Origin of the sequence: Aeromonas sp. Y311-2, from assembly GCF_027706025.1 — a bacterium.
Classification (GTDB): domain Bacteria; phylum Pseudomonadota; class Gammaproteobacteria; order Enterobacterales; family Aeromonadaceae; genus Aeromonas; species Aeromonas veronii.
In genome coordinates this window covers 286448-344118 of record NZ_JAPDCL010000002.1, presented here as the reverse complement: position 1 = coordinate 344118, position 57671 = coordinate 286448, and the positions used below count along the sequence as shown (strand labels likewise).

General features: G+C 59.0%; 47 protein-coding genes and 1 pseudogene (1 of these 48 cut by a window edge). 17 read left to right on the top strand and 31 right to left on the bottom strand.

Annotated features, from left to right (window positions below; genetic code table 11):
- Positions 1 to 82 carry the 3' end of a peptide ABC transporter substrate-binding protein gene (locus tag OKC42_RS03540; RefSeq protein WP_064338112.1) on the top strand. Its footprint begins 1535 nt before the window's first position, so 82 of the gene's 1617 nt are visible here — the last part of the coding sequence; its start codon lies beyond the left edge, outside the window; it ends in the stop codon at positions 80 to 82.
- 103 nt (positions 83 to 185) lie between these two features.
- Here OKC42_RS03540 and OKC42_RS03535 read toward each other — a convergent pair whose 3' ends face one another.
- From OKC42_RS03535 to sixA, 3 genes are all read right to left on the bottom strand, one after another.
- Entirely contained in the window at positions 186 to 1103 is a 918-nt protein-coding gene (locus OKC42_RS03535) for a DMT family transporter (protein ID WP_064338113.1), read from the bottom strand.
- A gap of 164 nt (positions 1104 to 1267) precedes the next feature.
- Complete coding sequence (locus OKC42_RS03530; RefSeq protein ID WP_005336998.1) at positions 1268 to 1474, bottom strand: DUF1107 domain-containing protein; 207 nt, start codon at positions 1472 to 1474, stop codon at positions 1268 to 1270.
- Between the two features lie 133 nt (positions 1475 to 1607).
- Positions 1608 to 2075, bottom strand: a complete 468-nt coding sequence (gene sixA / locus OKC42_RS03525) for a phosphohistidine phosphatase SixA (protein WP_021230584.1) — start codon at positions 2073 to 2075, stop codon at positions 1608 to 1610.
- 162 nt (positions 2076 to 2237) lie between these two features.
- Between sixA and OKC42_RS03520 the strand changes: the two genes are divergently transcribed.
- Entirely contained in the window at positions 2238 to 5024 is a 2787-nt protein-coding gene (locus OKC42_RS03520; protein ID WP_201941653.1) for an insulinase family protein, read from the top strand.
- A gap of 320 nt (positions 5025 to 5344) precedes the next feature.
- On the opposite strand, the gene OKC42_RS03515 is transcribed toward OKC42_RS03520, so the two are convergent.
- Both OKC42_RS03515 and OKC42_RS03510 read right to left on the bottom strand, forming a co-directional pair.
- On the bottom strand, positions 5345 to 5992 hold the full coding sequence (locus tag OKC42_RS03515) for a thiopurine S-methyltransferase (protein WP_199428639.1): 648 nt from the start codon (positions 5990 to 5992) through the stop codon (positions 5345 to 5347).
- A gap of 283 nt (positions 5993 to 6275) precedes the next feature.
- Positions 6276 to 7646, bottom strand: coding sequence for a leucine-rich repeat-containing protein kinase family protein (locus OKC42_RS03510; protein WP_199428640.1), 1371 nt, complete (start codon positions 7644 to 7646; stop codon positions 6276 to 6278).
- A gap of 321 nt (positions 7647 to 7967) precedes the next feature.
- On the opposite strand from OKC42_RS03510, the gene OKC42_RS03505 reads away from it, so the two are divergent.
- Both OKC42_RS03505 and OKC42_RS03500 read left to right on the top strand, forming a co-directional pair.
- On the top strand, positions 7968 to 8732 hold the full coding sequence (locus OKC42_RS03505; RefSeq protein WP_199428641.1) for an SDR family oxidoreductase: 765 nt from the start codon (positions 7968 to 7970) through the stop codon (positions 8730 to 8732).
- A 51-nt stretch (positions 8733 to 8783) separates the two neighbouring features.
- Positions 8784 to 9611 (top strand): bifunctional transcriptional activator/DNA repair enzyme AdaA, encoded by an 828-nt coding sequence (locus OKC42_RS03500; protein ID WP_199428642.1) that lies wholly within the window; start codon positions 8784 to 8786, stop codon positions 9609 to 9611.
- A gap of 379 nt (positions 9612 to 9990) precedes the next feature.
- On the opposite strand, the gene OKC42_RS03495 is transcribed toward OKC42_RS03500, so the two are convergent.
- From OKC42_RS03495 to OKC42_RS03475, 5 genes are all read right to left on the bottom strand, one after another.
- Entirely contained in the window at positions 9991 to 10908 is a 918-nt protein-coding gene (locus tag OKC42_RS03495; RefSeq protein ID WP_201941655.1) for a hypothetical protein, read from the bottom strand.
- Positions 10909 to 11613: 705 nt separating this feature from the next.
- Positions 11614 to 11886 carry a hypothetical protein gene (locus OKC42_RS03490; protein ID WP_005337011.1) on the bottom strand — a complete coding sequence of 91 codons (273 nt, stop codon included), beginning with the start codon at positions 11884 to 11886 and terminating at the stop codon, positions 11614 to 11616.
- 379 nt (positions 11887 to 12265) lie between these two features.
- On the bottom strand, positions 12266 to 13855 hold the full coding sequence (gene guaA / locus OKC42_RS03485) for a glutamine-hydrolyzing GMP synthase (RefSeq protein WP_040066364.1): 1590 nt from the start codon (positions 13853 to 13855) through the stop codon (positions 12266 to 12268).
- An 84-nt stretch (positions 13856 to 13939) separates the two neighbouring features.
- The gene (gene guaB, locus OKC42_RS03480; RefSeq protein WP_005360033.1) at positions 13940 to 15403 is read right to left on the bottom strand and encodes an IMP dehydrogenase; all 1464 of its coding nucleotides are present in this window, start codon (positions 15401 to 15403) and stop codon (positions 13940 to 13942) included.
- Between the two features lie 444 nt (positions 15404 to 15847).
- Entirely contained in the window at positions 15848 to 16399 is a 552-nt protein-coding gene (locus OKC42_RS03475) for a cytochrome b (protein WP_199428064.1), read from the bottom strand.
- Positions 16400 to 16689: 290 nt separating this feature from the next.
- On the opposite strand from OKC42_RS03475, the gene xseA reads away from it, so the two are divergent.
- Positions 16690 to 18069 carry an exodeoxyribonuclease VII large subunit gene (gene xseA, locus OKC42_RS03470; RefSeq protein WP_199428065.1) on the top strand — a complete coding sequence of 460 codons (1380 nt, stop codon included), beginning with the start codon at positions 16690 to 16692 and terminating at the stop codon, positions 18067 to 18069.
- A gap of 116 nt (positions 18070 to 18185) precedes the next feature.
- Here the strand turns inward: xseA and OKC42_RS03465 are convergent, their stop codons facing one another.
- Positions 18186 to 18905 (bottom strand): GntR family transcriptional regulator, encoded by a 720-nt coding sequence (locus OKC42_RS03465; RefSeq protein WP_005337027.1) that lies wholly within the window; start codon positions 18903 to 18905, stop codon positions 18186 to 18188.
- Between the two features lie 247 nt (positions 18906 to 19152).
- Here OKC42_RS03465 and mngA point away from each other — a divergent pair, with 247 nt between their 5' ends.
- On the top strand, positions 19153 to 21099 hold the full coding sequence (mngA, locus tag OKC42_RS03460) for a PTS 2-O-a-mannosyl-D-glycerate transporter subunit IIABC (protein WP_199428066.1): 1947 nt from the start codon (positions 19153 to 19155) through the stop codon (positions 21097 to 21099).
- 86 nt (positions 21100 to 21185) lie between these two features.
- The gene (gene mngB / locus OKC42_RS03455) at positions 21186 to 23840 is read left to right on the top strand and encodes a mannosylglycerate hydrolase (protein WP_199428067.1); all 2655 of its coding nucleotides are present in this window, start codon (positions 21186 to 21188) and stop codon (positions 23838 to 23840) included.
- Between the two features lie 168 nt (positions 23841 to 24008).
- Here the strand turns inward: mngB and OKC42_RS03450 are convergent, their stop codons facing one another.
- Positions 24009 to 24998 carry a D-alanine--D-alanine ligase gene (locus tag OKC42_RS03450; RefSeq protein WP_058057457.1) on the bottom strand — a complete coding sequence of 330 codons (990 nt, stop codon included), beginning with the start codon at positions 24996 to 24998 and terminating at the stop codon, positions 24009 to 24011.
- Between the two features lie 204 nt (positions 24999 to 25202).
- Positions 25203 to 25811, bottom strand: a complete 609-nt coding sequence (locus OKC42_RS03445) for a 2OG-Fe(II) oxygenase (RefSeq protein WP_201956222.1) — start codon at positions 25809 to 25811, stop codon at positions 25203 to 25205.
- A 350-nt stretch (positions 25812 to 26161) separates the two neighbouring features.
- Between OKC42_RS03445 and OKC42_RS03440 the strand changes: the two genes are divergently transcribed.
- Both OKC42_RS03440 and OKC42_RS03435 read left to right on the top strand, forming a co-directional pair.
- On the top strand, positions 26162 to 26638 hold the full coding sequence (locus tag OKC42_RS03440; RefSeq protein WP_270819057.1) for a glutathione peroxidase: 477 nt from the start codon (positions 26162 to 26164) through the stop codon (positions 26636 to 26638).
- 182 nt (positions 26639 to 26820) lie between these two features.
- Positions 26821 to 28209: a DEAD/DEAH box helicase gene (locus OKC42_RS03435; RefSeq protein WP_270819056.1), complete on the top strand. Its 1389-nt coding sequence runs from the start codon at positions 26821 to 26823 to the stop codon at positions 28207 to 28209.
- Positions 28210 to 28320: 111 nt separating this feature from the next.
- On the opposite strand, the gene hutW is transcribed toward OKC42_RS03435, so the two are convergent.
- The gene (gene hutW, locus OKC42_RS03430) at positions 28321 to 29682 is read right to left on the bottom strand and encodes a heme anaerobic degradation radical SAM methyltransferase ChuW/HutW (RefSeq protein WP_199428068.1); all 1362 of its coding nucleotides are present in this window, start codon (positions 29680 to 29682) and stop codon (positions 28321 to 28323) included.
- Positions 29683 to 29938: 256 nt separating this feature from the next.
- Here hutW and OKC42_RS03425 point away from each other — a divergent pair, with 256 nt between their 5' ends.
- Positions 29939 to 31534 carry a methyl-accepting chemotaxis protein gene (locus OKC42_RS03425; RefSeq protein WP_199428069.1) on the top strand — a complete coding sequence of 532 codons (1596 nt, stop codon included), beginning with the start codon at positions 29939 to 29941 and terminating at the stop codon, positions 31532 to 31534.
- A 126-nt stretch (positions 31535 to 31660) separates the two neighbouring features.
- Here the strand turns inward: OKC42_RS03425 and aroG are convergent, their stop codons facing one another.
- The 5 genes from aroG to OKC42_RS03400 all read right to left on the bottom strand — a co-directional run bounded on the left by aroG (position 31661) and on the right by OKC42_RS03400 (position 37437).
- Positions 31661 to 32716, bottom strand: a complete 1056-nt coding sequence (gene aroG / locus OKC42_RS03420; RefSeq protein ID WP_005351268.1) for a 3-deoxy-7-phosphoheptulonate synthase AroG — start codon at positions 32714 to 32716, stop codon at positions 31661 to 31663.
- Positions 32717 to 32936: 220 nt separating this feature from the next.
- Positions 32937 to 34220 carry a 3-phosphoshikimate 1-carboxyvinyltransferase gene (gene aroA, locus OKC42_RS03415; protein WP_005351267.1) on the bottom strand — a complete coding sequence of 428 codons (1284 nt, stop codon included), beginning with the start codon at positions 34218 to 34220 and terminating at the stop codon, positions 32937 to 32939.
- 227 nt (positions 34221 to 34447) lie between these two features.
- Entirely contained in the window at positions 34448 to 35536 is a 1089-nt protein-coding gene (serC, locus tag OKC42_RS03410; RefSeq protein WP_150388966.1) for a 3-phosphoserine/phosphohydroxythreonine transaminase, read from the bottom strand.
- 225 nt (positions 35537 to 35761) lie between these two features.
- Positions 35762 to 36688, bottom strand: coding sequence for an electron transfer flavoprotein subunit alpha/FixB family protein (locus OKC42_RS03405; protein WP_150388965.1), 927 nt, complete (start codon positions 36686 to 36688; stop codon positions 35762 to 35764).
- Entirely contained in the window at positions 36685 to 37437 is a 753-nt protein-coding gene (locus tag OKC42_RS03400) for an electron transfer flavoprotein subunit beta/FixA family protein (RefSeq protein WP_150388964.1), read from the bottom strand. Before OKC42_RS03400 ends, OKC42_RS03405 begins: the two co-directional genes overlap by 4 nt.
- Positions 37438 to 37606: 169 nt before the next feature.
- Between OKC42_RS03400 and OKC42_RS03395 the strand changes: the two genes are divergently transcribed.
- From OKC42_RS03395 to OKC42_RS03385, 3 genes are all read left to right on the top strand, one after another.
- Complete coding sequence (locus OKC42_RS03395; protein WP_199428070.1) at positions 37607 to 39250, top strand: electron transfer flavoprotein-ubiquinone oxidoreductase; 1644 nt, start codon at positions 37607 to 37609, stop codon at positions 39248 to 39250.
- Positions 39251 to 39543: 293 nt separating this feature from the next.
- Positions 39544 to 40491: a magnesium/cobalt transporter CorA gene (gene corA / locus OKC42_RS03390; RefSeq protein WP_005337059.1), complete on the top strand. Its 948-nt coding sequence runs from the start codon at positions 39544 to 39546 to the stop codon at positions 40489 to 40491.
- 148 nt (positions 40492 to 40639) lie between these two features.
- The gene (locus OKC42_RS03385; protein WP_047438295.1) at positions 40640 to 41101 is read left to right on the top strand and encodes a DUF2919 domain-containing protein; all 462 of its coding nucleotides are present in this window, start codon (positions 40640 to 40642) and stop codon (positions 41099 to 41101) included.
- Positions 41102 to 41113: 12 nt separating this feature from the next.
- On the opposite strand, the gene OKC42_RS03380 is transcribed toward OKC42_RS03385, so the two are convergent.
- The gene (locus OKC42_RS03380; protein ID WP_234915175.1) at positions 41114 to 41833 is read right to left on the bottom strand and encodes a hypothetical protein; all 720 of its coding nucleotides are present in this window, start codon (positions 41831 to 41833) and stop codon (positions 41114 to 41116) included.
- A 283-nt stretch (positions 41834 to 42116) separates the two neighbouring features.
- Between OKC42_RS03380 and OKC42_RS03375 the strand changes: the two are divergent.
- Together OKC42_RS03375 and OKC42_RS03370 are read left to right on the top strand one after the other, a co-directional pair.
- Positions 42117 to 42668 (top strand): annotated as a pseudogene (locus OKC42_RS03375) (lipoprotein).
- A 195-nt stretch (positions 42669 to 42863) separates the two neighbouring features.
- A complete protein-coding gene (locus tag OKC42_RS03370) occupies positions 42864 to 44861 on the top strand; it encodes a hypothetical protein (protein WP_064338133.1) in 1998 nt (665 codons plus the stop codon).
- 84 nt (positions 44862 to 44945) lie between these two features.
- On the opposite strand, the gene glgC is transcribed toward OKC42_RS03370, so the two are convergent.
- Entirely contained in the window at positions 44946 to 46220 is a 1275-nt protein-coding gene (gene glgC, locus OKC42_RS03365; protein WP_064338134.1) for a glucose-1-phosphate adenylyltransferase, read from the bottom strand.
- A 189-nt stretch (positions 46221 to 46409) separates the two neighbouring features.
- Between glgC and OKC42_RS03360 the strand changes: the two genes are divergently transcribed.
- On the top strand, positions 46410 to 48050 hold the full coding sequence (locus tag OKC42_RS03360) for an EAL domain-containing protein (RefSeq protein WP_064338135.1): 1641 nt from the start codon (positions 46410 to 46412) through the stop codon (positions 48048 to 48050).
- Here the strand turns inward: OKC42_RS03360 and OKC42_RS03355 are convergent.
- The 9 genes from OKC42_RS03355 to OKC42_RS03315 form a co-directional block, all read right to left on the bottom strand.
- Entirely contained in the window at positions 48013 to 48507 is a 495-nt protein-coding gene (locus OKC42_RS03355) for a hypothetical protein (RefSeq protein ID WP_042055706.1), read from the bottom strand. The two genes, OKC42_RS03360 and OKC42_RS03355, sit on opposite strands and share 38 nt — an antisense overlap.
- A gap of 175 nt (positions 48508 to 48682) precedes the next feature.
- Positions 48683 to 49045: a DUF2750 domain-containing protein gene (locus tag OKC42_RS03350; RefSeq protein WP_005337077.1), complete on the bottom strand. Its 363-nt coding sequence runs from the start codon at positions 49043 to 49045 to the stop codon at positions 48683 to 48685.
- Between the two features lie 180 nt (positions 49046 to 49225).
- Positions 49226 to 50530: an inosine/guanosine kinase gene (locus OKC42_RS03345; protein WP_005337079.1), complete on the bottom strand. Its 1305-nt coding sequence runs from the start codon at positions 50528 to 50530 to the stop codon at positions 49226 to 49228.
- A 186-nt stretch (positions 50531 to 50716) separates the two neighbouring features.
- Positions 50717 to 51109, bottom strand: coding sequence for an MAPEG family protein (locus OKC42_RS03340; RefSeq protein WP_064338136.1), 393 nt, complete (start codon positions 51107 to 51109; stop codon positions 50717 to 50719).
- 34 nt (positions 51110 to 51143) lie between these two features.
- Entirely contained in the window at positions 51144 to 52118 is a 975-nt protein-coding gene (hemH, locus tag OKC42_RS03335; RefSeq protein ID WP_064338137.1) for a ferrochelatase, read from the bottom strand.
- A 98-nt stretch (positions 52119 to 52216) separates the two neighbouring features.
- Positions 52217 to 52861 carry an adenylate kinase gene (gene adk / locus OKC42_RS03330; RefSeq protein ID WP_005337083.1) on the bottom strand — a complete coding sequence of 215 codons (645 nt, stop codon included), beginning with the start codon at positions 52859 to 52861 and terminating at the stop codon, positions 52217 to 52219.
- A gap of 303 nt (positions 52862 to 53164) precedes the next feature.
- Positions 53165 to 53923, bottom strand: coding sequence for a tRNA isopentenyl-2-thiomethyl-A-37 hydroxylase MiaE (gene miaE / locus OKC42_RS03325; protein WP_005346385.1), 759 nt, complete (start codon positions 53921 to 53923; stop codon positions 53165 to 53167).
- 205 nt (positions 53924 to 54128) lie between these two features.
- Positions 54129 to 55649, bottom strand: coding sequence for an amidophosphoribosyltransferase (gene purF, locus OKC42_RS03320; RefSeq protein WP_005351229.1), 1521 nt, complete (start codon positions 55647 to 55649; stop codon positions 54129 to 54131).
- Positions 55650 to 55670: 21 nt separating this feature from the next.
- Positions 55671 to 56159: a CvpA family protein gene (locus OKC42_RS03315; RefSeq protein ID WP_005337086.1), complete on the bottom strand. Its 489-nt coding sequence runs from the start codon at positions 56157 to 56159 to the stop codon at positions 55671 to 55673.
- A gap of 8 nt (positions 56160 to 56167) precedes the next feature.
- Here OKC42_RS03315 and OKC42_RS03310 point away from each other — a divergent pair, with 8 nt between their 5' ends.
- Positions 56168 to 56344, top strand: a complete 177-nt coding sequence (locus tag OKC42_RS03310; protein WP_155396129.1) for a hypothetical protein — start codon at positions 56168 to 56170, stop codon at positions 56342 to 56344.
- A 2-nt stretch (positions 56345 to 56346) separates the two neighbouring features.
- On the opposite strand, the gene serS is transcribed toward OKC42_RS03310, so the two are convergent.
- Positions 56347 to 57642, bottom strand: coding sequence for a serine--tRNA ligase (gene serS / locus OKC42_RS03305; protein ID WP_005351225.1), 1296 nt, complete (start codon positions 57640 to 57642; stop codon positions 56347 to 56349).
- Positions 57643 to 57671 lie beyond the last annotated feature (29 nt).

Here is a 57671-nt window from a genome sequence, read left to right as displayed (position 1 = left end):
CAAGCCTTTCGTGAAAGGCTATCCCCACCTTAACCCGCAGGATGTGGTCTACAGCAAGGAGCTCTATCTAGTTGCCCAGTAACCGGCTAGGAAGATGTAACCATAAAAAAGCGCCTGCATTGCTGCAGGCGCTTTTCATTGGCGGCCAAGCAGGCCACTTGGCCCCTCTACGCTTTCGCGCAAGATTACTCTTCGGGACAGGGTGCCAGCACCACCCGGCGGCGACCCATCACCACCGGACGCACCAGCAGCTGTGCCAGCAAGACACCCAGCAGGGTCAGACCGCCCCCGATCAGGTGATAGCTGGTCAACCGCTCACCCAACAGGGTGATGGCAAGGCCAGCCGTCATCACCGGCAGCAGGTTCATAAAGATGGCGGTACGGTTGGCACCGAGCAGGGCGATACCCTGCATCCAAAGCCAGGGTGAGAGCGCCGAAGTGGGGATACCCGCATAGAGGATCAGCCACAGGGCCCGCCTATCAGGCCACTGGCCATCCACCAGCAAAAAGAAGGGAGTCAGGATCACCACACTGCAGATCACCTGACCGTAGAGCAGCGACCAGTTGTCGAGCCCAAGATCCCACTTCTTGAGCAGCACACTGTAAAGGGCGTAAGTACCCGCCGAAATCAGCATATAGACAGAGCCGATATGAATGCCTTGGGTAAACAGCCGGGTAGGATCTCCCTGCCCCAGCAAGATAGACAAGCCAAGGATGGAGAGCAGCGCCCCCAGTACAGCGCCCCAGGTGGGCCGCTCGCGCAGCAGCCAGATGCTGAACAACACGGTCAGCAGCGGCGTCAGTCCCATCATCAACCCCATCTCGGTGGCTCCCAGGGTTTGCGCCGCGTAGTAACCAAAAGTCTGGTTGAGCACCATGCCCAGCGAGGCCAGCATGGCGATCTGCCAAAGGCCAGCGCGCAGACGGGCACGCGCACGCCATACCCGACGGGCCAGAAACGGACTTAATACCAGCGCAGCCACCACCCAGCGCGACCAGGCCAAGGCTGCGGGGGACAACACACCAACCGCCAGTTTGCTGACGATGCCATTGCCAGCCCAGATGGCAATGCAGGAGAAGGGAAACAGAAAGGCAAGGGGCATGAGAGGATCCAGACCGAAGAGACAACAGCGGGCCAGTATAGAGGGCGATGGGAGAGAAACAAAGGTGTGGGCCTGAACAGCCACGCAGTGAACGCCAGTCGCCAGAAACAAATATGCCCACAAAATTGCGGGCATATCAGTGCAGAAACATGTTCAGAAGCGCATTACGCGGCATCCATGTGCAGTCTGGAGATCAGCTCGTTGACCTCGGTGACTGTCTGGCGATGGGGAATATCCGCCGGATTCGGCATCAGCAACAAACCGGATTGGAAATCAAACCGCCCCCGACCATGGATGTAAATCCGACCTTTAAAGAAGGTTTTGACATGCTTTGCCACCATCAGTGGCAGGTACTTCTTGAACACTCTCATCGTTTGCAACCTCTTGCAGTTGTATCCGTATGACAGCAGCTTCTGCGAATTAATTCCGTAAAATATTTATAAAAATCCGGAAAACTCGCCCATCTCTTCCCAAAAAATTCAATCTATAACTTTTTATTAACTTTTAGCCTATTGTATGCGGCCCTTCGAGCCAGAGCAAGGCTCCTTTGCCATCGTGCCACTCGATACAGGCGATCCCCGAGGTGGCGAACATGGGTGCTCCTGCGGCCGGGCAGAGGCTTTGCACCAGATAACCCACCAGCGGCAGATGGCTGACCATCAGGATTTGGTCATGTTGTTCAGCCAAAGTGGTGAGGTAGCTGGCCACGAAAGCGGGATCACCGTAAGGGGTAATGTCGCCACTCTCTTCAACGGCTGCTGCGTCAGGTAATTCACTGCATATGGCTTGCCAGGTCTGGCGTGCCCGCAGATAGTTGCTGTGGATCACACGATCCAGCGGGCCAATCAGCTGAGGCGCCAGCCAGCGGGCCATCTGGATAGACTCTTCAATACCCTGCTCGGTCAATGGACGCTGTTCATCTGTTTTCGCATTCATGCCAGCCTGGCCATGACGCATGATATAGATTTTCATTACAACCTCGCCCAACGGGCCTGTTTTGATAGCCGGGGGATCTTACCCCGCCACGGGTGTGGAAACAATTGCGCTACCTCTCAGAAAAGGGTTTGCCTGACGGGATAGCGGGGTCGATAATCATGTTTAAATTCAAATAAATCCAACGTGAGTCACACGCCAATGAGCCCATATGCCAGTCCCAATGACCATCGGCAATACCATTTTCTGGAGCTGGCCAACCGGCTCAGGGTCTTGTTGATTTGTGATCCCGACACAGACAAATCCGCCGCCTCGCTGGCGGTCAATACCGGCCATTTTGACGATCCCGCTGACCGGCAGGGAATGGCCCATTTTCTGGAGCACATGCTGTTTCTCGGCACCTGCACCTACCCCAAGCCTGGTGAGTACCAGCAATTTATGAGCCGTCATGGCGGCAGCAACAACGCCTGGACCGGTACCGAGTTCACCAACTTCTTCTTCGAGATCGACAACGGTTTCTTCGAAGCGGGGCTGGATCGCTTCTCCCAGTTCTTTATCTGTCCCACCTTTGATCCTGAGTGGGTGGACAAGGAGCGCAACGCGGTCGACTCCGAGTATCGCCTCAAGCTGCAGGACGACATGCGCCGCAGCTATCAGGTGCATAAAGAGACGGTCAACCCGGCGCACCCCTTCTCCAAGTTCTCGGTGGGCAACCTCGATACCCTGGCTGATCTGCCGGGACGGGATCTGCGCTCCGACCTTATCCGTTTTTACGAAAGCCACTACAGCGCGGATCGCATGGCGCTGGTGATGATCTCGCCGGAATCCATCGATACCCAGTTGCAGTGGTGCTGTCGCTACTTTGCTCCCATTTTGAATCGCAATTTGGGAACCCCGACCCTCACCATGCCGCTCTACCGGCTCGACGATCTCGGCGTGCGCATCCACATCAATCCGGTCAAGGAGACCCGCAAGCTGTCGCTCAGCTTCCCCCTGCCCAATGTGGACGAGTTTTACGACAAAAAGCCCCTCACCTTCCTGAGCCATCTGATTGGCTACGAGGGGGATGGCAGCCTGCTCTCCCTGCTCAAGGCGAAAGGCTGGGTCAACCAGCTCTCAGCGGGCGGTGGCATTAGCGGCGCCAACTTCAAGGATTTTGGCGTCAACTTCGGCCTCACCCCTCTGGGCCTTGAACATGTGGATGACATCCTCGCCACCCTGTTTGGCTATCTGAAACTGATCGGCCGCGAAGGGCTACAGAGCTGGCGCTATGACGAAAAACGGACCGTGCTCGAATCGGCGTTCCGTTTTCAGGAGCGCGGCCGCCCCCTCGATACGGTGTCGGGGCTGGTGCTCAACCTCTTTAGCTACAAACCTGAGGATCTGCTCTACGGCGACTACATGATGCGCGAATATGACGAGGGGCTGATCCGCCGCTTCCTCGCCAAACTCACCCCGCACAACCTGCGTATCACCATCACTGCGCCGGAAGTGGCGACCGATCGACTGGCCCGCTGGTATCAGACCCCCTATAGCGTGGCGACCATTACCGAGGCCGAGAAAATTCGCTGGCAGCAAAGCGAGCCGGATCCGGCGCTGGCGCTGCCCAAGCCCAACCCCTTTATCAGCAGCCGACTCGATCCGCGTACGCCCGAGCTTGCCGCCGACATGCCCGCCTGCCTTATCGATCGCCCCGGTTTTCGCCTCTGGCACCTCCATGAGCACCTGTTCAGCGTGCCCAAGGGCAATCTCTACATCTCCATCGACAGCGAACATGCGGTCAAAAATCCGCGCAATATCGCCATGGCGCGCCTCGCCGTGGAGCTGTTGGCCGACCACCTCAACGCCCTCACCTATCCGGCGGAGCTGGCGGGGCTGGGCTACCAGATCTATGCCCATCAGGGGGGCTTTACCATCAACCTGAGCGGCTTTGCCGACAAGCAGCCGCTGTTGCTCGACATGATCCTTGGCAACCGCACCCTGGGGTATCCGGATCCGGGTCGCTTCGCCGAGATCAAGGAGCAGCTCATTCGCAACTGGGACAACCAGTCCAAGGCGCGCCCCATCTCCCAGCTCTTTAACCAGCTCACCAGCCTGTTGCAACCCAACAACCCGCCGTTCGAGCAGTTGCTCCGTCACCTGCGCACCGTCGAGCTGGAAGAGATGCCCGGCTTCGTGGCCCAGCTGTTTGGCGAGGTCCATGTCGAAGCGCTGGTGCACGGCGACTGGACTGCCGCCGAAGCACTGGAGCTGGCCGCCCTGATGGAGCGCCACCTGAGCGACATCAATGGCACCAGCAGCAAACCGAGCGGCGAGACCCGTCGTCCGCTCATCTCCATTCAGGACAGAGGCACCCTTATTCGCGAGCAGGGTTGCGATCACGAAGACTCGGCACTGCTGGTCTACTACCAGTCCCGTACCACCCGGGCGCGGGATCTCGCCTGCTTCACTCTGGCGAACCACATCATGTCCTCCACCTTCTTCCACGAGCTGCGTACCCGTCAGCAACTGGGGTATGTGGTGGGTGCCGGCAACCTGCCCCTCAATCGCCACCCGGGCCTGATCTTCTATATCCAGTCGCCGGTGGCTGGGCCGCAGATCCTGCTCGATGCGGTGGAGGAGTTTATCGACCTCTTCCCGCTCGCCATGCTCGAATTCACCGAGCAGCAGTGGCAGGAGAGCAAAGCGGGGCTGCAAGCCCAGCTGAGCGAGCGGGATGCCAATCTGCGCAGTCGCGGCCAGCGGCTGTGGGTCAGCATCGGCAACAAGGATCTGGGGTTTGATCAGCGGGAGCGGGTCTGCGACGAGGTGGGCAAGTTGAGCCGCGCCGATCTGGTGCGCTTTATCACCCAGCTGCGATCGCGCACCTCCGATCGGCTGATCCTCTGCAGCTATGGTCAGGGGCACGAACATGACGAGCGGATCACCGGCCAGTTTATCGATGATCCACGAGCATTTCGGCTCAATGCCGCCACCTTCGAGGCCTGATCAGGCCTCGCACTCCTCCGTTTTTCCTGCCCACGGCAAATCGCAGGCAATAAAAAGCCGACCCATCAGGGTCGGCTGGAAAAACCATAACAATTGCGACCAAAGCCGCCAAAAGTGAACATGAGCGTGAAAATCAGACACTGAGTTGCTGATCAGCAAGCGGGAAAGACCCGATACTCGCTTTGCAATGCCAACAGTGATTGAGAAACAGCCTCATATTAGGCACTCCCCCCGCCAGTCACGTTGATCTACGTCAAAGGAGGTAGCGAAGAGCGCACAGCCCGACGATTTGTCGGCGCAGATCACCCTTTGCCCGCCCGTTAGCCACGGCGAACCAGCCGGTACGCCACCTCATCGAAGTAGGAGAGCTGACCCGCCAGCACCCGCGGGTGATCCACTTCGGCAGCGCGCCCCAGCACCTCGATGCGAAAATCGCGCTCGAACAGGGCCCGCACCTCCATCTCCCCCACCGAGAAGGGGGGCTGACTCTGCTGCTCCGGCTGATATTCGAGGGTCACCAACAGGATCTGGCCACCGGTCTCGACCAGCGAACTGATCAGGGCCGCATACTGGCGGCGCATCGCGGTCGGCAGGGCGATCAGCGCCGCGCGGTCATAGACCAGCCGGTAACGGCGACCCAGACTGGGGGCGGCGAAAAAATCTCCCTGAAAAATGCGCAGGCTGTCCACTTGATGGCACTGATAAGGGCCCACTTCGCTCACGGTCGCGGCGAGCTGGTTTTCACTGAAGAACTGGCTGACAGCAAGGCTCGATAGCTCGAAACCGTCGACCGGATGGCCCTGAGTGCTCAGCCAGAGCATGTCGCGGGACTTGCCGCACAGGGGAACCAGCACCGGCTCGTCCGCTTGCTGGGCCGACCACCAGGATTGCAGCCAGTGGTTGAAGTCCGCCTGATGAAAGCCAATCCGGTTCTCTTCCCAACGCTGATGCCAAAACGCAGCTTCCATCGTTATTACCCTTCTGTACTAAAGATGCCTCAATATCACAACTTAACCGGCACCGCGCAACCCTCTGCCCTCCCCTTTTTGCCGCGCAGCCTCTGCGTGTTATCGGGCGAATGACGGGACGTCACCTTGCCGTGCGCTTCGCTGTCGCAATCGGCGCTACTGGATACGTTTATGACGGGCAGAGGCATACCAACCCATGCAAAAACGTCATGGGTGTATGGCGATGTATGAATAAAAGGAATGACGTTGGCAAGCCAAAACGTGCCTGCCAACGCCAAAAAGATCACGACAGCGTGGCGCGAGCGGCCGCCAGCTGACGCTCGATATAAGCAAAATCGGGACGATCGGCGGGGAGTTCCGAGAGGCAGGCCGCTTTGAGCTGATGCAACCTATCGAGCGGTGAGTCTTGCGTATCGCAATGGGCCAACAGCTCCTCCAGCAGGCAGCCAAAAGCGCGCACTTCCAGTCGTTCAAGGCCCACGGCCCGCTCGCGGTCGCAGCGGTCATATAAGGAAGCGGCGCCAAAATCCCCCAGCAGAGCGCGAGCCGGCGTGTCAGACCCACGGGCAAACAGAATATTGTGACCGTAGAGGTCCCCGTGCATGATGCCCGCGCGGTGCAGATGGCCCGCCACCGAGGCAATGCCGTGGGCCATCGCCAGCGCATCCGGCACACTCAGGCGCAGCCCCTCGGGATATATATCCCGGGTGCAGGAGTCCAGGCTCGGCGGCCCGGCCAGATTGGCAAAGGCCGGATCGATCAGCTCCATTACCAGCGCCGGAATGCCGGAGGGGTGATCCGCCACCTTGCCTATCACCTTGATAAGGTTGGAATGAGTGCCCGCCGCCAGCGATGCCGCCATCTCGCAGCGGGGCAGTCCATCGCTGGTCACCGCCCCCTTGAACAGCTTGACCGCCACCTGACTGGCATCGGCTCTGCCGCTCGCCTGAGTCACTTCATCAGCAGGATTACCCACAAGGGTGGCGCGATGGATAACACCAGATGCTCCCTGCCCCAGCAGCTCGCCCAGCGCCAGCGTCTCCCAGGCAATGGGCGCGACATGGGCATCATCGATGGCCTGCGCCTCCGCCCCTTCGCTAAAGGGGTTGCCGGAGTAGGCGAGCCATGAAAGGCGCGGCAGCGCCAGCAGCCACTCGGGGAAGCGTTCAATGCGGTTGGCGGCGATGCGCAGCAACTCCAGATTGCGGCAATTGGCAAGGCTGGCGGGCAACTCGCCCAGACGGTTGCCTGCCAGCATCAGTTTTTGCAGGGCGTCGCACTGGCCCAGCTCATCGGGCAGCCGCTCAATTGCGTTATCAGTCAGGATCAGCCAGCGCAAACCGGCGGGCAACGCCCTGGCCGAGACGGTAGCAATCCGGTTGGCCTTAAAGCCCACCATGGTGAGCGCAGGACAGCATCCCAACACCTCGGGCAGCTCGGTAAAGCGGTTCTCGGAGCAGAAGATGATGCGCAGTTTGCCAAACCCGGCCAGCTCGTCAGGGAGCGTGCTCAGCTGGTTGCCGGTGAGATCCAGCACCTCCAGCGTCTCTTTCAGGCTCAAAATCTCGCTGGGAAACTCCGTCAGATTTTCAGAGAGCTTCAAATGGCGGGCACCGCACAGTTCACCTGCGCGCAGCTGTTCCAGAGTATGCATAACCGTTTCTCAATCCTGATGATCTGTCTGATGGTGTAGCCAGCCATCAGCGCGCGCCGAACCCGGGTCCGGCGGTTTTAAAGGGGGGCATTATAAAGAATTCGGGGCTCAGTTCGCCCCTTTTGTTGCCACGAAGGCCTGTATCGACATGTAGCAAAACGACTTGGCAACAAAGAGAGCAAGATTCGGGTCGTCCCGGCGAGGAGTGGTTGCCATAGTGGGGGCCAAACCCAAGTCGGTTGGAACCTATTGGGGTTCCAACCCACAGCCAACCTTGTGCGCCTCATATCTGGCGCACAACACACCTGCGAGGGAACTGCCATGTCATTACTGTCCAACAAGGTCGCCATCATCACCGGCGCCAGCTCCGGCATCGGCCGCGCCAGCGCCATCCTGTTTGCCCGCGAAGGAGCCAGCGTCGTCGTCGGCGCCCGCCGCCAGCCCGAACTGGATCTGCTGGTGGAGGAGATCCGCCACGAGGGGGGCCAGGCGGTGAGTCTGGCGGGAGATGTGAAAAGTGAGAGTTACGCCCGCGATCTTGTTGATCTCGCGCTAACCCGTTTCGGCGGGCTCGATATCGCCTTCAACAACGCAGGTACCACAGGCACGCCGGGCAGCATAGAGGAGCTTGAGCTGACGCAGTGGCAGGAAATTCTGGATACCAACCTCACCAGCGCCTTTGTGGGAGCCAAGTACCAGATCCCCGCCATGCTGGCGCGTGGCGGCGGCTCGCTTATTTTTACCTCTACCTTCGTCGGCCACACCCTGGGGCTGCCCGGCATGGCGGCCTATGCGGCGAGCAAGGCGGGCCTCATCGGTCTGACCCGGGTGCTGGCTGCCGAGTATGGGGCACAAGGGGTGCGGGTCAACGCCCTGCTGCCGGGGGGTACCGACACACCCATGGGGCGGGCTTTTGCCAATACGCCAGAGAGCCTCGCCTTTGTGCAGAATATGCATGCCCTCAAACGGCTGGCCCAACCGGAGGAGATCGCCCGTTCGGCCCTCTACCTCGCGTCCGATGCATCCAGCTTTACCACCGGCATTGCGCTGCTGGCCGATGGTGGGGTATCAATTTGTCGCACATGACGTTGTCGCCCCCCACACCCTGCGACCGCAACCTTATCGTGAGAGCGCCTTATGTCTGATTACGCCCGCATCGCCGATGCCATCCGTTTTATCGCAAGTCAGGTGGAGCGCCAGCCCACTCTGGACGAGATAGCGGCGCACGTTCACTTAAGTCCCTTCCACTTCCAGCGGCTGTTCAGCCGCTGGGCCGGAGTGACGCCCAAACGCTATCTGCAGGTGCTGACCCTGGAGCGGGCCAAGGCGCTGCTGCAGGAGTCGCGTCCGCTGCTTGAGGTGGCCGATACCCTAGGCCTTAGCAGCGGCTCGCGGCTCTACGATCACTTCGTGCAGCTCGAAGCGGTAACGCCGGGCGAGTACAAACAGCGCGGGGCCGGGCTGGTTATCGATCACGGGGTGCACGACACCCCCTTTGGTCAGGCATTCGTCGCCCTGACCCCGCGGGGGGTGTGCAACTTCTCGTTTCTCGATGAAAAGGCCCCAGAGGTGCCGCTGGCCGCCCTCGCCCATAACTGGCCCGAGGCAGAGCTTAGGGAGGCGCCATCACGCACCCAAGGGGTCATCAACACCATGTTCGATGGCAGCAAGGCACCGGATCGCCCCATCTCCTTGTACGTGAGCGGCACCAACTTTCAGATCAGCGTCTGGCGGGCGCTGCTGCAGATCCCGCCCGCCAAGGTGGTGAGCTACGCCCAGGTGGCAAGCGCCGTCGGCAATCCCAAAGCCGCCCGCGCCGTGGGACTGGCGGTGGGCGCCAACCCCGTCGCCTTGATGATCCCCTGCCACAGAGTCATTCAGCAAAACGGCAAACTCGGCGGCTATCACTGGGGCGAGACCCGCAAACAGGCGATACACGTCTGGGAAGCGGCGAGGTATGAGTGAATGTGGCTTTTTCTGTCCGCCTGATGAGGAACACAGGCATCTTGGTAGTGAGTCAGCAGACAATCAGGCAGCGCCAGACAAGCCTGCGGCGATATAAAACGGGGAGACCTGAAGAATCGGGGCGCAAATCGCCCCTTTTATTGCTTTGGCGAGGAATAGCGCTTAGCCACACCACCCCAGCGAATTGACGAAGAGACGTAGGGTGCAATAAGTGCAGAGCATTGCACCATTTGCAGAGCGGCTATTGAGCAAGCTATAAGGAACAAAAGTAGAGGTGCAATTTCATTGCACCCTACGGTAATTACCGCATAACAATGTAATCACACAAGCCACCGCATGATAAAATGCCACGCGCTGGCTGTCCCTCATGAAGAGTTTGTTAGCACTTGTAGCCGAATGGGTTTTCAAAGGTAAACTGAACCTTTGTATGAAGATTTAAAGCCAAATCAACAGTGCAATTTTTAAAGAAATATTCTTCATAACCATCTTCCCAGCTCATTGATGATATTTGAGCATAATCGTCTAGCAAGAAACCAGCATTATACTTAAACAACAAAGCTTGAATGTACAGACATGAGGCCCTACAAGCATGAAATAATAAGGAGATGAGCTTATTTCTACTAATTTCAGTTCCACTCCAGTACTCAGGGTTATCCAAAATTGGGAAAATGCCATGTGCTACATAATTTCGCAAATTCCTAACCAGGTGTAAACCATAACTATAATCAGTAACCTTTGATCCTTTCATACCCGATAAAGATGATTTAAATATGGACTGATAGTAATCAAATGCAACCGTTAGATTTGATATTGAGTGTTCGAAGTTCAATGGCAATTCTGAGCTTTTAAGCTCATCAACCAGTACCGTAGCTCGTAAACTAGCATCTCTTAACTTTTTGCGTTCATCCAGCTTAGCTATAGATGGAATCAATAAATAATAACCATCAACAAACCTATATAATTCTTCTAGCGCATTCGATACAAAAATGAAGCGAGTAAGTGCTGTAGAATATGCGGTATAGTGCTTTGAGTTCGAGTCATATTCATCTGCAATTGGGCGACAATACATAGCAGCGTTATCATCGCCAAACTTCCATGAATTTATTTTTACAACTTCTAATTCTGCTGCTAGCTTCAACCAGTCACTAACGACCTTAGTTTCTACCATGCGCTTAACATCATGCCTTTCATACTCATTTCTATTATCTAAGAATCTACAAAACTCAGACAACTCATATAAGTGACTAGGTAAATCACGAAAATTTGAACATATAGGGCATTTATCTACTGACTTCACAAACTCACCTTAAAGAGCTAATAGTGACTAGATGAAAGGCGGTATTAATCCAATAGCCGAGTCTTTCGTATAACTCTGCATTATCTTCACAACCACCTAAAAAATTATTTTAAATCAAAGCATTGCCAAAATATCACGGGTGTCCAGACGTATTCTATTGACTTCTTCTTTTTGCTCTACAATTGCCACTCTATAAAAAGCAGTTGAGGAGTCAGCTACGGAAAGCGCCATCAAATCCCGCCTCAGTAAATAAGTCAGTACCGTTATGCGCTTGTATCACTACAGCAACCGTACAAAAAAGTCTGCTGATACTGGAACCACCATCTCATACGCCTCCATTCACTGTGACGCCCACTGATGCGGCTTGCTCACACGGTTCCAGAATAACAGCCAAGCTACCACCAGAGAGCATCTAGTTTGCAGCTTTTGATCAACGCGATGTCTCTGGTTTGATTCATCGGTGACTCCAAAGAGATAATATCCAGACGGATATCCTAGCGAGCAAGACAGATAAGCAAAAGCAGATGATGATAGTTTCCCGATCAAGATCAACAAATTAATCAATAAGTACAAATGCTGACCATGCATCAGAGATAACTGGTGGTGGAAATAAGAAAGACGCCCTAAGGCGTCTTTCTTATTTTAAGGACTTTGAGCAAAAAGGTTGGAGGTTATTCCCCCTCCCCACCTTGCCCCACCACCCAATCAAATCGGGGTAATGGAAGTGATATGGGCATCCCCGTCCAGTGATTTGAAGATCTGCACCACGGCTTCGCCATGGATCGGTTTGGCAAGCGGCACAGTGCTCTTGCACTTGAAGCGGTAGTTGGTGCCAGCCACCACTTGAGTGGAGACTTCAAAGGGTACGTACTGCACCCCGACAAATCCTTTCAGCGCCTGGTCAAATACCGCCTGATCCTCGGCGGTCAGCTTGTGATATGCGGTCCATCCACCCACCAACACTGCTTGTTCTGACATATCAAACTCTCCGTGCTCTATGATCCCGACTCGTTTGGCCGTTCGGGCTGCGCCCCGTTGATTCAAGTGGTTTCCGGTCTCCACCGGGGTGCCATCACTGCCGGTCGGCGCGATGACGATGAGCAAATTTGCGCAGCTATCTGCAACTGGATCAGCCCTCCCCCTTTCCACAAGCCGCTGTTGACAGCAGGCTCAATTGGCATGAGAGAGCCTAGTGCGAGATCGCAAAAATGCCCCTGTCACATATGACAGGGGCAAGGTGGCGAAAAAGCTGCTCGAAAAAAGAAGATATGTGGCGCAAACGATTGAGAAAAGAAAAGACGCCTCAAGGGCGTCTTTTTGCATTTTTATGCTCGAAGGGCAGAAGGGCGCGCGCCGCTTATTCCCATTCGATGGTTGCAGGCGGCTTGCCGGAGACGTCGTACACCACGCGGGAGATACCGTTGATCTCGTTGATGATGCGGTTCGATACGTGACCGAGGAAGTCGTACGGCAGGTGAGCCCAGTGGGCAGTCATAAAGTCGATGGTTTCGACGGCGCGAAGCGCAATAACCCAGTCATATTTGCGACCATCGCCCATCACGCCAACGGAGCGCACCGGCAGGAACACGGCGAACGCCTGGCTGACCTGGTTGTAGAGGTCGGCTTTGCGCAGCTCTTCGATAAAGACCGCATCGGCGCGGCGCAGAATATCGCAGTACTCTTTCTTCACTTCGCCAAGGACGCGCACGCCCAGACCCGGGCCCGGGAACGGGTGACGGTAGAGCATGTCGTAAGGCAGACCCAGCTCCAGACCGACGCGGCGCACTTCATCTTTGAACAGCTCGCGCAGCGGCTCGACCAAACCCATCTTCATCTCTTCCGGCAGGCCGCCGACGTTGTGGTGAGACTTGATGACGTGGGCCTTGCCGGTCTTGCTGGCAGCAGATTCGATAACGTCCGGATAGATGGTGCCTTGCGCCAGCCACTTGGCGTTTTTCAGCTTTTTCGCTTCATCATCAAACACTTCGACGAAGACGCGGCCGATGATCTTGCGCTTGGCTTCCGGCTCGTCAACACCGGCCAGGGCAGAGAGGAAGCGCTCTTCCGCTTCAACCTTGATGATGTTCAGACCAAAGTGATCGCCAAACATCTCCATCACCTGCTCGCCTTCGTTCAGACGCAGCAGACCATTGTCAACGAAGACGCAGGTGAGGCGATCGCCGATGGCACGGTGCACCAGCATGGCGACCACGGAGGAGTCGACACCACCGGAGAGGCCGAGGATCACTTCATCGTCACCCACCTGCTCGCGGATGCGGGCAACGGCGTCGTCGATGATGGTGGCCGGGGTCCAGAGGCATTCGCAGCCGCAGATGTCTTTGACGAAGTGCTCCAGCATGCGGGCACCCTGACGGGTGTGGGTCACTTCCGGGTGGAACTGCACGCCATAGAAGCGCTTGGCTTCGTTGGCCATGGCCGCGTGGGGGCAGGTCGGGGTCTGGGCGATGGTGGTGAAGTCGGCCGGAATGGTGGTGACCTTGTCACCGTGGCTCATCCAGACATCCAGCAGGGCATTGCCGTTGTCGGCGATGGCATCTTCGATATTGCGCAAGAGGGCGCTGCTCTTGCCAGCTTCGCCCAGCACTTCCACCTTGGCGTAACCGAATTCACGCTCGGTGGAGGATTGCACCTTGCCACCCAGCTGCTCGGCCATGGTCTGCATGCCGTAGCAGATACCGAACACAGGGACACCGGCGTTGAACACATACTCGGGGGCACGCGGGCTGCCCGCTTCGGTGACGGACTCGGGGCCGCCGGAGAGGATGATGCCGCTCGGATTGAATTCGCGGATCTGCTCTTCGGTTACGTCCCAGGCCCACAGTTCGCAGTAAACGCCGATTTCGCGCACGCGGCGGGCGATCAGCTGGGTGTACTGGGAACCGAAGTCGAGGATAAGGATACGGTGCTGGTGAATGTCTTTAGTCATTTTATTCCTGCATCAGGCTGATGTTGTCACAAAGGGCACGGGATAAAAAAAGGGTGGAAAAACGGGGCGCAGGGCCCCGTTTTATCAGCCCATCCGATAGTTGGGGGCTTCTTTGGTAATGGTCACATCGTGGACGTGGGACTCTTTCATCCCGGCGCCGGAGATGCGCACAAATTCAGCTTTAGTGCGCATGTCGTCGATGGTGGCGCTGCCGGTCAGGCCCATGGAGGAGCGCAGGCCGCCCATCTGCTGATGGATGATCTCTTTGAGGCGACCCTTGTACGGCACGCGACCTTCGATGCCTTCCGGCACCAGCTTGTCGGCGGCGTTGTCGGTCTGGAAGTAGCGATCGCTGGAACCTTTGGACATGGCGCCCAGGGAACCCATACCACGGTAGGATTTGAAGGAGCGACCCTGATAGAGCTCGATCTCGCCCGGCGCTTCTTCAGTACCGGCGAACATGGAGCCCACCATGACGCAGCTGGCGCCCGCGGCGATGGCCTTGGCGATGTCGCCGGAGAAGCGGATACCGCCGTCGGCAATCACCGGAATACCGGTGCCTTCCAGCGCGTCAACGGCGTCGGAGATGGCAGTGATCTGGGGCACACCCACGCCAGTCACGATACGGGTAGTACAGATGGAGCCCGGGCCGATACCGACCTTGACGGCGTTGACACCGGCAGCAGCCAGCGCCTTGGCGCCCGCGGCGGTAGCGACGTTGCCACCGATGATCTGAAGATCCGGATAGGCGTCACGAGTGGCCTTGATGCGATCCAGCACGCCCTGGGAGTGGCCGTGGGAGGAGTCGATCAGCAGCACGTCAACACCGGCTTCCACCAGCGCAGCGACACGCTCTTCGTTACCGGCACCGGCACCAACCGCAGCACCGACCCGCAGACGACCCTTGTCATCTTTACAGGCGTGGGGCTTGCGCTCGGCTTTCTGGAAATCTTTAACGGTGATCATGCCCTTGAGTTTGAAGTCGGCGTTCACCACCAGCACTTTTTCGATACGGTGCTTTTGCATCAGGGCAACCACCTCTTCACGAGGGGCCCCTTCACGCACGGTGACCAGACGATCTTTCTGGGTCATGATCTGTTCAACGGTCTGGGAGAGGTCAATCACGAAGCGCACGTCACGGCCGGTGATGATACCGACCAGCTGATTGCCGTCAGTCACCACGGGGTAACCGGCGAAGCCGTTCTTGTGGCTCAGCTCCTTGATTTGGGCGATGGTCATGTCAGGGCGCACGGTAACGGGGTCAGTGACCACGCCGCTCTCGTACTTCTTGACCTTGCGCACTTCGGCAGCCTGCTGCTCGATGGACATGTTCTTGTGGATAAAGCCGATACCGCCTTCCTGGGCCAGTGCGATAGCCAGACGGGCTTCGGTCACTGTGTCCATGGCAGCGGAGATCATCGGGATGTTCAGGCTGATGGCAGAGGTCAGCTTGGTACGCAGATCGGCAGTATTGGGAAGAACTTCGGAGTGGGCGGGAACCAACAGTACATCGTCGAAGGTTAACGCTTCTTTGGCAATCCTGAGCATGGCAATATCTCACCGTTGAGGAAGTGGGGGTGTAAAATATTGCCGACGAAGTTTACTCACGCATTGGTCACTGGTAAAGAAGTTTTTTGAATTTTTTATGGCATAGCCCTCGTTTAGGCGGCCAAAACGCCAAAAAACCAAGATTATCAGTACGAAAAGTGCCATTTCGGGGCAAAAGAGTTGGCTAACCGGTGATTTATGCAAAACCGGTAGGTGCCGACGCAGCCTAACCCCCATGCAACGGGATGATCGACAGGGGCTCAGGGGGCAAGCGGCCTCTGATCACCCTCCCCTTGTCTTGTGTCCTTGTATTGTCTCTTGCCCTCGCGGCGACCACTCGCACCGGTATCATTCTCTTCTCAATGTCCTTTGCTCGGTCTGGATAATAAATTTCGCCCGCTGACAATATATATTTTCTGGCACAACAAGGGTTGCCTCTCTTTATTATTTTCGTCCCACCATCCGCAGCAAGGTATTATCTTTATCCAGCAGATGATGTTTCAACGCCCCGACAATGTGCACTAGCAAAAATGCCAGCATGACATATGGCAAATAAATATGGATTGTGTGGGCAATATCCCGAACGGATTCACTGAATGGAATCACATTGGCAGGATCACGGATATCTGGATTCATCGGAATAATAGACCAGCCAAATATCGCAACACCTCGGCCAGCCGCTGCGGAATAACAGAGACCGGACACCGGAATAAGCAGCGTTGAAATCAGCAAACCCCAGTGGATCGCCCTGGCTGCCAATGCCTCGTAAACAGGATATTGACGCACAGGCTCAGGCCACCCTCTAACAAGGCGGAAAATGGCGCGGGGCAGGATCAAGATCAGTGCAATCACCCCCAGAGATTTATGCAGGGCATAGAGATCCCATATTTCAAATTTAACCATCAGATAGCCCACAAGGGTCAGGCCAATCATCAGCAAGGCAACCGACCAGTGCAGCAAACGGGTCGTCAAACTTAAGCGGATTGAGGGATTCATAAGCTACTCCAAACAGGGGGCGAGTAAACGTTGGTCAAGATGGTGGCGCCGTGAACATCAGCAACACCTGAGAGATCAACGGCATCTAGGCAAGCCGCGACTTGGCTAGATGCAGGCAAGCACGAGGGCTTTTATAGGGAGCCATACTGCCTGCCCGAATAAACGGCAGCGTTTCCAATCTTGCTTTTCTGCTGCTGGCGCCTCCTGCTTCACGCCCTCCCCCTGTTTCGGGTTAAGATAGCGGCCATTGTTTTATCCCGGCCCCGCCGGTGCAGACCACAGGTACGCCATTGAACCGATTTACTCCATCCAGTACGGCGAACGGCCGCGAGCAGCAGGTCTTTACCGTCACCCGCCTCAACAGCGCCGTGCGCATGATCCTGGAGCAGGATCTGGGGCTGGTGTGGCTGACCGGCGAGCTCTCCAATCTGGCGATGCCAAGCTCCGGCCACTGGTACTTCTCCCTCAAGGACATGTCGGCGCAGGTGCGCTGCGCCATGTTCAAGGGCAACAACCGGCGGGTGGCGTTTCGCCCGCAGGATGGCATGCAGGTACTGGTGCAGGCGCGGGTCTCCCTCTATGAGCCGCGCGGCGACTACCAGCTGATCATCGAGTCGATGCAGCCCGCAGGCGATGGCGTGCTGGCGCTGCGTTTTGAAGAGCTCAAGCGCCGCCTCGGCGCCGAGGGGCTGTTTGACGAAAGCCGCAAGCGGCCGCTGCCCCGCGAACCGCGGGCGGTGGGTCTTATCACCTCCGCCACCGGCGCCGCCCTGCACGATATGCTGACGGTGCTTAAACGGCGTGCGCCGGATCTGCCGATCTTTATCTACCCGACCCAGGTACAAGGCAGCGCCGCCATCAGCCAGATCGTCGCGGCGATCGCCAAAGCGAACCAGCGCGCCGAGGTGGATGTGCTGATCGTCGGCCGTGGTGGCGGGTCGCTTGAAGATCTCTGGTGCTTTAACGAAGAGGCGGTGGCGCGCGCCATTGCCCACTCCGCCATACCTGTGGTGAGCGCAGTGGGTCACGAGGTGGATGTCACCATCAGCGACTTTGCCGCCGACTTGCGCGCTCCTACCCCGTCGGCCGCCGCCGAGCTGGTGGCGCCGGATCAGAGCGCCCGTGCCCAGCGTCTCGTTCACCTCAAGCAGCGACTGCTGCAGGCGATGAGCCGCCAGCAAACCGCCGCCCGCCACGATTTCATCCTGCTGCAAAAGCGGCTCGACCATCAGGATCCGAAACGGCGACTGGAGCAGCAATCACAGCGCCTCGACGAGCTCTCCACCCGTTTGCAGCAACTGCTGCGCCAGCGGTTGCATCAGGGGGAGCGGCGCCTTACCAACCTTGAGCTGCGCCTGCAGAGCAAGAGCCCGGAACGTTTGCTGGCCGTGGGCAAGCGCCGCCACCAGCTGGCCGAGGAGCGGCTCTATGCCCTGATTGCCAAACGCCAGGATCTGGCGAGCCACCGCCTCGCCATGCTCACCGCCCGCCTCGACGGGGTGAGCCCGCTTGCTACTCTGGGTCGCGGCTACTCCATCACCCGTACTGCGCGTGGCGACGTCATCAGCCGCGCCGATCAGGTCAACAGTGGCGATCAGCTCGTCACCACCTTGGCACAAGGGAGCCTGCAGGTGCGGGTCGAGGAAGTTATCAAAGACTCAGCGCAGTAGATCAGCTGCATCAAACCACCAGCCAATCTGCTATTCAGCCCGGCAATCAGCCAAAAACAAAGGCCACCACCGCAAACAGGGTGGTGGCCTTTTTTATCTCGGGTGCTGTCGCCTGCTCACCCCTTGGCGCGGCGGGCGACCAGGGTGAACTTGTAATCATCGCTCTTGAAGAAGTTGCGACTGAACTCGAACACGGTGCCATCTTGCAAGAAGCCACGGGAAACCTTCTCGATAATGGGCTTGGCAGGATCGATACCGAGCGCCTCCACCACCTGCGCCGAGGGGAGCACCGGAATGATCTCCTGCTCGCTGCGGTCGATCACCAGCTGCTTCACCTCCTCGATGTAGTGGTACTTGGAGCCCTGCATCACCGCATAACTGAGATCGGGGAAGAGGGCGAGCGGCATCCAGGTCTCCTCGAGCGTTACCGCGATCTGGCGAATAAAACGCACCCGCTTGACGTAGTAGACCAGCGCCCCTTCCAGCAGATTGAGCCGCTCGGCCAGCTCGCTGCTTGCCTTGATCACCTCGAAGGCGAGAATGTCGCTGTGGGTCTCGGCCGCCGGATCAGTCACCTTCTCGTAGAGGCTGGTGAGCTGATAGATGTCGTAGTTCACCTTCTCCTGCCGCACATAGCTGCCGCTGCCCTGAATGCTCTCGATGACGTTGAGTTCGGTCAGCTGCTTGAGGGCCTGACGCACCGTCACCCGGCTCACCCCGAACTGCTCGCGTAGCTCGGCTTCGGTGGGCAGGGCATCGCCGGGGGCCAGCTCCCCTTGCGCAATCCACTGCTGGATGGTGTCGGCTATCTGGCGATACATGGGTTTTTTCGACACGAAAGGCCACCTCGTCGGCTCTGCGCCATGATAAATGGAAGAGGCGCCATTCTACCCCAGTTGCATGGCAGACAAAACGGCTCAGCCCCATTTGACCTAACAAATCACCTTGAACAAACAATACAAAAACAATACAAATAACGAATTGTATGATACTACTCACAAAAATCAGTCGGCCGGTTTGTTAGCATCGCTGTCACTTTCACCATGACGGCTTGCTGGCAAGCCAACCTGACAGAGGATCATCATGAATCTGACCAGTCTTACCGGCCCCCATCTCATCACGCTGCAAACCCGGTTTGCCGATCGGGATGCGGCCATTCATGCCCTGGCTGATCGGCTCGATCAGGCCGGCAAGCTGCACGACAAGGCCGCCTTTCTGGCCGCGGTCATGGCCCGCGAGGCGCAGGGCCCCACCGCCCTTGGCGAAGGGCTGGCGGTGCCCCACGGCAAGTGCGATGCGGTGCGCGAAGCGGCCTTTGCCGTCGCAACCTTAAGCGAGGAGCTGGGCTGGGAGGGGATCGACGGCCCCGAGCCGGTCAACCTGATCTTCATGCTGGCGATCCCGACCGATCAGGCGGGCTCGACCCATATGCAGCTGCTCACCACCCTCACCACCGCCCTGGTGGATGACGATACCCGCGAGGCAGTGCTGGCGGCCCAGAGTGCCGAGCAGCTGATGGCGCTGCTCGATGGTGAAGGGGATAGCGGCAAGCAACCAGCAAAAGAAGACAACTTAGATACAAATCAACCCACTGTGGTCTGTGTCACCGCCTGTCCGGCGGGGATCGCCCACACCTATATGGCTGCCGAGTATCTGGAAAAGGCGGGGCGCAAGCTGGGCATTCGGGTACTGGTCGAGAAGCAGGGTGCCAACGGCATCGAGGATCGCCTGCCGCAAGAGGCGCTCGATGCTGCGGTGGCTTGCATCTTCGCCGCCGAAGTGGCCATCAAGGAGCAGGAGCGTTTTGCCGGTATCCCCCGGATCGAGACACCGGTGGCCGAGCCCATTCGCCATGCCGAGCGGATCCTCAATGATGCGCTGGAAGCGGCCAAGGCAGGGCGCACCGCCCCGACGCCCAACCCCAGCCAGAGCGACGTGCCGACCGGCAAGAAGGTGAGCCTCAAGACCGAACTCAAGCAGGCGCTGCTGAGCGGCATCTCCTTTGCCGTGCCGCTGATCGTGGCAGGCGGTACCGTGCTCGCCGTCTCTGTGCTGCTGGCCCAGATCTTCGGCCTGCAACATCTGTTTGATACCGAGAACTCCTGGCTCTGGATGTACCGAAAACTCGGCGGTGGCATGCTGGGCACCCTGATGGTGCCGGTTCTGGCGGCCTATACCGCCTACTCGCTGGCAGACAAACCGGCGCTGGGCCCGGGCTTTGCGGCGGGACTGGCCGCCAATATGATTGGCTCCGGTTTTCTCGGCGGCGTGGTCGGTGGCCTTATCGCCGGTTACCTGATGCGCTGGGTCAAGCAACATGTGCGCCTTAGCCCCAACTTCAACGGCTTTCTCACCTTTTACCTCTATCCGGTGATCGGCACCCTGGTGGCAGGCAGCCTGATGCTGTTTGTCATCGGCCAGCCGGTAGCCTGGCTCAACAACAGCCTCACCGAGTGGCTCAATGGCCTCTCCGGCACCAATGCGCTGGTCCTGGGCGCCCTGCTCGGTTTTATGTGCTCGTTTGACCTGGGTGGCCCGGTCAACAAGGCGGCCTACGCTTTCTGCCTCGGCGCCATGGCCAACGGCGTCTACGGCCCCTACGCCATCTTCGGCGCGGTCAAGATGGTCTCGGCCTTTACCGTCACCTTCTCCACCCTGCTGGCGCCGCGCCTGTTCCAGACCTTCGAGATCGAGACCGGCAAGTCCACCTGGCTGCTGGGGCTGGCAGGGATCACCGAGGGCGCCATTCCGATGGCCATCGAAGATCCAATCCGGGTGATCGGCTCCTTCCTCGCAGGCTCGGTGGTCACCGGCGCCATGGTGGGTGCCATGGGGATTGGTCTCTCCACCCCGGGGGCCGGCATCTTCTCCCTGTTCCTGCTCCATGATGGCGGCCACGGCGCCCTGATGGCTGCCGCCGTCTGGCTCGGTGCGGCGCTGGTGGGCACCCTTATCTCCACTGTGGTGCTGATCGGCTGGCGCCGTCACGCCATGCAGCGCGGCACCTATCAGGTGGTCGCCGCAGAGTAAGGCTCATCTTCACTACCGATTTTTCAACAGACTATTTTTCCGCACGGCAGGCAAGGGCCGCCGTGCGTCAGCAAAGGATCATTGTCATGACAGTTTCACGAGTTCACATCACGCCGCACATGCACTGGGATCGGGAGTGGTACTTCACCACCGAGGAGTCCCGCATCCTGCTGGTCAACAATATGGCGGAGATCCTGGCGCGGCTTGAATCCGACCCCGACTACAAGTTCTATGTGCTGGACGGCCAGACCGCGGTGCTGGAGGATTATTTCGCCATCCAGCCCGAGAACAAGGCCCGGGTGAAGGCGCTGGTGGAAGCGGGCAAGCTCATTATCGGCCCCTGGTACACCCAGACCGACACCATGCAGGTGAGCGGCGAGTCCATCCTGCGCAACCTGCTCTACGGGATGCGCGACTGCCTTAGCCTTGGCGAGCCGATGAAGATCGGTTACCTGCCCGACTCGTTCGGCATGTCCTCCCAGCTGCCCCACATCTTCAACGGCTTCGGGATCGATCGGGCCATGTTTTGGCGCGGCTGCTCCGAGCGCCACGGCACCGACAAGACCGAGTTCCTCTGGCAGAGCAACGATGGCAGCGAGGTGACCGCCCAGGTGCTGCCGCTCGGCTACGCCATCGGCAAGTACCTGCCGGAAGATGAAGCGGGCCTGCGCAAGCGGCTCGAATCCTACTTCGAGGTGCTGGAGAAGGCCTCGGTGACCCAGGATATCCTGCTGCCCAACGGCCACGACCAGATGCCGCTGCAGCAGAACATCTTCGCCATCATCGACAAGCTTCGCGAGATCTACCCCCAACGTGAATTCCACATGAGCCGCTTCGAGCAGGTCTTCGAGCGCATCGAGGCGTGCCGCGACCAACTGGCCACCCTCAAGGGGGAGTTCAACGACGGCAAATACATGCGGGTGCACCGCACCATCTCCTCCACCCGGATGGACATCAAGCTGGCCCACGCCGCCATCGAGAACAAGATCGTCAACATCCTCGAACCGCTGGCGAGCATCGCCTGGGCGCTCGGCTTCGAGTACCACCACGGGCTGCTCGAGAAGATGTGGAAGGAGATCATGAAGAACCACGCCCATGACAGCATCGGTTGCTGCTGCAGCGACAAGGTGCATCAGGAGGTGATGACCCGCTTCATTCTGGCCGACGACATGGCCGAGAACCTGATCCGCTTCTACATGCGCAAGATTGTCGACAACATGCCGGTGGCGCTCTGTGAAGACGGAGTACAGGTGGCTGACAAGCTCTGCCTGTTCAACCTGATGCCTTTCCCCCGTCAGGAGGTGATCAACACCAGCATCCGCATTCGCGCCCAATCCTTTGCCCTGCGCGATGAAGCGGGCCAGCCGGTCCCCTATTTCATCCGCGCCAGACGCGAGATTGACCCGGGTCTGGTGGACAGACAGATCGTGCACTACGGCAACTACGACCCCTTTATGGAGTACGACATCCAGCTCTGCCATCCGCTACCTGCCATGGGCTACTGCACCCTCCATATCGAGGGCAATCAGCCGGGACTGGAGCAGCCGGTGACGACCAGCGGCGAGCTGCTGGAGAACGATTTTTACCGCATCGCCCTCAATGACAACGGCACCCTGCAGATCCTGGACAAGCTGCGCGGCACCACCTTCGATCAGGTGCTCACGCTGGAAGAGGGCTCCGATGATGGCGACGAGTATGACTACTCGCCATCGCGGGACGAGTGGCTGCGCTACTCCACCGAGTTTGCGGTGACCCGCGAGGTCACCCATCAGGCGTGGCAGAGCATCGCCACTCTCACATTGCGTATGGCATTGCCTGCCAACCTCGCCGAGCGAGCCAGCCGCCAGTGCAGCAGTCACCTCGATGTCACCTGCCGCATCACGTTGGCGCATCAGAGTCCGCGCATCGACATCGAGCTGGAGCTCGACAATCAGGCCGATGATCACCGGGTGCGGGTGCTGATCCCCACCCCCTTCCCGAGCGACACAGTTGTTTCCGATAACCAATTTGGCTGCATCACCCGCCCTACCCGCGACAGCGCCATGGCGAACTGGGAGGCAGAAGGGTGGAAAGAGGCACCCATTCCGGTCTGGCAGCTGATGAACTTCGTCGCCCTGCAAGATGGCAAGCAGGGGCTGGCGGTACTGAGCGATGGTCTGCGCGAGTTTGAAGTGATCGGTGAGCAGTGTGACACCCTAGCACTCACCCTGCTGCGCGGGGTCGGCGTACTCGGCAAAGAGGAGCTGCTGCTGCGCCCGGGTCGCCCCTCCGGCATCAAGCTGCCCACCCCGGACTCCCAGGTGCGTGGCAAGCTCAGCTGCCGTTTCAGCCTGCTGGCGTTTGCCGGCGATCACATCAGCGCCAACGTGATGCAGGCGGCGCGCAGCTACCTCACCCCGGTGCGCTGCTACAACAAGATCCCGTTCGATGCCATGAAGCTCAACAAGGCGAGCTTCACCACCCCGCTCCACTTCAGTCTGCTCACCATGGATCCGTCCGGTCCGGTGCTGAGCGCCCTGAAGAAAGCCGAAGATGAAGAGGCGCTGGTGATCCGGGTCTACAACCCGAGCGAGCAGGCGGTACTAAAGGGTGGCAAAGTGAGCAGCGAACACGCCCTGAGCGACTGGCAAGCGGTGCGAATGGACGAGCAGCCCCAGCCCCTTGAACTGGCCGCTGGCGAGTTTGGCGAGCTGGCGCCGTGCCACTCCCGCAGCGTGCGCTTTCGGGTGGCTCGCGGCTAACGGTCGGTAACACCCACAGGTAGCAACAGGCGGGGAAGAGTCATCCCCTCCCCGCCTGTTTATCCCTTCAAGCTGGCCTGCCCCGCTTGATAAAGGCATAAAAAATCCCCGCCGATTGGCGGGGATTTTTATTGGGTTCTTCTTCATCCCGCGAGCGGGAGAGCACGCTTAGCTGGCCTTGCGCAGGATCTGCTCAAGGTAGTCGGCGAAGCGGTGACCGTGATGCTCCAGCAGTTTCGGGAACATGGAGATGGAGGTCATGCCCGGGAAGGTGTTGATTTCATTCAGCAGGATCTCCCCCTCCTCGGTCAGGAAGAAGTCGATGCGCGAGAGATGGGTCAGTTTCAGCTGACGGAACGCCTTGAGGGCATACTCGTGGATCGCATCGGCCTGCGCCTGGGTCAGCCCCTCGGCACGCAGTGCCGTCTCGGTATGGCTGGCGCTGCTGTACTTCTCTTCATAGGTGTAGAACTTGTCCTGCGGCACGCAGATCTCGCCCGGATAAGTCGCCACCAGCTCGTCACCATACTGGTAAACCGCCACTTCCAGCTCACGCGGCTTGACCGCTTTCTCGATCAGAACCTGTTCGGAGTAACCAAAGGCATCGGCAATACCTTTCACCAGGTCCGCTTCGTTGCTGGCAGAGTAGCAACCAACGGAAGAGCCCTGGGAAGCCGCCTTGATAAAGACCTTGCCCCACTTGGCCAGCGCGGCTTTGGCCTCGGCCAGCGCCGCCTCATTTTGCTCGGTCAGGAACAGGTATGGGGTGTTGGGAATGCCGATGGCGGAGAGCCACAGCTTGGTACTGATCTTGTTGAAGCAGATCTTGCTCGCCTCGGCATCGCAACCGAGATAAGGCAATCCAGCCAATTCGAGGAAGGATTGCAGATCGCCGGTCTCACCCGGGTAGCCGTGGATGCAGGGCACCACGTAATCCACCGGACGGGCCACGCTGTCGAACGAAAGCAGCTTGTCGAGCCCCAGCTTGCACTCACGGCCATCGGCACTGAGCCAACGATCGGCGAACATCTCGACGCGGGTCACTTCGACACCGGGCAGAAGGCCCAGTTGTTGCTCGAGGAAATTGGCGCTGCGCAGAGAAACCTCGTGCTCTGAGCCACCGCCGCCGCACAGCAGCAAGACATGCATGTTCTTCATTAGATGTGATCCCTTGGGAAAAGCGGCCTCGTCATGACCATTTGATAAGCCAACCACCATAAAAACCGGACGAAGCCAGATACGAACATAAGTGCGCGCCAGTGTAGCAAGGGAGATCAACCTTTGTCAGCTGATGGGAGACCCATGACCCCACTTCTTGCAGTGAAAAGTCTCCCCTGTGTCAAAATCGGGACACATTGCCCCTCAGCGCGGGGGATCGACCCTTCCCATGCCGTTGCCATTGACCCGAAACCAGCCGGCAATGCTGTAGCGCTCGCGATTGGCAGGCAGTACCTCGTGGGGAAACTCCTCGGAGAGAAACATGACCAGCCGGCCCCCCTTGGGGCTGACATCCATCAGAAACTGCTCCTTGTCGTCATACATGCGCAGCACTCCACCCGCTTCGGGCAGCCAGTCGTTGTTTAGGTAAAATACGGTGGTAAGACGGCGGTTAGAGCGACCGGCAAAGGCATCCCGATGGGTGGCGTAAAAATCCCCGCTGCGATAGCGGGCGAAGTGGGCCTCGTAGTCGAACAATCCCAGCATCAGCATCCGGTTGGCGGCAAGACGCAGGGACTCCATCCGGGCGAGGTAGTCAGCCACCGGCGCACCGAGGGAGGGCTCCAGCCAGTGGATCTGGTCACGGCGAATATCGGGATTGCCCTGGTGCAGGGCGCTACGGCCGATCCCGGCCGGTTGCCATTCGCTTGGCAAACAGGCTTTGAGGGCATCCACCTCGGCGACGGTCAAAAAATCATCCACTATCACCCATCCCCGGGTGTAAATGGCATCCATGGCAGCTTGATAGTCCAAGATTGGCTCACAATGAGTGGAAAGAGGGCGCTTTGTAGCGACTTACCGGCAAAGTCACAAACCGGTTTGCTTCTCTTGAGAAGTCCCAACATCAATACGCGAGTTGCTGACCGCCGCCCCGCATTTTTGTCGCCAGTTGTGATCCCGTCCTGCCAAAGAGCGTATTGGCTGTCGAAACTGTGATGGCCCTTGCAATCGGGTCGAGGAGGCGCCGCGGCCTCCTTGCGGTGCCAAGAGCCAGCCGATACCGTATCCGCATCGCCATGTTGCTGTTCATCCGGCGCTTTTCTCTGTCACCGACCGAACCACTCACGGCACAACCCACGCATCACCCACGAAAGGATCTTCTCATGCCTCTGCCCGATCTCACTTTGCAACAACTGGATGGAAGCCCCTACCCGCTGGCTCAACTGGCGGGCAAGGTGGTACTGGTGGTCAATGTGGCTAGCCGATGTGGCTTTACTCCTCAATACGAGGGGCTGGAAGCCCTCTATCGCGAGCTGGGGCCAGAGGGACTGGAGATCCTGGGCTTCCCCTGCAACCAATTCGGCAATCAGGAGCCGGGGGATGCGGACGAGATTGCTCGCTTCTGCTCTCTCGACTATCCGGTCAGCTTCCCCATCATGGCCAAGTGCGATGTCAACGGTGAACAGGCCCACCCTCTCTATCAATGGCTCAAGAAAGAGAAACCGGGGCTGCTGGGGCTCGAAAACGTCAAGTGGAACTTCACCAAGTTCCTGATCGACCGTGATGGCAAGGTGGTTGACCGCTTTGCTCCCACCACCAAGCCGGAGAGTCTGGTCGCCCCCATCCGCGAGATACTCTGACTCTCCTGAGCCGTTTTACGCCACTGCGTTGAACGATTGTATGGCGGCCGGTGCGACAGCTACTGCGCAGCGGCCGCTCTTTTGCTATATTACGCCCCCGTTATCATTTCCATATCGTGGCTGGCCCCAACGCGCTGGCCACCCGTTGAGCCAAAGGCTCATCTCAGGAGTTTCTCTCGAACATGTCATTCAACGAACTGGGTCTGTCCCCGCACATCCTGCGGGCCGTCAAGGAGCTGGGTTACGAACAGCCAACCCCCATCCAGCAGCAAGCCATTCCGGCTATTCTGGCTGGTCAGGATGTGCTCGGCGGTGCCCAGACAGGCACAGGCAAGACGGCCGGTTTCACCCTGCCGATGTTGCAGCGTCTGCTGGCCAACCACGGTCGTGGCCGACGTCAGGTGCGCGCCCTGGTGCTCACCCCGACCCGCGAACTGGCGGCCCAGGTGGGCGAGAGCATCATCAAATATGCCCATCACCTGCCGTTCAAGACTCTGATCGCCTATGGCGGTGTCAGCATCAAGCCCAATCTGGACGCCATCAAGCTGGGTGTGGACATTCTGGTCGCCACCCCGGGCCGTCTGCTGGATCTGCTGACCCAGGGCGCCCTGACCCTGAGCCAGCTGGAAGTGCTGGTGCTGGATGAAGCGGATCGCATGCTCGACATGGGCTTTATTCACGACATCCGCCGCATTATGAAGGCGCTGCCTGCAGAGCGCCAGACATTGCTTTTCTCTGCCACCTTCTCAAGCGAGATCAAGGCACTGGCGGATGATCTGCTGAACGACCCCACCTTGATCGAAGTGGATCCGAGCAACACTGCCGCCGAGCAGGTAAACCAGCGCATTATTCAGGTGGATCGGGAGCGGCGCCGCGAGCTGCTCTCCCACATGATTGGCCGTGGCAACTGGCAGCGGGTGCTGGTGTTTGTCCGTACCAAGCAGATCGCCGACCGCCTGGCCCAACAGATGCAAAAAGATGGTCTCAATACCGTGGCGATCCATGGTGACAAGAGCCAAGGAGCCCGCAACCGGGCGCTGGCCGATTTTCGCAGTGGCGAGGTGCGGGTGCTGGTAGCGACCGATATCGCCGCCCGCGGTCTGGACATCGATCAACTGCCCTACGTGATCAACTTTGAACTGCCCCAGATGGCGGAAGATTACATCCACCGTATCGGCCGTACCGGCCGCGCCGGTCGTGGCGGCGAGGCCATCTCGCTGGTCAGTCAGGACGAGCTGGGTCAGCTCAAGGCGATCGAAGCCCTGATCGGCCAATCCCTGTCCGTGGAGATCCTGGAAGGGTATGAGCCAAGCGGCAAGCCGAGTCGCCAGACTCTGCCCGGCAGCAAGCCGGTGCAGAACCCGCCTCGGGCTCGCGGTCATGCCAACGCCAAGAGCAGCAATGCCAAGGGCAAGCCAGCCGCGGGCAAGGGCAAAGCCAAGGGTGACGCCAGCAAAAAAACTGCACCGGCCCGCAAGCGGGAAGTGGTGGGCGAGGATATCGGCTTTGCGCCAATGCGCCGCCTGCCCAAGGCGCAGCGTGACAGCTATCAGGAGAGCAGCGACGAGTAAGCTCGCGCGACGCTAACTGCCAAGCCAAAAGAGGGAGCCTGCAAGGCTCCCTCTTTCGTTATGGATCGCTCGGAGCCATGCAAGTGCTCCGTGCAAATGCTCCGCTCGGGCTCAAACCAGCGAATGGCGCACCGCGGCGGTACCATGGCTGGGCGGCGCTGAACCATCGAGCGGATTGAGCTGCAAGAACTCGAACAAGCCAGCCTGCATATTGACGTTCCAGAAGCGTCCGGCGAGGGTGAGTTGCAACCGTGCGCTCCCGATCTCCGCCAGCCCGTGCTGCTGCCAGGCGACAAAAAGCGGCATCAGATGGGTCAGCAAAGTCGCTGGCAGACGATCCAGCGCCAGCACGCCACTGTCGAGGGCGCCACGCAGCAGACCGTCCATCCTTGCATTGGGATTGCGTCCCATCACCATCCCGGGCGCCCGCTTGCCACTGGCCAGCGCGTCGTGCCAAGGGGCCAGATCCCGTCCATACATCAAGCCGTGGCCAAGAATGCTGCCCCCAGCACCGGCGCCAAAGGGGAGGATCTCCGCACCGCGCTTGGCCATCTGGTTATAACGACTCTGCTCAGCCGGACTGCGCCGCCAGTGGCTGCAAGAGAGACGCTCCCAGCCGTGGGCTTCCAGTTGCGCTCCGCCATAGGCATACATGGCCGCCCGCTGCTGACCATCGGCTAGCCAATCCAGGGTGCCCTTCTCCTGCGCCCGCTCCAGATTGGTGCCCTGCATGGCGATGAGCTGGTAGAGATCGACCCCGTGTACACCGCTCGCCATCACATCGCGGATATCCTGCTGCCACACGGCATCATCCTGACCGGGCAGACCAAAGATAAGATCCGCCACGATCACAGCCGCATCATCCCGGGTCAGCTCACCCAGACGGGTCAGCAAGGTCTCCCTGTCATCGAAACGGGCCGCCTGCTGACGCACCCGGGTATCAAAGCTTTGCACCCCGAAGGAAAAGCGGTTGAAGCCCCCCGCCAGCGCAACCTGCCATTTCTCATCATCAAAGCCGTTGAGACGCCCCTCCAGCGTCACCTCGGCATCGGCCGCCAATGGGAAACGGCGGATCACGGCGGCCAGCATGGCCAGCTCGTCGGCGCTCATGTCGGTCGGCGTACCCCCCCCCACATAGACGGCTGAAAATGGCATGCTCTGCGCCAGCGGGGTGTCAGCCGCCTGCGCAAGGGAGGCGCACAAGGCATTGACATAGCGGTTGATCCGCGCCGGATTGGCGCCATTTTCAAAGAAATTGCAGAAGCTGCAGCGCTTGCGGCAAAACGGAATATGGATGTAGAGGGCGCGCTCCTCAGCTTCACTCTCTCGCTGCCACCAGCTCTGCCAGCCAGCCTCATCCAGCGGGAAAGGGCGCATCCCTCCCCGACTGGCGTGAGCCGAGGTCTTGGCGCTAAAAGCAAACTTGAGAGGATCCGGCGTGGCAATACCGGTCATGGAAGGGGTCAGATTCATGATGGTCACTATTATCAGTAAATAATGACAATGATAACGATTATCGTTACTGGCAATTTGTTCTGGATCAACCCGAGGAGCAGCACCCCTCCCGAAAGGCATTTTGGCAACCTGCATTACCGATCTGCTTAACAGATTATTTACTCAAGAGTGGTTATCGTGTGCCGATAGAGAACCATCTCCCGCCGTTTCTTCGTCTACGATCAAGATGATACGGGATCACATAACAACACCAAGCGCATGGAACTTGCCCAAAATGCATAACCTCTCCTTGAACTGGAAAATATTCCTCCCTCTTGCGCTGGTCATCAGCACCACCTTTGGCCTCTGCTTCGAACTCTCCGCCTGGCTGCAACGGGATCTCGCCATCCGGCTGGCAGAGGAGAAAGTTGAGAGCATGGCCAACACCTATATGGATCAGGTGAACGTGCTGATGATGACCGGTGGCATGGCCAATCGGCAGATAGTGCAGACCAAACTCAAGAGTGAAGCGGGCATCGTTGAAGCCCGTCTGGTACGCGCCCCCGCCGTCAGCAACCTGTTTGGCCCGGGTCACCCGGATCAGAAAGCGCAGGATCCCCTCGATGAGCGAGCCATCAATCAGGGCGAAGCCATTCTGGAGCAGCAGGGCAACCTGCTCACCCTGATCAAACCGTTCAAAGCCTACAAGGAGTATCGCGGCACCCAGTGCCTCACCTGTCACCAGGTCAATGAAGGGACCGTGATGGGGGCGGTGCGGATCAGTTATGACCTCAGCCACACCTTCGGCGAGATCCGCCACAACAACCTGATCCTGAGTGGCAGCCTGGCCGCCGTCTTCAGCCTCGGCTTCGGCTTGCTCTGGTGGGTATTGCAACGCTACGTGAAACACCCCCTACGCCAGTTGCAGCTCACCATGATCCGGATGGCCAAAGAGCGCGACCTCGCCCTCCCCCTGGTCAATGACAGCCGGGATGAACTGGGCCAGATGACCCGCGCCGTCAATGACATGGTGCAGGGATTCCGCCACAGCCTGCAGGAGGTGGAAGGGGCGACCCACCAGCTCTATCAGGAATCAAACCAGATCCGTCAAGTGGCGACCCAGACCGAAAACTCGGCCCGCCAGCAAGAGGGGATGACTACCCAGGTCGCCACCGCCGTGAGCGAGCTGGCCGCCAGCTCTCATGAAGTGCGCGAACATGCCCGCCACAGCGCCGAGCTCTCCGCCCTCACCAATCAGGATGCCGCTGACACCAGCCGTCTCGCCCAGCACTCCATCACCGACATGGGCGAGATGTCGGCAGAGATCGATCGGGTGGATCAGGTGATCCAGCAGCTCGACAGCCGCTGCCTGGCGGTTGACGGTGTGCTCGAGGTGATCAAGGGGATTGCCGATCAGACCAACCTGCTGGCCCTCAACGCTGCGATTGAAGCAGCCCGGGCAGGTGAGCAAGGCCGTGGCTTTGCGGTAGTAGCCGATGAAGTGCGGGCCCTCTCCAACCGCAGCCGCGCCGCCAGCGAAGAGATCTCACAGATGATCGCCGCCCTGCAAAATGAGGCCCAGAGCGCAGTTACGGTGATCGGGGATGCAAAAAGCAAAGCCGATGAGAGCATCAGCAAGACCGAAGCGACCCTGGCAGCCATGCAGAACATCATCGAGCGCATCGCCCGCATCAACGACCTCAACGCCCAGATGGCGCAGTCGGCCGAAGAGCAGGACAGGGTCTGCCATGAGGTAGACAGCTCGGTGAGCGATATTCGCAACACCTCCAACGACACCCTGGGTCAGGCGCACGCCGCCAATCTCGCCAGCATCCAGCTGGTGGAGCAGTGTCAGAAACTGGAGGCTCTGCTGAAAACCTACCGTTGGTAATCAACTTCACCAACGAAAAAGCGCGACCCGAGGGTCGCGCTTTTGCTTTATGGATTCGATTTGGCCGAACGGCCGCGTTGCTACTCCAGCGGCGCGCTGACTATTAACAGCGCCGCCAAGATAGCTTTAACGGGCGTTACGGGTTGCGACGGCATCCGCCAGATTGCGCAACAGCACTTCGGTATCGGCCCAACCGATGCAGGCATCGGTGATGCTCTGACCGACGGTGAGTTCACACCCTTCCACCAGATCCTGACGGCCTTCTACCAGATGGCTCTCCACCATCACACCAAACACCGCCTTGCTGCCGGCACGCAGCTGACCGGCTACATCTTCAGCCACCACCATCTGGTTCTTGAACTGTTTGCTGCTGTTGGCGTGACTAAAGTCGATCATCACCTTCTGTGGCAGACCGGCCTTCTCCAGCCCCTTCACAACTTCGCTGACATGGGCGGCGCTGTAGTTCGGCTCACGACCACCACGCAGAATGATGTGACAGTCCGGGTTGCCGCGGGTCGCCACGATGGCGGAGTGACCGTATTTGGTGACCGACAGGAAGTGGTGCGGCGCACTGGCAGCGCCAATGGCATCGATGGCAACCTTGATGGTGCCGTCAGTGCCATTCTTGAAGCCCACCGGACAGGAGAGACCGGAGGCCAGCTCGCGGTGCACTTGGGATTCGGTGGTACGAGCGCCGATCGCACCCCAGCTCATCAGATCCGCCACATATTGCGGGGTGATCATGTCGAGGAACTCGGAGGCAGTCGGCAGCCCCATGTCATTGAGATCCAGCAACAGCTTGCGACCAATGCGCAGACCGTCGTTGATCTTGCAGCTATTGTCGAGGTACGGATCGTTGATCAGCCCCTTCCAGCCCACTGTGGTGCGCGGTTTTTCGAAGTAGACCCGCATCACGATCTCCAGCTGACCTTTCAGCTCGTCGCGCAACGCCTTGAGGCGCTTGCCGTACTCCAGCGCGGCAACCGGATCATGGATGGAGCAAGGACCAATCACCACCAGCAGACGATCATCTTCGCCAGCCAGGATATTGTGAATGGCCTGACGGGATTCAAAAACGGTGGACGAGGCCACCTCGGTAGCCGGAAACTTCTCAAGCACCGCAACCGGGGGTAATAACTCTTTGATTTCACTGATACGAACGTCGTCGGTTTGATGCTGCATGACAAGGCTTCCTGCTAGATGACTGCGATTAGGAAATCTCAACATAGCCCGCGACAGGGCATGTGTAAATAGGAAATTACAGCAATTACAAAACTATTTTATATGGCAATCTTGCAAGTTATTGAAATGATGCTAAGCGAAATGACGATACTGGTGAGGAAGGCAAAAAGGCCCGCTCAGCGCGGGCCCGAAGCGTCGGTGATGACGGGTTTGTCAGTGATCAGCCACGCTGGCTGATACTGGCCAGCTTGTCGAAGTAATCCGGGAAGGTCTTCGACGTGCACTTGGGATCATTGATGGTGACCGGGGTATCCGACAGCGCCACCAGCGAGAAGCACATGGCGATACGGTGATCGTTGTAGGTATCGATCTCGGCATGCTTGAGCTGGGTCGGCGGGGTCACGGTGATAAAGTCATGCCCCTCCTCCACTTCAACGCCCAGCTTGCGCAGCTCGGTCGCCATGGCGTGCAGACGATCGGTCTCCTTCACCCGCCAGTTGTAGATATTGCGAATGGAGGTCGGCCCCTCGGCAAACAGCGCGGCAACCGCGATGGTCATGGCCGCATCGGGAATATGGTTCATGTCCATATCCACTCCGTGCAGCGGCGCCTGCTCCGCCTCGATGAAATCATCACCCCAGGTGATGCGCGCGCCCATCTTCTCCAGCACGTCGGCGAAGTGGATATCACCCTGAATGCTGTGCTTGCCGATACCGGTGACCCGCACCTTGCCCTTGATGGCGCCCGCCGCGAGGAAGTAGGAGGCGCTCGAGGCATCCCCTTCCACCAGAAAGTCACCCGGGCTGATGTAGGTCTGGTTGCCCTTGATGTAGAACAGCTTGTAGTTGTCGTGCTCGATGACCACCCCGAACTGCTTCATGATGTGCAGGGTGATGTCGATATAAGGCTTGGAGACCAGCTCCCCCTTGATGTGGATCCGGGTATCACCGGCCGCCATCGGCGCCGCCATCAAAAACGCGGTCAGGAACTGGCTGGAGACGGAGCCATCGACGTGCACATCGCCGCCCCACAGCCCCTTGGCATCCACCACCAGCGGCGGATAACCATCGTGTTTCAGGTACTGGATATGGGCACCTGCTTCACGCAGGGCATCCACCAGATGGCCGATGGGACGCTCTTCCATGCGCGGCTCGCCGCCCAGGGTATATTCACCGGAGCCGAGGCACAGGGCGGCGCAGAGCGGGCGCATGGCGGTACCGGCGTTACCGAGAAACAGATTGACCGGCTCTTTCACCGCAAAGCTGCGGCCCAGCCCCTGAACGGTACACTCGGTCTTGTCGGCAGAGAGCTTGTACTTGACCCCGAGCTGGGTCAGCGCAGCCAGCATATGACGAATGTCATCGCTGTCGAGCAGGTTGGTCAGACGGGTGGTGCCACGAGCCAGCGCCGCCAGCAGCAGCGCACGGTTAGAGACACTCTTGGAGCCGGGCAGATTGACCTCACCGGCCACACGAGAAATGGGTTCCAAACGCAACGAATTCATAGACTTCCTGTGCTATCTCAAAAATAAACGCCTGTCCGGACGTTAACAGCCTGCGTCCCGCTCGGCAAGGGCACTTTCAGGGGAAATCGCACGGTAAACGCCAGCGCACTGGTTCTGTTGAAAAAAAGACGCCGGGGTATCCCCGGCGTCTTGAATCACTGCAATAGCTGGAAGCGGCTCACTGGTTGTCACGAGAGGCCACCAGCAAACACATAGGGGCTCTGTTCTCAGCCGTTGCGCTTGGCAAAGCCATCCATAAAGCTGACCAGGGCCTTCACTCCCTCCAGCGGCATGGCGTTGTAGATGCTGGCGCGCATGCCACCGACGATGCGGTGCCCTTTGAGGGCCAGCAGGCCAGCGGCTTCCGATTCGGCCAGGAACTGCTTGTCCAGCTCGGCATTTTTCAGCTGGAACGGGATGTTCATCCGCGAACGGCAGCTGACATCGACCTGATTGCCATAGAAGCTCGACTGATCGAGATAGTCATAGAGGAAGTCGGCCTTCTCCTTGTTGCGCGTTTCCATCGCCTCGAGGCCACCCTGTTCTTTTAGCCACTCGAACACCAGACCGGCCAGATACCAGGCGTAGGTGGGCGGCGTGTTGAACATGGAGTCGTTCTTGGCGGTGAGCTGGTAGTCGAAAATCGAGGGGACATCGGCTCTGGCCTGATCCAGCAGATCATCGCGCACGATGGCGATGGCAAGCCCGGACGGGCCGATATTTTTCTGGGCACCGGCATAGATGATGCCAAAGCGGCTCACGTCGAGAGGACGGGAGAGAATGGTGGAGGAGAGATCTGCTACGAGCGGCGCCTCGCCGGTGGCCGGGATGTCGAACATCTCGATGCCGTCGATGGTTTCGTTCGAGCAGTAGTGAACATAGGCCGCATCGGCGCGAAACGCCGGGGTCGGCAGCAGGTGGGAGATCCCCTGCTCGTTCTTGGCAACCCCCTGGAAGGTCTGGATATCGCCATACTTTTTGGCTTCATCCACAGCGCTCTGGGACCAGACACCGGTCAGCAGGAAGTCCGCCTTCTTGTTGGCGCCACCCAGCAGGTTCATGGGCACGGCGGAGAACTGACCGCGGCCGCCACCGTGCATGAAGAGCACCTTGTAGTTGTCCGGCACCGCCAGCAGCTCGCGCAGATCCGCTTCGGCCTTCTCGGCAACCGCCATGTAGGGCTTGCCGCGATGGGAAAGCTCCATGACCGAGGCTCCCAGCCCCTGAAAATTACAAAATTCGCGCTGGGCGCGCTCCATGACTTCAACCGGCAGCATGGCGGGGCCGGCGCAGAAGTTGTAAATCTGTTTGCTCATGACGCTTTCCGTGAGTGGATGAGAGTAATCGATGACTTGTCAGGTTTTACACAAGAGCAGCCAGCGGATCAAAGGCTTTTTGGTAGCTGGCTCAACCTTTTACCGTCACTCTGCCTCCCCCTTGCAGTAGAAAAAGCCCTGAACGGGTCAGGGCTTGCAGGGAACATGCACAGAAATGGCGGGCAGAGCGCATAAACGACCACAGCCCAGCCATTTCTGACAAATTTACAGTTTGGCGGTGAGCTCCGGCAGCAGAGTGAAGAGATCCCCCACCAGCCCGTAGTCCGCCACCTGAAAGATGGGGGCATCGCTGTCCTTGTTGATGGCCACAATCACCTTCGACTCCTTCATTCCCGCCAGATGCTGGATGGCGCCCGAAATGCCGACCGCGATATAGAGCTCGGGCGCCACCACCTTGCCGGTCTGCCCCACTTGCAGATCGTTGGCGACATATCCCGCATCAACGGCGGCTCGCGATGCCCCCACGGCACCGCCCAGCTTGTCGGCCAGCGCTTCTATCAAAGCAAACTGCGCCTTGGAGCCCAGTGCCCGGCCACCGGAGACCACCACCCGGGCGGCGGTCAGTTCGGGCCTGCTGGAGCGCACCGCGCGGCGCTCGGCCAGCCGGGTACGGCCAACGAATTCGGGCACGGCCAAGCGTTCGATGAGAGCCTGCCCGCCCGTCGCCGCCTTGGCAAACGCGGTGGCCCGCACCGTCATCACTTTGACGGGCGCCGAGCTTGCCACTCTGGCAATGGCATTGCCCGCATAGATGGGGCGCAGGAAGGTGTCGCTGCTCTCGATAGCCGTCACCTCGGAGAGCATCTCCACCCCGAGGCGAGCCGCCACCTGTGGCAGCAGCGCCTTGCCCATGGCACTCGCCGCCATCAGGCAGTGGTTGTAACCTTCGCACCAGCTGGCCAGCAGCTTGTCCACCCCATCCAGCAGCCCGTCGGCCAAGCGGGGATGTTCGGCAAGCAACACCTTGTCGACACCGCCAATGGCAGCCGCCTGTTCACCCGCCTCGGTCAGCCCCTGCCCGAGCAACAGCAGGTCAACCTGACCGCCGATGGATCCGGCGGCGGTGACCAGTTGTGCCACATTGTCGGCCAGATGGCCCTGATGATGTTCGGCAATGATCAGCACGCTCATGGCAGCACCTTCGCTTCGTGTTTGAGTTTGTCCACCAGCTCGTCCACCGAGCCCACCTTGATCCCGGCGCTGCGGGCTGGCGGCGCCATCACCCCGAGCAAACGGGTCTGGTTGGCCACCTCAACGGCGAGTGTCGAGAACGGAGCGCTATCAAGCGGCTTGCGCTTGGCCTTCATGATGTTCGGCAGCGAGGCAAAACGCGGTTCATTCAAACGCAGATCGGCGCTCACCACCGCAGGCAACGGCATGCCCAGGGTCTCGAGGCCACCGTCGATTTCGCGAGTCACCAGCAGTTCTCCCGCTTCCACCTTGAGGGCTGACGCGCAGGTCGCCAGCGGCCAATCATTTAGGGCAGCCAGCATCTGGGCCACCTGATTGTTGTCTGAATCGATGGACTGCTTGCCAAGCAGCACCAGATCCGGCTGCTCCTGCCCACACACCTTGTGCAAGGCGCGGGCAACCGTCAGCGGGGTGAGCGTCTCATCGGTGACATAATGCAGCGCCCGATCCGCCCCCAGCGCCAGCCCATGGCGCAGTTGCTCGGCGGCAGCGTCAGGGCCGAAGGTCACCACCACCAGTTCGCTGGCAACCCCGGCTTCCCGCAGCCTGACCCCCTCCTCCACCGCAATTTCACAAAAGGGGTTGATCCCCATCTTCACATTGGCGAGCTCCACGTCGGAGCCGTCTCCCTTCACCCGGATCTTGACGTTGTAGTCGACTACCCGTTTGATCGCGACCAGCAGCTTCATGGGGTCATGCCTCGTCTCTTTGGATTGAATTCATTAGTGTGCCTCTGCGTTTGTTGCAGTACTCTCTTCCCTGATTTTTTGCTTTTTCTTGCTCAGCTTTGCTTACAACTGCTTTACGTTTACGTAAACTACCAGCATTACCCTAGGCCAACCAGAGCGCAGAGGCAAGATGGAACGGGAAGCAATGGAATTTGATGTCGTCATCGTCGGCGGCGGTCCGGCGGGGCTCAGTGCAGCCATCGCCCTGAAACAGCAGGATGCCACTCTCTCTGTCTGTCTGCTGGAGAAGGGGACCGAAATTGGCGCCCATCTGCTCTCCGGCGCCCTGTTTGATCCCGTCGCCTTGCAAGAGCTGCTGCCGGATTGCTGGCAGCAAGCGCCGCTCGGCGTACCGGTCAACGACGATCAGGTGCATCTGCTGCAAAGCGAGCAACGCTCCCTGCAACTCCCCGCTTGGGCGGTGCCGCCCCGGATGCACAATGAGGGTTGCCATGTGGTCAGTCTGGGCAATCTCTGCCGCTGGCTTGGCCAACAGGCGGAAAAACTGGGAGTCGAAATATACCCGGGATTTACCGCCAGCGAACTTATCATGGAAGCGGGCCGGGTCAAGGGGGTCATCACCGGCGATCTGGGGCTGGATCGGGCGGGCAATCCAAAAGCTGATCATGTGCCCGGCATGGCACTGCTCGGTCGCTACACCCTCTTTGCCGAAGGGGCCCGCGGTCATCTCGGCAAGCAGCTGATCGCCGACTTCAACCTGGCCAGCCCTGCCCAGCCCCAGCACTATGCCATCGGCTTCAAGGAGCTGTGGCAACTGCCTGCTGGCCAAGGCAAAGCGGGACAGGTGCTACACGGTAGTGGCTGGCCCCTTGGCAAGCAGGGGGGCGGCAATAGCCACGGTGGCTTCTATCTCTATCACATGGAGGGGGATCAGGTGGCAGTAGGGCTGATTGTCGATCTCAACTACCAGAATCCCTGGCTCAGCCCGTTCGACGAATTCCAGCGCCTCAAGCATCACCCGCTTATCGCCGGCGTGTTGCAAGGGGGTGAACGCATCAGCTATGGCGCCCGCGCCATCACCAAGGGGGGCTGGCACGCCCTGCCCCGTATGCACTTCCCGGGCGGCCTGCTGATCGGCTGCGATGCCGGCACCCTCGACTTTTCCCGCATCAAGGGGATCCACACCGCCATGAAATCGGGGATGCTGGCGGCAAAAACCGTCGCGATGGCGCTGCGGGGGGGCGATGAAGGGGGCCGGGATCTGGCCCAGTATGGTGACGAGCTGCACCAGAGCTGGCTGGCCCGCGAACTCAAGGCGGCGCGCAACTTCGGCGCGGCTCTTCATCGCTATGGTCCCTGGTTGGGCGGTGCCTTCAACTGGCTGGAGCAACGGCTGTTTGGCGCAAACTCGCCCTTCAAGCTGCTCGATAAGGCTCACGACTACCGTCAGTTGCGCGTGGCCAGCCGCTGCAAGCCCATCCCTTATCCCAAACCCGATGGCAAGCTGAGCTTTGACAAGCTCTCGTCTGTGTATCTGGCCAACACAAGTCACGACGAGGATCAACCTTGCCACCTCAAGCTGCAGGACGAGCGCATTCCGGTCGAGGTCAATCTGCCCACCTGGGCCGAACCCGCCCAACGCTACTGCCCGGCAGGGGTGTTTGAAGTGCTTGAAATGGAAGGCGCGCCCAAACTGCAGATCAACGCCGCCAACTGCATCCACTGCAAAACCTGCGATATCAAGGACCCCAGTCAAAACATTATCTGGACGCCGCCACAGGGGGGCTCCGGGCCCAATTATCCGAATATGTGATGAAGCGGGGCAGCGGCAACAAGCAGCCCCAGCTAGCCCTCCCCCAGCCAAAGGCTGGGTTCTACCCCGCATAGCCACTCAGGTGATCCGACCTCGCTGTTTTTTTGAACAAACAAGCTGAATCCCTGATGAATAGCCCCTGACAAGCGCGGCCCGCCCCTGTATAGTTCGCCGCATTCAGGTTTTCCATCGGCCCGATCTGCTTATCCACGGGATCGCCTTCTGCAGCGATCTAAGGCCGCATGACCTGTGCAACCATCCCTGATTACCCATGACTTTTTAAGGGGGGACAGATGATCACCGCCTACATTCTCAATAACAAGGTGCTGGACATAGTCACGCTCGGGCCTGACGACATAGTACCTGACAACACGGTCTGGCTGGATGCCTATAAGCCGGACACGGCAGAGCGAGAATGGTTGACGGGCCTGTTCCTGGAAGAGGTCCCCGACAAGGAAGAGCTCGACGACATCGAAGCATCCGCCCGTTTTTACTGGGATACCGATGGTCTGCACATTCACTCCCTGTTTCCCCAGCGGATCGGTCGTGACACCAAGGGTGTCCACGTCTCCTTTACCCTGCGCAACAACCTGCTGATCAGCATTCGTGAAGATGACATCGGGCTGGTGCGCCTGCTGCGCCACTATATGCGCCAGGATCGGCTGGAGGTGGAGGATGCCCTCGACATCCTGCTGGAAGTGCAAAACCTCAAGGTGGAGTACCTCTCCGACCTTATCGAAGATGGTTACAAGACCTTGGAAAACACCGCCGATCAGATCTTCGAGCCGGATCAGATCAACCCCATGCTGAAAGAGTTGATGGCACAGGAAGAGGCCAACGGCCAGATCCGTCTCTCTCTGCACGATACCCGCCGCGCCCTGCGCTTCCTCAAACGCAGCCTGCGCCAGCGCATGAGCCTTGAGCAGAACAAGTGGATCGACGAGATGCTGCACGACGTGGAATCCCTGTTGCCCCACACCCAGTTCCTGTTCGACAAGATCAACTTCCAGCTGGAGGCCTCCATGGGGGTGACCAATCTGGAGCAGAACAAGGTGATCAAGATCTTCTCGGTAGCCGCCGTGATCTTCCTGCCGCCGACCCTGATCGCCAGTATCTACGGCATGAACTTCGGCCGCATGCCGGAGCTCGCTTGGGAGTATGGTTATCCCATGTCACTGGTGCTGATGGTGATGTCATCGCTCGGCACCGGCCTCTTCTTCAAGCGCAAAGGCTGGCTGTAACGCCGCCGACGCGCGCTGCGATATCTGAAGAAACCGATTGGGGGGCATGGCCCCCCGATTAATTTGCGCCACGCCCAACGCCTTGCAAAGGGCGCTTCGTCGCCCCATATCCCCTTCATCACTCAATTCAAGTGGATAACGGGCAACCATGACCCTCTACCCCGAACACCGATATGACGATCACGGCCAGTTGCGCCCGCCCCTCTGGTTCTGGCCCATCGCCCTGTTGCTGACCCGCTCGGTCTGGCTCTTTTTGATGGCAGGGGTCACCCGCGAGCGCGGCAGCGAGATCCTGACCCTCTTCTATCCAGACAAGATCACCCTCTACATCAGCCTGCTGACCGACGTGCCCGCCATCCTGGCGTTGCTCGCCTGCGGCGGCACCTATCAGCAGACCCAGAGCATTCGCGCCAGACTCCGGCGCCACAGCCCGCTGCTGCTGCTCTGCTCTGCCGTCAGCGGCCTGCTGATGCAGTTGCACAGCCTCAATCTGCAGAAGTGGTCATTCAGCTGGCCCACCGCACTGGTGCTGGTCGCCAGCCTCTGGGCGCTCTGGTATCTGCTGCGCAGTCGCCAACTGCGGGAATATGCCGCAGATCAGCCCCACTGACGGGGCTGACACCTATTGACGAGTGACCCGGATCTGCAGAGTCTGGCGCTCGCTCTGGCTGCCTCGCCCCCCCTGTAGCTGGGTACCGAGGCTGCTCCCCTGATCCGCTGAGCTGGTCGAGAGCTCCCCCACCGTCAGCCACTGGCCCGGGGCCCCGCTCACCTCGGTGGCACTCTGCCCACGATTGATGGTGCCCTGATCCAGCCTCGCCTGTTCACTGCTCAGCGCAATCTGCACCCGATCGCCAATCAAGGTGGCCGTGGCATAGAGGCCGTTCACCAGCGGCATCATCCCCACCACGGCCCCCCCGTTCCATTGGTAGAAAGTCACCGGTTGATAGGAGCCCATCTGCAGCAGCACGGGACGGCCCGACAGCCCGCGCACCTGCCAGCTGTCGTTCTGGCTGCGCTGGTACTGCTGTGCGCTGCCATCGAGCAACCACTGCCGCTTGGCCTCGTCGCGACTGATTGAGCCCCCCAGTTGCTGACCGCTGGCGGCACCATCGACCCGCCACTCGATAAGCAGACTTTGCGGTGGCTGGTTGATCTGCGCCAGCGTGGCTTCGGCCTCCTGCAGCTGGGCTGGCGTCCCGCTCAGCACCAGCTGATTACCCATGGCGCTGACCCCAAGCTGGGGATAGATCTCCTTGAGGGTCTGCACCGCCGCCTGCGCCTCGAATACCGGGATCACCTTTACCTCGGCCCACAGCGACGGGCTCCAGAGTCCCATCATGCAGCCAAGCCAAAACAGCGCCCTGCGGCCAACCTTGCCCATCCGAACCATTACGCTCTCCTCGTTCTCTTTGCTCTTCTCGCTCTCTGTTCTCTTCTCTCTGCTCAGTGCCCGAAGCAACAGCTCAGCCCTATTCCGTTCACCCGTCGATGATGAACCCGGCGGTTGCCAAAAAACAGTCGGGAATGCAGCAACTCCGTGATTTCCCACGGTATGAGGCTCTCATTCCACGCCCGTTATCGCGTAAGATAGCGCCATCATAGTTGCCCAAGCGGAATCCATCATGTTGAAACAGCTGTTGTTACTCCCTCTCGCCCTGCTGCTGGGAGCCTGCTCCCTGACCCAGTACAACGTCAGCGAGGCCGAAATCAACCAGTACCTCAAAGATCAGGTCTCTTTTGAAAAACAGCTGGGGATCCCCGGCATCATGTCGAGCAAGATCCGTCTGGATGAGATGCAGAGCCGTATCGGCCGCAAACAAGCAGATCGCATCGAGCTGGATGCCGCTGGCGACCTGCAGGTGAGCAGTCCCCTTGGCAGCCAGCAGATGAAGATCCGCTTTGCCCTGAGCGCCCGTCCGGACTATGTGGCCGATCAAGGCGCCATCTAACTGCGCGACCTTGAGCTTGTCTCGGTCAAGACCGAGCCGGCCGATATCGGGGCCGCCCTCACCCCGCTGCTGCCCACCTTCAATCAGTCGCTCTCCCTGTTCCTGTCGCAGACGCCGGTCTACCGCCTCGACAGCAGCCGCAAGAACGAAGCCAGGATCAAGGAGAAGGTCGAAGCCCTCAAGGTAGAGCCGGGCCGTCTGGTCATCCCGTTCAAGCTGCTCTGATCCCCGCAGCGCTGGCACTTTCAGCGCGCTCAACAGATAACCGTCCTATTCGACAGCGCACATCCGGTTTAACGTGCAGCCGAATGGGGCGGTTTTTTACTTCTCAAGTCCCCCTCAACACAGCATAATGCAGACCATTCTCATTTAGATTCGTCATGAGAAGCGTCAATAATAAAACCAATGGTGAGAAGGGACATGAGAAAAACCGTACTGGTTCAGGCGATCGCCTGCGCACTGATCAGCGGCGCCGCACACGCTGCCGTCAAAGTCGAAGACAAGACATTCAATACCGCCGCCAACATGCTGGCCTATACCGAATTCGAGCTCTCCGGTGAGCCGCTGGCCGAAGCGCTGGGGCTGGACCTGGATGTGCTGGATGCCAACCGTGCCGATGAGCCGACCCCGTTCGACTTCGCTGCCGGCATCGAATCCTACGAATACTCCGAAGAGGCGATGTACGCCCTCAACTACCAATCCGGCATGGGTCCTCATCTGGTAAACGGGCCGCAAAACCTGGCCCGAGGCGGCACCATGGCCTCTCTGGGGCAACGGGTGTTGGCCATGGCCGACGCCGTTGGCTTCCCGGCTGATGAAGTGCCGCAGGGCATGTATCCCCTCTCCCTGCCCTACGCCTCCGCCAACCCGGAGTTTGCCCAGGCAGTGAATACCACTCCAGTCAATGGTGACCAGATCACCATCAAGACCGCCAAAGGGACCGAGAAAACCGTCAAGACCCAGGTGCCCGCCTACTTCCGTGACTACAGCACCCTCCGCTGGAGCGGCAGTGACAACCTGCTGGTGCCCGCAGCGGTGGGCGGCATCCTGCTCAAAGAGGTGATGTGGTCGCAGGACTTCCTCGGCGGCATGCACGTGGCCGAGACCGATGAAGAGGTAGAAGCCGCCTCCGCGACCATGGATCAGGATGGCAAGCACAAGCTGGGCGTCTCTGCCGCCGATGGCTTCAACGGCATGATGCTGACCGAGCAATCCATCGACAAGCTAGCCATCATGCAGAACCAGCTCGGCTTCGATGGCAAGCAACTGGGCGCCAAAATCACCCCGCAGTACGATCCGGCCAAGGGCGTGATTTACTTCCCCCATCAGGTGAAAGTGACCGAAACCAGCAACAACGATGCCGGTGCCATCGGCAAGCTGGAGGTGGTGGATGGCTCCGCCCAGCTGCGCGATGCCTGGATGATGCTGTGGCCGCTCTCCGAGTTCTATGCCTTCAGCGATCAGCGCAGCGCCAACACCAACCAGAACCCGGCCTTCCACGCCGTGTTTGACGGTGCGCCGTTTGCCGCCGCACCGGCTGCCAACAAGACCAATGACCTGGGCAAAGCGGTCACGGGCAGCGATGCCTTCTCGCTGGCGATCAATCTCTCAAACCTCACCTTCAAGAACCTGGTAGCCCTGCACTTTGATACCAAGGCTGGCACCCTGGTCGACAGCTGGCAGGCAGGCAAACAGGGCAAGCACGTCACCACCTTTGACGCCGCTTACGCACTGGTCGCCCTGCAGATCTTCCAGCGCGCTCAGGATGCGCTGCCGGTCGGCTACGCCGCCGGTGACAATGGCGAGCTGAACCTCAAGACCAGGCAGGGTCAGCAAGCGCTTGAGCTTATCCGCAAGCAGGCCGATTTCATCCTTGCCAACCTCAAGGGCAAAAATGGTCTGGTGCATGACGGCATCACGCTAGGTGGCAAGCTCGATGCCGGCCACTCCATCGATGCACAGTTCGCAGCCATCCGTGGTCTGACCGCTGCGTTCCTCGCTACCTCCGATGCCAAGTACCGCACCGCTGCCCGCGAGCTGTTTATCGCTGCCGACAAGGCCTACTTCAATGCCAAGGCGGGCACCTGGCTGGCGGGTAAACAGGGTGAATACACTCCCTGGACCCAGGCTGCCATCTCCGGCGCCCTGCGCTCTGCCATGCTGAACCTGCGCAACGAAGGGGCCGAGAAGGCGCCCGAGCTGGAGCTGGCCAAGCTGACCGGTCAGTACGTCAGCTGGTTCCGTGGCACCGTCAACGGTGGCATGCAGATGGCTGAGTGGATCGGTGACTCCGGCGAGAACATCATCGAAGGTGCCGGCAGCGATACCGACGAAGATGGCGTACCGCAAGTGACCGCCGCCGGTGGCAAGCACGGCACCGCCATGGTGATGGCCGCTAAAGCAGTGGTTAGCGAATAATCCTCGCCATTCACCAGCATGAAAAAGGGAGCCAAGTTGGCTCCCTTTGCATTACAGCGTCTGACACAGTTTCAAGGGCCTTCCTCAAGCCAGCTTGTCCAGCATCTCCTTGGTCACCAGCACAATCCCCTGCTCGGAGCGGTAGAAGCGGCGGCTATCCTCATCGGCATTCTCGCCCACCACCAGCCCATCGGGTAGCACACACCCTTTATCCACCACCACCCGGCGCAGACGGCAACCGGCACCAATCTCTACCCCGGGGAAGATGATGGCCTGATCCAAGGTGCAGAAGGAGTGCACCCGCACATTGGTAAAGAGCACCGAGTTGAGCACAAATGACCCACTGACGATGGTACCGCCCGAGAACATGGAGTTGATGGTCATGCCATGCTGACCATTGCGATCCTGCACAAACTTGGCCGGTGGCGTCAGGGTCTGGCTGGTCCAGATGGGCCAGTTCTGATCGTAGATATCGAGCTCGGGCAGCACGGAGGCGAGATCCATGTTCGCTTCCCAGAAGGAGTCCAGCGTACCCACGTCACGCCAGTAGGGCTTTTGCCCCTCGCGCGCCCCGACACAGGACATGTTGAAGGGGTGAGCAAATGCCATCCCCTCCTCCACGATGCGGGGGATCACATCCATCCCGAAGTCGTGTTTGGAGTCCTGATTATGAATATCCTCCTCCAGCAGTTGATAGAGGTACTCCGCCTCGAAGATATAGATCCCCATGGAGGCCAGCGAGCGATCTTCGCAACCCGGCATGGCGGGCGGATTGGCCGGTTTTTCGACGAAGGCGCGGATCTTGCGCTGCTCGTCGATATCCATGATCCCGAAGGCGGATGCCTCAGCCCGCGGCACCTCGATACAAGCCACAGTCACCTTGGCGCCAAGGCGCACATGGTCGAGCAGCATGGCAGCGTAATCCATCTTGTAGATGTGATCCCCCGCCAGCACCACCAGGTATTTGGGGCCGTAGTCACGGATGATATCGACGTTCTGATAGATGGCATCGGCGGTGCCGCGATACCAGTGCACCTCGTCCACCCGTTGCTGGGCAGGGAGCAGGTCGATGAATTCGTTCATCTGGTAACGCAGGAAGGACCAGCCCGATTGCAGGTGACGCAGCAGACTGTGAGACTTGTATTGGGTGACTACACCAACGCGGCGGATCCCCGAGTTGATACAGTTGGAGAGCACAAAATCAATGATCCGGAATTTGCCACCGAAATGGACGGCAGGCTTGGCGCGGTTGTCAGTCAACTGCTTCAGGCGACTACCACGTCCACCCGCCAACACCAGTGCCATACTCTGGTTCAATAATTGTCGTGCTTTGGCACTATTTTCGGGCTCTAACAACATGATTTACCTCTGCCTTGTTTGATCTATTTTCAACTCATCTTCGCCTGTTTCGGCACCTGTGAAAGTGGTTTCACTCACATTTAACCGATCTCAATTGACCCTTTTCACCGAGTTGCGAGGAATAGCATGCTTTGCTCCGCCAGCTTGGTTAAAATTCCCCCACAAAGCAGCCACTTCAAGGATGACAAGATGGTTCACAAGCTCGGACGCACCCTCTTTCTGATCGCCACCATAGTGACCATACCCCTGCTGCTCCTGCAAGCAGTTTGGTTGGCCCTTCAGAGCACACCGCTCACTTTGGCCATTATTCTGGCCACCACACTGCTTGGCATGATCCTGCTGTTGATGCTGGCCATCCGCACCATGGATGGCATGCTCCAGCATCAGGAGCTAACCTGGGTCAAGGCGATCAGGGGGCGGGATCCCTCACAACTCGATGAGCCCGCCTCCCAGGAGGTGCTGCAACAGCTGCTGGAACAGTTCGAAAGCGCCGAGCAGAGCGCTCATCGCCAGCTGACCGAGCTCAGCAACCTGGCCACCACAGACGAGCTGACCCAGCTACTCAACCGCCACGCGTTTCGCCGCGACATGACCGAGTTGCTGCAGCGGGATCAGGACACCCAGACCGCGACCCTGGTGCTGATCCGTGCCACCGAGCTTGGCAAGATCAACGCCCAGCGCGGCTTCCAGTCTGGTGATGCCTACATCAAGGACATGGCGGCCCTTATCAAGCGGGTGGTAAGCCGCTTCCCGGGCAATCAGGTCTACCGCATCTCGGGGGCCGATTTTGCCGTGCTGGTGCAACCGGTGGCCAATATTCCCCCCCATCTGCTGGGGCAGGATTTGAAGGTGGCCTTCGATCACTATCAGGATCAGCACGAGCTGGAGAGCACCGGTTACTCGGGGCTGACCAAGCTCAGCAGCGGCCAGAAAATCGAAGCTGTGCTGGCCAGAGCGGATCTGGCGCTGGCTCGCGCCCAGACTGAAACCATCAACGGCTGGGCCATCCAGCAGGATGACAGCGCCTCCGAGCTACAGGGGCAACACCACTGGCGCGACGTGCTGACCGAAGTGCTGGCGCAGGAGCGCCTCAGCTTTACTTACCAGCCGATCCAGCCCCTGCACCGTAGCATGCTGGCCTACAACGAGATCTACACCCGCTTCAGCGGCAATGACGGCACCGCCCTGCCCACCGACACCCTGTTTGCCATGGCCCAGCGGCTCGATATGGTGATGCGGCTGGAGCAACTGGTCATTACCCACATCATGCGCCAGTACCGGGCCTTTGGTGCCAACCAGAGTCGCTGGGGGATCAACCTCTCCCCCAACCTGCTGCAAAACAGCGCCTTCCTGATCTGGCTGGACCGCCAGCTGCTCAAAGATCCCAATACCAGCGCCAATCTGGTGTTCGAACTGGATGAAGAGCATCTGGAGCGCAACCTGACCGGCGCCAAGCGGGTGTTTGAACTGCTGCGCCGCAACGGCAGTCGCTCGGCCATCGCCAATTTCGGCAAGGGGATCGGTTCCTTTACCCTGTTTCGCGAGCTCAAGCCCGACTACATCAAGCTCGATCCTGCCCTGATCACCGGACTGGAGCAGGATCAGACCAACCAGCAGTTCGTGCGGATGATCGTCGATGTATCACATCGGATGGGGTGTCAGGTGATTGCAGAGGGGGTAGAACAGCTTGGCCAGAAACAGCTGCTGCAGGGGATGTACGTGGATGGCTTGCAGGGCTATCTGATCGCCCGGCCGCAACCGCTGCGACCGGATATCAGCCAGCTGGGGCTCTTTACTGAGGATGCTTCAGCTTCAAAAGGGTCAGAATGATGTCATTGAGCTGGCGATAGCGCTCCAGCTCTTTCTGATCGTACCGGGTCGCCAGGGTGGTGGGGTTGTGGCGGTTCTTGAGGTAACGGTTGATTTGCAGGCGATTGAACCCCGCCACCTGATAGACCTGGCCAAGCAGGGTATTGAGTTCATCGTGCTCCAGACCTGCTCTGGCCAGATAGTCCCCATCGGCGGGACTCTCGGTCTGGTGACTCCACTTGCCAATGCGACCACTCTCCTGCAGATAGCTGAGCCACTGTTCGATATAGAGAGGTTTACACCCCGCCAACAGGTTGAAAAAGCCCACCGCGTCGCAACGACAACCGCTCAGAAGCACGACCGCCAGCTGATCGTCATCGCACTGGAAGGTCACTGGTCCGGCTTGCGCCCAATCCAGGGCCTGCACCCGAATACTGGCCTTCTCACCCGCAGCTCCCGTTACGTCGAATACAAACATGGCGCTCCTCCCTTGGCAAAAGGTTGATGATGGACCATCCCCCTGACAGGTGCAAAGGCAAATCGGCTTTTAACTCATCAATCGGGCTATTCGACCATAAAAAAGACCGGCACCCTCACGGATGCCGGTCTTTGTCCCGATGGCCTGTGCGTTCAGGCCATCAATGGAGGCGCTTTCAGGCGTCCAGTTCAACCAGAGCCTTGGCCAGCTCGATGGGTTCGAGCTCCTGGCCTTCCAGATCGGCGTTCCAATTCGGGCCGACCAGTACATCGTCTTCATCCAGATCGTTGATCCAGATATCGAGAAACTCTTCCAGATCGATCACTTCCGGCTCGTAATCGGCCCACTCATCGACGCAATGCAGACGGGCGTCCTCTTCGGCAGACCAGAGCGGCATCACGTCGGCATCTTCAAATTCGGCGGAGCGGCAGACGACCCAGTCTTCCCCATAGCGCAGACCCCACACCTGACCCGACTCGCGGACTTGTTCGATAAACAGTTGGAAATTGGCGTCAAGGTTGTCGTTAAGCATGCTCATGGGATTCTCTCTTTCTTTCGGGTGCTGCGGCATTGTCGGGCGACAATACGATGGCCAAATGGTGTCGTAAAAGTGACATGGACTCAAGCATATTGGGGTTATTCCGGGAAAAAAGCCGGGATAACTCCCATTTGCCTGCAAAAACGCCTCCCGATGGAGGCGTCTTGCAGATTCAGGAGATCAACGCTCCCAGTAAACCTCTTCCAGGCTGTCCTCTTTCTCCGGCAAACCGCGGGAGAGACGGGGACTGCTCTGGGCCAACACCTCGTAGCTGACGCGGTTGGCGTATTTGCACACCTGGGCCAGTGAGGAGTAAGTCAGGAACTCGGAGATGTGCTTGGCGGAGTTGGGCACATTCATCCGGTGATAGGAGTTGGCCACCATGTCGTGCAGCACGGCGGAAAGGGCGCCATCCCCTGCCCCGTTGGTGTTCTTGATCTTCTCCGGGCCACCCATGTACGGGGAGATGTGGGAGTAGATACGGGCCGGTTTACGGCACTTGGCCCGGGCCATCGGGCGGCTGAACTCATACATGTTGAACTCGGGGATAACGCCCGGCAACAGGGTATGAGTGGTCTCGCGCTTGTAGTCCTCGTCGGTGTAGCTCGCCATATAGAGGCCGATGGGGCCAGCAGTACAGAGCACCATGTCGGCCCAGTCGAGCGCCTTGTCGGCAGCACCGAGCGGATCAGCGATACCGGTCAGGGCTTCACCTTCGTCTTCGTTCATCGCCAGCACGGTCACGTTCTCGGCAATGAAGTCGCGCCACCACTGGGGGTTTTCGTCGATGACGAAACGGGTGCCCAGGGTCAGCACCACGGGAATACCGGCCTCACGGGCATAACGCACCGCGGTCATGGCCGCCTCTTTCATCGGGTCACCATCGTCGCCACGCACCAGATAGGCGGTGATCACCAGGGCAGACGCCCCCTTGATCACATCCTCCGGAATGTGCTGCACATCCAGCTGGTTCATCTTGCCGGCGTTGATACCGAAGCTGCGCTCGCCGCACTCGGTGATGAAGGTGAAGCAACGACCGATGGGGCCATCCACCGGCTGCAGATAGTCCAGATTGACGCGGGAAGAGGTGTTGCACAGATAACGGTAGGCGTAGCAGCCGATGCGAATATCCTGACTCATCACACCCAGCAGGATGGAGTGGGAATCGGCCAGTACCGAGTAGTTGTGTACCGTGTTGCCAATGGTGCCACCGGCAAACTCGCTCACCACCATGTTGTTGGCCTTGAGCTCGTCATAAATGCGTTCTGCCACGTCGTCGTTGATGACGACGGAGTGCCCCTTGCTCAGACCATAACGGGTCAGAAAGTCTTCATCCACATGGGCTTCGATATCAACCAGGGTCTGATCAATCCCGACGACGTAGGCTTTGCCCAGCTCGGTTAACAGGGGATTTTGCGGCACCAAGGGATCGCGTCTGTCGACAGGGAAGTAGTGTTTGGACTTGCGCTGACCGGGAAATTTCATGGCAATGTTCTGTGCTCTGGGGGAAAGAGGGGCGGGATTTTAACACAATCCGCCGCCCCGAAAAGTCGCCCTGTTTAAATAATGGAGTCAGTATAGACAAGGCTTGCAAGGAAAAACGTTTGCCTTTTCACCATATAAAAACCACCCCGCCCGGGGTGGCTCTATAGCATAAAAAAGCGTCGGTTTTCAGGCGGCCGCCATCCCCTGCAACAGGGCCAGCAGCGAGAAGAGGCCGAGGGCTAGCCAGAACAGCAAGGTGCCCAGAAAACGGGGCACATTGGGGGCTTTGGGGATCTGGATGCCAATGGCATGCAGGATGCGGCCGACCAACAGCATGGCGCCACCGGCATGCAGCCAGAGCGCACCGGCACCGGATAGCTCGCACAGCGCCATCAGCAGCAGGGTCAGCGGCACATACTCGGCAAAATTGCCGTGAGCCCGGATCGCCGCCAGCAGCTCGGGAGCTTCCCCCTGCCCTATCATCACCCCGAACTGGGCACGACGTCTGACCACCCAGAAGGAGAGCCCCAGAAACAGCAGCCCCAGCAGACCTGCATAAATCAGCGTGATATGTACCATGACTCGACTCCTTGTTTGACTGACTGCCGGTCACTCATGCCAATTCGCGGCAGATGAGCGAGACCATCATCCTGATATGGGCCTGATCGCTGTTGAGGGCCGGAATATATTCAAACCGCTCGCCACCAGCCTCCATGAAGATCTCCCGGTTCTGTACCTGAATTTCCTCAAGGGTTTCGAGGCAGTCGGCGGCAAAGGCGGGGCAAATTACATCGAGCCGCTTGATGCCCGCAGCTGGCATACCGGCGATGGTCACGTCGGTGTAGGGCTTGAGCCACTCCTCCTTGCCAAAGCGGGACTGGAAGCTGGCCGTCCACTGCCCGGCCTCCAGCCCGAGCGCCTCGGCCAGCAAGCTGGCGGTATGGCGACACTGGTGACCATAGGGGTCCCCTTCGTTCTCGTAGCGCTCGGGAATACCGTGGAACGACATCAGCAGGTGATCGCCCTGACCGTGCTGCTCCCAGTGACGGCGCACGCTCATGGCCAGCGCCTGAATGTATTCGGGATGGGCGTGATAATCACGAATAAGCCGTACCACCGGCAGATTGCGTTCTCTCTTCATCGCCTTGCCCCAGGCATCGAAGACCGAGGCGGTGGTACTGACCGAATATTGCGGATAGAGCGGCAACAGGATCACCCGGTTGACCCCTTTGGCCTTGAGCGCCTGCCAGCCATCATTCACTGACGGGGAACCATAGGTCATCGCCAGTTCCACCGGCACCTCAACCCCCTCCCGCTTGAGCTCCTGCTCCAGTGCGGTGCGCTGCTGCTTGCTTATCACCATCAGCGGCGAGCCCTGCTCGGTCCACACCTGCTGATAGAGCTTGGCCACTTTGGGCGAGCGCGTCGGCAAGATGATGAAGTGGAGCAGCGGACACCAGAGGTAACGGGGCAGGTCCACCACACGGGGATCGTGCAGGAACTGGCTGAGGAACGCTTTGACGGCAGCGGTGGTCGGTGCGGCTGGGGTACCCAGATTGACCAGCAATATTCCGGTTTTCGTGGTCACGTTGGCTTCCTGTCTATCTGTCATTATGCAAAAAGGGCCCGACAGGGCCCTTCTCTTTATTTATCTGATGGCACGGGAAACTGTGCCGGCAGCAAAGATCAGCCCAGAATGGTGGCAAGCTGCTTGCTGACCAGATCAACCGGCTGGGTGCCGTCGATCTTGACGTAACGGGTGTGGCCCGCTTCCGCCTCTTTGCCGTAGAAACCGATCAGCGGCGCGGTCTGCTGATGATATACATCCAGACGCTTGCGTACTGTGGTCTCTTCGTCGTCGGCGCGGATCACCAGATCTTCACCAGTCACGTCATCCTTGCCTTCCACTTTCGGCGGGTTGAACACCACGTGGTAGGTACGGCCGGAGCCGGAGTGAACGCGACGGCCGCTCATGCGCTTGACGATCTCTTCGTCCGGCACATCGAACTCCAGCACGAAATCAACCACGACACCGGCGTCCTTCATGGCTTGCGCCTGGGGAATGGTGCGCGGGAAACCGTCCAACAGGAAGCCTTTGGCGCAGTCCGGCTGAGCGATGCGCTCTTTCACCAGACCGATGATGATGTCGTCAGAGACCAGCTGACCTGCGTCCATCACAGCTTTGGCTTTCAGACCGAGCTCGGTGCCCGCTTTGATCGCCGCACGCAGCATGTCGCCGGTGGAGATCTGGGGAATACCGTGTTTTTCCATGATGAACTGAGCCTGGGTACCTTTGCCGGCGCCCGGAGCCCCCAACAGAACAATGCGCATACACGCTCCTATTGATTGGTTATTCAAATCTTGCGAAGGCAAAAAAGTACACGGTTTCGCCCGTTTCTACAAGGGTGAGCCACCTGAATGAGCACTTTATCACCACAATAACCGGCTGATCGAACAGGATTTCATCGCAAGGGGAAGACGCAAAAATAGCCAGGGATTCAGCATAGAGCGCCAAAAGCAGGAAGGAGGTACGACAGAAAAAAAGATCCCGGCTCAGGGCCGGGAATTGCGCTCAAAAGTAACTACTTGTCGCTCGTAGTAGGAACAGGGCAATAGTAGTTTGCCCCCTGTGCGTCAACAACTGTCAGATGTGACAGGCAGGCCGCTATGAAACCGGAACTGCGGATCCGGCGAGCAGATTAGCTCGGCTTCCAGCTTGCCAAAGAAGGCCACCCGTTCGCTGATATCCTCCCCTGCGTACTGTTCGGCCAGGCTCAGGTAATCCTGATAGTGGCGCGCTTCGGAGCGCAGCAAAGAGACATAGAAGCGGCTCAGCTCTTCGTCCAGATGGGGCGCCAGCTTGGCAAACCGCTCGCACGAGCGTGCCTCGATATAGGCGCCGATGATCATCTTGTCGACTATGGTGGCCGGCTCATGGGTGCGCACATGCTGCATCAACTGGCGGGCATAGCGGGAGGCCGTCACCGGCCCGTATTCGATGCCGCGGGCCTGCATGATCTCCAGCACCTGCTCGAAGTGATGCAGCTCCTCCTGAATGAGCCGCACCATGGGAAACAGCAGTGGATTGCGCTCCAGCTCGGCAAAGACGGTGCGATCAGACTCTCCCATGCTGCGTTTGCCCAGGATCTCGGCCTTCTCCGGGATGGCATCCAGCTCGCGATAAAACTCCAGCTTGGGCAGCAGATGGCGCTTGCCCTTGGGCAGGCAGTAGCGGCGCACCAGACTGTGGGCAGTGAGTGCGGCCTTGGTCTCGCAGTTGGCGTGATCGATGAGCAAGGTCGGTAAACGGGCCGGATCCCGCGCCATCTCTACCCACTCATCCGGGGTCTCGCACTGCAAAAACTGGCGCACCGGGGCTAGCAGATCATCCATCTGAACTCTCGTCTCTTAAAAGCGTATCGATCATATATGTTGCCGCCTATGCTAGCGGATCCCGCTGGCCATGCCCATATCCGGCAAGATAAACGGATGTTTTTCAAACAGATACCCCCTACCCCTTCTGCCCGTGCAAGGTAGAAACGACAATGGGGGCCACTGGCCCCCATCTCGCTATCCCATCCGGCAAAACCGCAAACGTTTAACTACCTTCGTTAAAAATTTCCAGATTGCTGGTGCCTTCCTGCCATTCACGCACCGCTTTGGTGTCATCGTTGCGTAGGGCATTGAGATGATCCAGATAGGACTGGTCCACGTCGGAGGTGACGTAGTGGCCATTGAACACCGAGGTCTCGAAGTGACGCAGATCCGGGTTGATCTCCCGTACGGCGGCTTCCAGATCTTCCAGATCCTGGAAAATCAGACCGTCAGCGCCAATCAGCTTGCACACCTCTTCCACTTCGCGGCCGTGGGCGATCAGCTCGTTGGCTGTGGGCATATCGATGCCATAGACGTTGGGGAAGCGAATTTCCGGCGCCGCCGAGGCGAAGTAGACCTTGGCTGCCCCTGCTTCACGGGCCATCTGGATGATCTGCTCGGACGTGGTACCACGCACGATGGAATCGTCCACCAGCAACACCTTCTTGCCCTTGAATTCGGAGCTGATGGCGTTGAGCTTGCGACGCACCGACTTCTTGCGCTGGGTCTGGCCCGGCATGATGAAGGTACGGCCGATGTAGCGGTTCTTCACGAAGCCCTGACGGTACGGCAGGTCGAGGGTATGGGCGATCTCCAGCGCCACGTCACAGGAGGTCTCGGGGATGGGGATGACCACGTCTACATCGAGATCTTCCCACTCGCGGGCAATCTTCTGACCCAGCTTGCGACCCATGTTGAGGCGGGCGGCGTAGACCGAGACCTTGTCGATGCACGAATCGGGACGGGCGAAATAGACATATTCGAAGATACAGGAGCTCATCTGCGGGTTCTCCGCACACTGCTCGGAGAAGAGTTGACCCTGCTCGGTAATGTAGATGGCTTCACCCGGCGCAATATCCCGCACCGTCTCGAAACCGATGGCGTCGAGCGCCACGCTCTCGGAGGCGAGCATGTACTCCACCTGGCCCTGCTCGTCCTGACGACGACCGAGGATCAGCGGACGAATGCCGTTGGGATCACGAAAACCGATGAGACCATGGCCAATCACCAGCGAGACCACCGCATAAGCACCGCGGATCTGCTGATGGGTTCTGCGCACCGCGGCGAAGATATCTTCGGGACGCAGCGCCATCTTGTCACAGCGATCCAGCTCGTGGGCCAGCACGTTCAGCAGCACTTCCGAGTCGGAGGTGGTGTTGATGTGACGGCGGGCGACCTTGAACTGCTGCTCCTTGAGCTCCTTGGCGTTGGTGAGGTTGCCGTTATGGGCCAGCACCATGCCGTAGGGCGAGTTCACATAAAAAGGTTGGGCTTCAGCGGCACTTGAGCTGCCTGCGGTGGGGTATCTGACATGACCTATGCCGATGTTCCCTTGCAAACGCTGCATGTGGCGCACTTCAAACACGTCCTTCACCAGGCCATTGGCCTTGCGTTGCCGGAAGTTTCCACTATCAATGGTCACGATCCCGGCGGCATCCTGTCCCCTGTGCTGCAACACCGTCAAGGCGTCGTAGAGGGCCTGATTGACGGGGGTGGTGCCAACTATACCGACAATACCACACATGTCTTTGCTACCTCGAAGTCACTATACCTGTTTAAGAAAACTGGATGAGTTCAACATGAACCCGAAAAACCACTGGATCACCGGCTTGAACTCCGGCACCAGCTTGGACGCCACCCACCAGTCGCTCTGGGAGAGGCTGGTGAAGGTATCCATGAAAAAAAGCAGGGCACTGACGATCAGCACCCCGCGAATTGCACCGAAGCAGACCCCCAGCACCCGATCGGTACCGGAGAGACCCGTCTTGTCCACCAACAGGCCCACCACATAGTTGACCACGCTGCCGAGGATCAGGGTCGCCACAAACAGCGCCGCGATGGCCAGACCGTTGCGAACCAGCGCGTCGGAGAAGGAGGTGAAATAGACGGCGAGATCGGGATAGAAATGGCTGGCAATAAAGAAGGCGACGAACCAGGTGACAAGAGACATGGCCTCCTTGACGAAGCCGCGCACCAGGCTGATGAGAGCAGAGAAACCGACGATGCCGATGATGGCGTAATCAATCCAGACCATAGAAAGAGATGTCCTGCGAAATTGCGGCGCAGTCTAACAAAAACGATTGCGCATTGCTTGATAAAAATGTGTTAACTGTTCAAAGCGACGCCGAAAAGCCGCATTTTTTCAGCACTAAAACGGTTGATCGGCGCCAGAATGCACAACGCCATGGCAATGCCATGGCGTTGTGGTCTGCGGTGTGAGCTTACCCGATGTGGGTCAGGCCACCCATGTAGGATTGCAGCGCAGCCGGGATGGCGATGCGGCCATCTTCCTGCTGGTAGTTCTCCATCACGGCAACCAGGGTACGACCCACCGCCAGACCGGAGCCGTTCAGGGTGTGCAGCAGCTGCGGCTTGCCGTCGATACGCACGCGAGCCTGCATGCGGCGCGCCTGGAAGTCGGTGCAGTTGGAGACAGAGGAGATCTCACGGTAAGTATTCTGGGCCGGCAGCCACACTTCCAGATCGTAGGTCTTGGAAGCGCAGAAGCCCATGTCACCGGTAGAGAGCGCCATCACGCGATACGGCAGCTCCAGCAGTTGCAGTACCTTCTCGGCGTGACCCACCATCTCTTCCAGTGCATCCCAAGATTTCTCCGGGTGAACCAGCTGAACCATTTCAACCTTGTCGAACTGGTGCATACGGATGAGGCCACGGGTATCACGACCGTAGGAACCGGCTTCGGAGCGGAAGCAGGGGCTGTGGGCGGTCATCTTGATTGGCAGCTCTTGCGCGTCAAAGATCTCGTCACGGGCCATGTTGGTGAGCGGCACTTCAGAGGTCGGGATCAGAGAGAACTTGCGCAGCTTGCCCTCTTCTTCCCCTTCACCTTCGATACCGGTGTTGAACAGGTCCTGAGCAAATTTCGGCAACTGACCGGTGCCATAGAGGCTGTCCGGGTTCACCAGATAGGGCACGTAGCACTCGGTGTAACCGTGCTGCTGGGTGTGCAGATCCAGCATGAACTGAGCCAGGGCACGGTGCAGACGGGCAATCTGACCCTTCATCACCACGAAACGGGTACCGGAGAGTTTGACGCCATTCTTGAAGTCAACGCCCTTGGCCGCTTCGCCCAGATCGATGTGATCGCGTACCGGGAAGCTGAACTCGCGCGGGGTCCCCCAGCGGCGCACTTCCACGTTGTCGTTCTCGTCACGGCCCACCGGAGTAGTCTCGCTCGGCAGGTTGGGGATGGCGTCGGCAATGGCTTTCAGCTGGGCCAGCAGGGCATCCAGCTCGACCTTGCTGGTTTCCAGCTCGTCGTTGATCTTGGTCACTTCGGCCTTGAGCGGGGCAACATCTTCACCACGACGGGCAGCTTCACCGATGGATTTGGAGCGGGCGTTGCGCTCGGCCTGCAGCTCCTGGGTACGGGACTGCAGATCCTTGCGTTTCTCTTCCAGAGCGTTGACAGCCGCTACGTCCAGAACGTAGCCACGTGTCGCCAGACGAGCGGCAGCCTCTTCGATATCGCTGCGCAGATATTTGGGATCCAGCATGGTTTACCTACTTTTTTAAAATGGGATCT

Excerpts from the sequence above, each read along its gene's own strand:
- OKC42_RS03505 (WP_199428641.1), top strand. The coding sequence starts at position 7,968 with ATGTCATTACTGTCCAACAAGGTCGCCATCATCACCGGCGCCAGCTCC.
- corA (WP_005337059.1), top strand. The coding sequence starts at position 39,544 with ATGATCACCGCCTACATTCTCAATAACAAGGTGCTGGACATAGTCACG.
- aroG (WP_005351268.1), bottom strand. The coding sequence starts at position 32,716 with ATGCAGCATCAAACCGACGACGTTCGTATCAGTGAAATCAAAGAGTTA.
- serC (WP_150388966.1), bottom strand. The coding sequence starts at position 35,536 with ATGAGCAAACAGATTTACAACTTCTGCGCCGGCCCCGCCATGCTGCCG.
- OKC42_RS03530 (WP_005336998.1), bottom strand. The coding sequence starts at position 1,474 with ATGAGAGTGTTCAAGAAGTACCTGCCACTGATGGTGGCAAAGCATGTC.
- guaA (WP_040066364.1), bottom strand. The coding sequence starts at position 13,855 with ATGACTAAAGACATTCACCAGCACCGTATCCTTATCCTCGACTTCGGT.
- guaB (WP_005360033.1), bottom strand. The coding sequence starts at position 15,403 with ATGCTCAGGATTGCCAAAGAAGCGTTAACCTTCGACGATGTACTGTTG.
- OKC42_RS03350 (WP_005337077.1), bottom strand. The coding sequence starts at position 49,045 with ATGAGCATGCTTAACGACAACCTTGACGCCAATTTCCAACTGTTTATC.
- OKC42_RS03450 (WP_058057457.1), bottom strand. The coding sequence starts at position 24,998 with ATGAAGAACATGCATGTCTTGCTGCTGTGCGGCGGCGGTGGCTCAGAG.
- mngA (WP_199428066.1), top strand. The coding sequence starts at position 19,153 with ATGAATCTGACCAGTCTTACCGGCCCCCATCTCATCACGCTGCAAACC.
- mngB (WP_199428067.1), top strand. The coding sequence starts at position 21,186 with ATGACAGTTTCACGAGTTCACATCACGCCGCACATGCACTGGGATCGG.
- OKC42_RS03380 (WP_234915175.1), bottom strand. The coding sequence starts at position 41,833 with ATGATGGGACTCTGGAGCCCGTCGCTGTGGGCCGAGGTAAAGGTGATC.
- OKC42_RS03405 (WP_150388965.1), bottom strand. The coding sequence starts at position 36,688 with ATGAGCGTGCTGATCATTGCCGAACATCATCAGGGCCATCTGGCCGAC.
- OKC42_RS03535 (WP_064338113.1), bottom strand. The coding sequence starts at position 1,103 with ATGCCCCTTGCCTTTCTGTTTCCCTTCTCCTGCATTGCCATCTGGGCT.
- OKC42_RS03490 (WP_005337011.1), bottom strand. The coding sequence starts at position 11,886 with ATGTCAGAACAAGCAGTGTTGGTGGGTGGATGGACCGCATATCACAAG.
- serS (WP_005351225.1), bottom strand. The coding sequence starts at position 57,642 with ATGCTGGATCCCAAATATCTGCGCAGCGATATCGAAGAGGCTGCCGCT.
- glgC (WP_064338134.1), bottom strand. The coding sequence starts at position 46,220 with ATGTTGTTAGAGCCCGAAAATAGTGCCAAAGCACGACAATTATTGAAC.
- OKC42_RS03345 (WP_005337079.1), bottom strand. The coding sequence starts at position 50,530 with ATGAAATTTCCCGGTCAGCGCAAGTCCAAACACTACTTCCCTGTCGAC.
- hutW (WP_199428068.1), bottom strand. The coding sequence starts at position 29,682 with ATGAATCTGACCCCTTCCATGACCGGTATTGCCACGCCGGATCCTCTC.
- OKC42_RS03315 (WP_005337086.1), bottom strand. The coding sequence starts at position 56,159 with ATGGTCTGGATTGATTACGCCATCATCGGCATCGTCGGTTTCTCTGCT.
- OKC42_RS03475 (WP_199428064.1), bottom strand. The coding sequence starts at position 16,399 with ATGAATCCCTCAATCCGCTTAAGTTTGACGACCCGTTTGCTGCACTGG.
- OKC42_RS03440 (WP_270819057.1), top strand. The coding sequence starts at position 26,162 with ATGCCTCTGCCCGATCTCACTTTGCAACAACTGGATGGAAGCCCCTAC.
- miaE (WP_005346385.1), bottom strand. The coding sequence starts at position 53,923 with ATGGATGATCTGCTAGCCCCGGTGCGCCAGTTTTTGCAGTGCGAGACC.
- OKC42_RS03310 (WP_155396129.1), top strand. The coding sequence starts at position 56,168 with ATGTCCTGCGAAATTGCGGCGCAGTCTAACAAAAACGATTGCGCATTG.
- OKC42_RS03425 (WP_199428069.1), top strand. The coding sequence starts at position 29,939 with ATGCATAACCTCTCCTTGAACTGGAAAATATTCCTCCCTCTTGCGCTG.
- OKC42_RS03435 (WP_270819056.1), top strand. The coding sequence starts at position 26,821 with ATGTCATTCAACGAACTGGGTCTGTCCCCGCACATCCTGCGGGCCGTC.
- sixA (WP_021230584.1), bottom strand. The coding sequence starts at position 2,075 with ATGAAAATCTATATCATGCGTCATGGCCAGGCTGGCATGAATGCGAAA.
- OKC42_RS03355 (WP_042055706.1), bottom strand. The coding sequence starts at position 48,507 with ATGTTTGTATTCGACGTAACGGGAGCTGCGGGTGAGAAGGCCAGTATT.
- purF (WP_005351229.1), bottom strand. The coding sequence starts at position 55,649 with ATGTGTGGTATTGTCGGTATAGTTGGCACCACCCCCGTCAATCAGGCC.
- OKC42_RS03340 (WP_064338136.1), bottom strand. The coding sequence starts at position 51,109 with ATGGTACATATCACGCTGATTTATGCAGGTCTGCTGGGGCTGCTGTTT.
- OKC42_RS03400 (WP_150388964.1), bottom strand. The coding sequence starts at position 37,437 with ATGAAGCTGCTGGTCGCGATCAAACGGGTAGTCGACTACAACGTCAAG.
- OKC42_RS03370 (WP_064338133.1), top strand. The coding sequence starts at position 42,864 with ATGAGAAAAACCGTACTGGTTCAGGCGATCGCCTGCGCACTGATCAGC.
- OKC42_RS03520 (WP_201941653.1), top strand. The coding sequence starts at position 2,238 with ATGAGCCCATATGCCAGTCCCAATGACCATCGGCAATACCATTTTCTG.
- aroA (WP_005351267.1), bottom strand. The coding sequence starts at position 34,220 with ATGAATTCGTTGCGTTTGGAACCCATTTCTCGTGTGGCCGGTGAGGTC.
- OKC42_RS03360 (WP_064338135.1), top strand. The coding sequence starts at position 46,410 with ATGGTTCACAAGCTCGGACGCACCCTCTTTCTGATCGCCACCATAGTG.
- adk (WP_005337083.1), bottom strand. The coding sequence starts at position 52,861 with ATGCGCATTGTTCTGTTGGGGGCTCCGGGCGCCGGCAAAGGTACCCAG.
- OKC42_RS03385 (WP_047438295.1), top strand. The coding sequence starts at position 40,640 with ATGACCCTCTACCCCGAACACCGATATGACGATCACGGCCAGTTGCGC.
- OKC42_RS03500 (WP_199428642.1), top strand. The coding sequence starts at position 8,784 with ATGTCTGATTACGCCCGCATCGCCGATGCCATCCGTTTTATCGCAAGT.
- OKC42_RS03510 (WP_199428640.1), bottom strand. The coding sequence starts at position 7,646 with ATGCATACTCTGGAACAGCTGCGCGCAGGTGAACTGTGCGGTGCCCGC.
- OKC42_RS03515 (WP_199428639.1), bottom strand. The coding sequence starts at position 5,992 with ATGGAAGCTGCGTTTTGGCATCAGCGTTGGGAAGAGAACCGGATTGGC.
- OKC42_RS03395 (WP_199428070.1), top strand. The coding sequence starts at position 37,607 with ATGGAACGGGAAGCAATGGAATTTGATGTCGTCATCGTCGGCGGCGGT.